Annotated in this window: 44 protein-coding genes, 1 pseudogene and 1 riboswitch (2 of these 46 cut by a window edge); of the genes and pseudogenes, 20 read left to right on the top strand and 25 right to left on the bottom strand. The window is 71.9% G+C overall.

The features are described 5' to 3' along the window. The 3 genes from HS99_RS15925 to HS99_RS15915 all read right to left on the bottom strand — a co-directional run. Window positions 1-1038: the 5' portion of an alpha/beta hydrolase family protein gene (locus tag HS99_RS15925; protein WP_030553729.1), read on the bottom strand. The gene continues 144 nt to the left of window position 1, outside the view; the window shows 1038 of its 1182 coding nt (coding positions 1-1038); its start codon is at window positions 1036-1038; its stop codon lies off the left edge, out of view. 121 nt (window positions 1039-1159) lie between these two features. Next, window positions 1160-2296 carry a tRNA 2-thiouridine(34) synthase MnmA gene (gene mnmA / locus HS99_RS15920; RefSeq protein ID WP_030287018.1) on the bottom strand — a complete coding sequence of 379 codons (1137 nt, stop codon included), beginning with the start codon at window positions 2294-2296 and terminating at the stop codon, window positions 1160-1162. Window positions 2297-2357: 61 nt separating this feature from the next. Next, window positions 2358-3539 carry a cysteine desulfurase family protein gene (locus HS99_RS15915; RefSeq protein WP_030287020.1) on the bottom strand — a complete coding sequence of 394 codons (1182 nt, stop codon included), beginning with the start codon at window positions 3537-3539 and terminating at the stop codon, window positions 2358-2360. Window positions 3540-3707: 168 nt separating this feature from the next. Here HS99_RS15915 and HS99_RS15910 point away from each other — a divergent pair, with 168 nt between their 5' ends. Beyond that, window positions 3708-4484: an IclR family transcriptional regulator gene (locus HS99_RS15910; RefSeq protein ID WP_030287022.1), complete on the top strand. Its 777-nt coding sequence runs from the start codon at window positions 3708-3710 to the stop codon at window positions 4482-4484. Here HS99_RS15910 and HS99_RS15905 read toward each other — a convergent pair. The 8 genes from HS99_RS15905 to HS99_RS15870 form a co-directional block, all read right to left on the bottom strand. Next, window positions 4390-5049, bottom strand: a complete 660-nt coding sequence (locus HS99_RS15905; RefSeq protein ID WP_030287024.1) for a trimeric intracellular cation channel family protein — start codon at window positions 5047-5049, stop codon at window positions 4390-4392. The genes HS99_RS15910 and HS99_RS15905 overlap by 95 nt on opposite strands. 45 nt (window positions 5050-5094) lie before the next feature. After that, complete coding sequence (locus HS99_RS15900) at window positions 5095-6180, bottom strand: ABC transporter ATP-binding protein (RefSeq protein ID WP_046385507.1); 1086 nt, start codon at window positions 6178-6180, stop codon at window positions 5095-5097. A 34-nt stretch (window positions 6181-6214) separates the two neighbouring features. Continuing rightward, on the bottom strand, window positions 6215-7285 hold the full coding sequence (locus HS99_RS15895) for an ABC transporter ATP-binding protein (RefSeq protein ID WP_030287028.1): 1071 nt from the start codon (window positions 7283-7285) through the stop codon (window positions 6215-6217). Further along, on the bottom strand, window positions 7282-8292 hold the full coding sequence (locus tag HS99_RS15890; protein WP_030287030.1) for an ABC transporter permease: 1011 nt from the start codon (window positions 8290-8292) through the stop codon (window positions 7282-7284). The genes HS99_RS15895 and HS99_RS15890 overlap by 4 nt, the downstream gene beginning before the upstream one ends. Before the next feature lie 99 nt (window positions 8293-8391). Then, window positions 8392-10164, bottom strand: coding sequence for an ABC transporter substrate-binding protein (locus tag HS99_RS15885; RefSeq protein ID WP_030287032.1), 1773 nt, complete (start codon window positions 10162-10164; stop codon window positions 8392-8394). A 51-nt stretch (window positions 10165-10215) separates the two neighbouring features. Beyond that, the gene (locus HS99_RS15880) at window positions 10216-11205 is read right to left on the bottom strand and encodes an ABC transporter permease (protein ID WP_030287034.1); all 990 of its coding nucleotides are present in this window, start codon (window positions 11203-11205) and stop codon (window positions 10216-10218) included. Between the two features lie 457 nt (window positions 11206-11662). Further along, window positions 11663-12625 (bottom strand): enhanced serine sensitivity protein SseB C-terminal domain-containing protein, encoded by a 963-nt coding sequence (locus HS99_RS15875; RefSeq protein WP_078867473.1) that lies wholly within the window; start codon window positions 12623-12625, stop codon window positions 11663-11665. A 115-nt stretch (window positions 12626-12740) separates the two neighbouring features. Then, a complete protein-coding gene (locus HS99_RS15870; RefSeq protein ID WP_030287038.1) occupies window positions 12741-13550 on the bottom strand; it encodes an enhanced serine sensitivity protein SseB C-terminal domain-containing protein in 810 nt (269 codons plus the stop codon). A 186-nt stretch (window positions 13551-13736) separates the two neighbouring features. After that, a riboswitch (glycine riboswitch) is annotated at window positions 13737-13841 on the top strand. Between the two features lie 246 nt (window positions 13842-14087). On the opposite strand from HS99_RS15870, the gene gcvT reads away from it, so the two are divergent. From gcvT to HS99_RS15850, 4 genes are all read left to right on the top strand, one after another. Then, the gene (gene gcvT, locus HS99_RS15865; RefSeq protein WP_030287040.1) at window positions 14088-15209 is read left to right on the top strand and encodes a glycine cleavage system aminomethyltransferase GcvT; all 1122 of its coding nucleotides are present in this window, start codon (window positions 14088-14090) and stop codon (window positions 15207-15209) included. A gap of 100 nt (window positions 15210-15309) precedes the next feature. Then, complete coding sequence (gene gcvH / locus HS99_RS15860) at window positions 15310-15690, top strand: glycine cleavage system protein GcvH (RefSeq protein ID WP_030287042.1); 381 nt, start codon at window positions 15310-15312, stop codon at window positions 15688-15690. A gap of 79 nt (window positions 15691-15769) precedes the next feature. Beyond that, a complete protein-coding gene (gene glyA, locus HS99_RS15855; protein WP_030287044.1) occupies window positions 15770-17050 on the top strand; it encodes a serine hydroxymethyltransferase in 1281 nt (426 codons plus the stop codon). A 150-nt stretch (window positions 17051-17200) separates the two neighbouring features. After that, window positions 17201-18568 carry an L-serine ammonia-lyase gene (locus HS99_RS15850; protein ID WP_030287046.1) on the top strand — a complete coding sequence of 456 codons (1368 nt, stop codon included), beginning with the start codon at window positions 17201-17203 and terminating at the stop codon, window positions 18566-18568. Between the two features lie 72 nt (window positions 18569-18640). Here HS99_RS15850 and HS99_RS15845 read toward each other — a convergent pair whose 3' ends face one another. Both HS99_RS15845 and HS99_RS15840 read right to left on the bottom strand, forming a co-directional pair. Continuing rightward, window positions 18641-20185, bottom strand: a complete 1545-nt coding sequence (locus HS99_RS15845; RefSeq protein WP_030553733.1) for an MDR family MFS transporter — start codon at window positions 20183-20185, stop codon at window positions 18641-18643. A gap of 22 nt (window positions 20186-20207) precedes the next feature. Then, window positions 20208-20801, bottom strand: coding sequence for an NADPH-dependent FMN reductase (locus tag HS99_RS15840; RefSeq protein ID WP_030553735.1), 594 nt, complete (start codon window positions 20799-20801; stop codon window positions 20208-20210). Window positions 20802-20943: 142 nt separating this feature from the next. On the opposite strand from HS99_RS15840, the gene HS99_RS15835 reads away from it, so the two are divergent. After that, a complete protein-coding gene (locus HS99_RS15835) occupies window positions 20944-21705 on the top strand; it encodes a TetR/AcrR family transcriptional regulator (protein WP_030287052.1) in 762 nt (253 codons plus the stop codon). Between the two features lie 5 nt (window positions 21706-21710). Here the strand turns inward: HS99_RS15835 and HS99_RS15830 are convergent, their stop codons facing one another. Both HS99_RS15830 and HS99_RS15825 read right to left on the bottom strand, forming a co-directional pair. Further along, window positions 21711-22169 carry a nuclear transport factor 2 family protein gene (locus HS99_RS15830; RefSeq protein WP_037830396.1) on the bottom strand — a complete coding sequence of 153 codons (459 nt, stop codon included), beginning with the start codon at window positions 22167-22169 and terminating at the stop codon, window positions 21711-21713. Between the two features lie 90 nt (window positions 22170-22259). Continuing rightward, window positions 22260-22475, bottom strand: coding sequence for a hypothetical protein (locus tag HS99_RS15825; protein ID WP_030553737.1), 216 nt, complete (start codon window positions 22473-22475; stop codon window positions 22260-22262). 155 nt (window positions 22476-22630) lie between these two features. On the opposite strand from HS99_RS15825, the gene HS99_RS15820 reads away from it, so the two are divergent. Further along, window positions 22631-23704 (top strand): SUKH-4 family immunity protein, encoded by a 1074-nt coding sequence (locus tag HS99_RS15820; RefSeq protein ID WP_030553739.1) that lies wholly within the window; start codon window positions 22631-22633, stop codon window positions 23702-23704. A 252-nt stretch (window positions 23705-23956) separates the two neighbouring features. Here the strand turns inward: HS99_RS15820 and HS99_RS15815 are convergent, their stop codons facing one another. The 3 genes from HS99_RS15815 to HS99_RS15805 all read right to left on the bottom strand — a co-directional run bounded on the left by HS99_RS15815 (window position 23957) and on the right by HS99_RS15805 (window position 26021). Continuing rightward, complete coding sequence (locus HS99_RS15815) at window positions 23957-24883, bottom strand: DMT family transporter (RefSeq protein WP_046385508.1); 927 nt, start codon at window positions 24881-24883, stop codon at window positions 23957-23959. Window positions 24884-25119: 236 nt separating this feature from the next. Continuing rightward, entirely contained in the window at window positions 25120-25344 is a 225-nt protein-coding gene (locus tag HS99_RS15810; protein ID WP_223885971.1) for a PIN domain-containing protein, read from the bottom strand. Window positions 25345-25571: 227 nt separating this feature from the next. Further along, window positions 25572-26021 carry an ATP-binding protein gene (locus tag HS99_RS15805; protein ID WP_043388647.1) on the bottom strand — a complete coding sequence of 150 codons (450 nt, stop codon included), beginning with the start codon at window positions 26019-26021 and terminating at the stop codon, window positions 25572-25574. Between the two features lie 163 nt (window positions 26022-26184). On the opposite strand from HS99_RS15805, the gene HS99_RS15800 reads away from it, so the two are divergent. The 3 genes from HS99_RS15800 (at window position 26185) to HS99_RS44100 (ending at window position 28231) form a co-directional block, all read left to right on the top strand. After that, the gene (locus tag HS99_RS15800; protein WP_305953114.1) at window positions 26185-26991 is read left to right on the top strand and encodes a helix-turn-helix domain-containing protein; all 807 of its coding nucleotides are present in this window, start codon (window positions 26185-26187) and stop codon (window positions 26989-26991) included. Continuing rightward, window positions 26988-27188 (top strand): DUF397 domain-containing protein, encoded by a 201-nt coding sequence (locus HS99_RS15795; protein WP_030553744.1) that lies wholly within the window; start codon window positions 26988-26990, stop codon window positions 27186-27188. The genes HS99_RS15800 and HS99_RS15795 overlap by 4 nt, the downstream gene beginning before the upstream one ends. Before the next feature lie 209 nt (window positions 27189-27397). After that, window positions 27398-28231 (top strand): MarR family transcriptional regulator, encoded by an 834-nt coding sequence (locus HS99_RS44100; protein WP_141763736.1) that lies wholly within the window; start codon window positions 27398-27400, stop codon window positions 28229-28231. Between the two features lie 286 nt (window positions 28232-28517). Here HS99_RS44100 and HS99_RS15785 read toward each other — a convergent pair whose 3' ends face one another. The 4 genes from HS99_RS15785 to HS99_RS15770 form a co-directional block, all read right to left on the bottom strand. Then, on the bottom strand, window positions 28518-29063 hold the full coding sequence (locus HS99_RS15785) for an ATP-binding protein (RefSeq protein ID WP_232790754.1): 546 nt from the start codon (window positions 29061-29063) through the stop codon (window positions 28518-28520). Between the two features lie 161 nt (window positions 29064-29224). Further along, the gene (locus HS99_RS15780) at window positions 29225-30439 is read right to left on the bottom strand and encodes a L,D-transpeptidase (protein WP_232543121.1); all 1215 of its coding nucleotides are present in this window, start codon (window positions 30437-30439) and stop codon (window positions 29225-29227) included. Window positions 30440-30601: 162 nt separating this feature from the next. Next, window positions 30602-31843, bottom strand: a complete 1242-nt coding sequence (locus tag HS99_RS15775) for a L,D-transpeptidase (protein ID WP_223885975.1) — start codon at window positions 31841-31843, stop codon at window positions 30602-30604. 200 nt (window positions 31844-32043) lie between these two features. Beyond that, on the bottom strand, window positions 32044-33042 hold the full coding sequence (locus tag HS99_RS15770) for a L,D-transpeptidase (RefSeq protein ID WP_232543120.1): 999 nt from the start codon (window positions 33040-33042) through the stop codon (window positions 32044-32046). Between the two features lie 550 nt (window positions 33043-33592). Between HS99_RS15770 and glgX the strand changes: the two genes are divergently transcribed. After that, on the top strand, window positions 33593-35767 hold the full coding sequence (gene glgX, locus HS99_RS15765; protein WP_046386490.1) for a glycogen debranching protein GlgX: 2175 nt from the start codon (window positions 33593-33595) through the stop codon (window positions 35765-35767). Here glgX and HS99_RS46695 read toward each other — a convergent pair. Further along, window positions 35766-35918: pseudogene (locus HS99_RS46695) on the bottom strand (Crp/Fnr family transcriptional regulator); the annotation flags it as partial. The gene glgX and the pseudogene HS99_RS46695 overlap by 2 nt on opposite strands. A 233-nt stretch (window positions 35919-36151) precedes the next feature. Between HS99_RS46695 and HS99_RS48145 the strand changes: the two are divergent. Further along, complete coding sequence (locus tag HS99_RS48145; protein ID WP_030551390.1) at window positions 36152-37987, top strand: ABC transporter ATP-binding protein; 1836 nt, start codon at window positions 36152-36154, stop codon at window positions 37985-37987. Beyond that, the gene (locus HS99_RS48140; protein ID WP_030551388.1) at window positions 37984-39843 is read left to right on the top strand and encodes an ABC transporter ATP-binding protein; all 1860 of its coding nucleotides are present in this window, start codon (window positions 37984-37986) and stop codon (window positions 39841-39843) included. The genes HS99_RS48145 and HS99_RS48140 overlap by 4 nt, the downstream gene beginning before the upstream one ends. Window positions 39844-39978: 135 nt before the next feature. Here HS99_RS48140 and glgP read toward each other — a convergent pair whose 3' ends face one another. Continuing rightward, window positions 39979-42645, bottom strand: a complete 2667-nt coding sequence (gene glgP / locus HS99_RS15745; RefSeq protein WP_030551386.1) for an alpha-glucan family phosphorylase — start codon at window positions 42643-42645, stop codon at window positions 39979-39981. Window positions 42646-43759: 1114 nt separating this feature from the next. Here glgP and HS99_RS15740 point away from each other — a divergent pair. The 7 genes from HS99_RS15740 (at window position 43760) to pyk (ending at window position 56754) form a co-directional block, all read left to right on the top strand. Further along, the gene (locus HS99_RS15740; protein ID WP_030551384.1) at window positions 43760-45715 is read left to right on the top strand and encodes an alpha-1,4-glucan--maltose-1-phosphate maltosyltransferase; all 1956 of its coding nucleotides are present in this window, start codon (window positions 43760-43762) and stop codon (window positions 45713-45715) included. Next, entirely contained in the window at window positions 45712-47436 is a 1725-nt protein-coding gene (gene treS / locus HS99_RS15735) for a maltose alpha-D-glucosyltransferase (protein ID WP_030281958.1), read from the top strand. The genes HS99_RS15740 and treS overlap by 4 nt, the downstream gene beginning before the upstream one ends. Window positions 47437-47685: 249 nt before the next feature. Then, window positions 47686-49176, top strand: a complete 1491-nt coding sequence (locus tag HS99_RS15730) for a maltokinase N-terminal cap-like domain-containing protein (RefSeq protein WP_030281959.1) — start codon at window positions 47686-47688, stop codon at window positions 49174-49176. A gap of 55 nt (window positions 49177-49231) precedes the next feature. After that, window positions 49232-51640: a 1,4-alpha-glucan branching protein GlgB gene (gene glgB / locus HS99_RS15725; RefSeq protein WP_232543119.1), complete on the top strand. Its 2409-nt coding sequence runs from the start codon at window positions 49232-49234 to the stop codon at window positions 51638-51640. Window positions 51641-51870: 230 nt separating this feature from the next. After that, on the top strand, window positions 51871-54012 hold the full coding sequence (gene pta / locus HS99_RS15720) for a phosphate acetyltransferase (RefSeq protein WP_030551380.1): 2142 nt from the start codon (window positions 51871-51873) through the stop codon (window positions 54010-54012). Then, entirely contained in the window at window positions 54009-55232 is a 1224-nt protein-coding gene (locus HS99_RS15715; RefSeq protein WP_030281963.1) for an acetate kinase, read from the top strand. The genes pta and HS99_RS15715 overlap by 4 nt, the downstream gene beginning before the upstream one ends. A 94-nt stretch (window positions 55233-55326) precedes the next feature. Then, the gene (pyk, locus tag HS99_RS15710) at window positions 55327-56754 is read left to right on the top strand and encodes a pyruvate kinase (RefSeq protein ID WP_030281965.1); all 1428 of its coding nucleotides are present in this window, start codon (window positions 55327-55329) and stop codon (window positions 56752-56754) included. A gap of 92 nt (window positions 56755-56846) precedes the next feature. Here pyk and HS99_RS15705 read toward each other — a convergent pair whose 3' ends face one another. Beyond that, window positions 56847-57671: the 3' portion of a hypothetical protein gene (locus tag HS99_RS15705; RefSeq protein WP_030551378.1), read on the bottom strand. It continues 627 nt past the right edge of the window; 825 of the gene's 1452 nt are visible here — the last part of the coding sequence; its start codon lies beyond the right edge, outside the window; its stop codon occupies window positions 56847-56849.

Genomic DNA, 57671 nt, shown 5'->3' with positions numbered 1-57671 from the left:
CCCCGGGGGGAACGGCAGGCCGGCCGCGGCGGCCAGGACCGGGACGTCCGTGAAGCTGGAGTGGTTGGTGCCCGCGACGGCCAGCCAGGGCTTGTAGCCCTCCCAACCCGCCCAGGTCCGCCCCCAGGACGTCTCCCCGCCGCCGACGGCGTGGTCGCTCTGCTTGCCGAGCAGGAGGAACGCGCGTCCCTCGAGCTTGTCGGTCGGAATCGGCGGCCAGAACGCTCCGTCCATGTTCACCCCGGCCAGGATGCGCCGGTCCTCGGCCATCGCCGTCAGCGCCGACGCGCCGCCGATCGAGTGCCCGGCCATGCCGACGCGGTCGCGGTCGATCAGGTGCGCCAGGCGCCAGGCCGGGTGGTGCCCGGTCAGTTGGTCCAGGACGAAGGAGACGTCCTTCGCCCGACTGTCCGGGAGCGAGTCCGGTGCGCCGGTGTCGCACAGCGCGCAGCCGGGGGTGCTGCCGTCGGCGAGGGTCTCGCCGGAGTCCTCGTGGGTGTGGCCGACCAGGGCCACCACGTAGCCGTGACCGGCCAGGTCGGTGGCCAGGCCGGTCAGCGTGGCGCGGGGGTTCTCGAAGCCCGGGGAGAGGACCACCAGCGGGAACTTCCCGCCCGCGGCCTTCGCGCCGGTGTAGGCGTGGGTGTCGATGTTCACAACGTCCTGCGGCTGCAGTCCGGTACCCGCCGGAACCCGCGTCGCCACGAAGCCCTGTGCCTCGCCGAGGGTCATGTACGGAGCGGGCTCGCCGGTGCCGGGCCGGGCCGGGTAGAACATCGAGACCGCCAGCTGCCGCGGCCCGGCCGAGGGCACCCAGGGGTCGGTGCGGCTGTGGTCGGTCAGGTGCAGCACCTCCTCCCCCACCGCGTACCGCCCGGTCGGGCGGGGCAGCTCGGCGTGGAAGGCGGCAGGGGCAACGGCCGCGGCGGCAGCCGTAGTTGCGGACGGCGACGGCGAGGCCATCGCGGCCCCGGCCATCGGAAGCGGCAGAGCGAGCACAAGGGCGGCGACGGCCGCGATGCGGCGGGATCGGTTCATGCCCCTGACGTTAGGTTCGCCGCCCGCACCCTCGAATCAGCCCGATGGATGCCTTCTCCGGCCACGGCCATCCGGGCGATTCAGCGGCGTCATCCATTCGGATGACGCCGCCATGGCCCGCTCAGGCGTTGACGGCCGGGCGCTCGGTGGTGGCGATGGTGGCGGAGCCGATGACGCGGGTGCCGTCGTAGAGCACCACTGCCTGGCCGGGGGCGATGCCGCGGGCCGGGGCGTCGAGGCGGACGTGGAGGGTGTCGCCGACCATCGAGGCGGAGACGGGCACCTCCTCGCCGTGGGCGCGGAGCTGGGCGGTGTAGCGGCCCTCGGTGAGGGGCTCGGTGCCGCACCAGCGGGGGCGGATGGCGGTCAGGGCGGTGACGTCGAGGCCCTCGACGGGGCCGACGGTGACGGTGTTGTTCACCGGGGAGATGTCGAGGACGTAGCGCGGCTTGCCGTCGGCGGCCGGGCGGCCGATCCGCAGGCCCTTGCGCTGGCCGATGGTGAAGCCGTAGGCGCCGTCGTGCTCGCCGAGCTTGGTGCCGTCGACGTCGAGGATGTCGCCGGTGGCGGTGCCGAGGTGCCGGGCCAGGAAGCCCTGGGTGTCGCCGTCGGCGATGAAGCAGATGTCGTGGCTGTCGGGCTTCTTGGCGACGGCCAGGCCGCGGCGCTCGGCCTCCGCCCGGATCTCCTCCTTGGTGGTGTCACCGAGCGGGAAGAGGGAGTGGGCGAGCTGGTCGGCGTCGAGCACGCCGAGGACGTAGGACTGGTCCTTGGCGCCGTCCACCGCGCGGTGCAGCTCGCGCTCGCCGGACGGGAGGTCGACGATCCGGGCGTAGTGGCCGGTGCAGACGGCGTCGAAGCCGAGCGCGATCGCCTTGTCCAGCAGCGCGGCGAACTTGATCTTCTCGTTGCAGCGCAGGCAGGGGTTCGGGGTCCGTCCGGCCGCGTACTCGGCGACGAAGTCGTCGATCACGTCCTCGCGGAAGCGCTCGGCGAGGTCCCAGACGTAGAAGGGGATGCCGATCACGTCGGCGGCCCGCCAGGCGTCCCGGGAGTCCTCGATGGTGCAGCAGCCGCGCGCGCCGGTGCGGAAGGACTGCGGGTTGGCGGAGAGCGCCAGGTGGACGCCGGTCACCTCGTGCCCGGCTTCGACGGCGCGGGCGGCGGCGACGGCGGAGTCGACTCCGCCGGACATCGCCGCGAGCACGCGCAGGCGGCCGGTGGACGGAGTGGTCGGGGCACCCGGGAAGTCAGTCATGGTGAGTACAAGCGTACGGGGCCGCCGGACATGCCCAGGGCGGGCCCTCTCCCCGTACGGACTACCGGCGTACGGTCACCAGCCCGGCGTTGCGGGCCCGCTGCACGGCCGGGCCGATCGCGGCCGTCAGCGCCGTGACGTCCTCGCGCACCGAGGTGTGCCCGAGCGAGAACCGCAGCGAGGCGCGCGCCAGCAGCGGGTCGACGCCCATCGCGAGCAGCACGTGGCTGGGCTGCGGCACCCCGGCCGAGCAGGCCGAGCCGGTGGAGCACTCGATGCCCTGGGCGTCCAGCAGCATCAGCAGGGCGTCGCCCTCGCAGCCGGGGAAGGAGAAGTGGGCGTTGGCGGGCAGCCTGCCCTCCGCCGCCGGGTCGCCGTTGAGCACCGCGTCCGGGACGGCCGCCAGCACCCCGGCCACCAGCTCGTCGCGCAGCGCGCCCAGCGTCACCGCGTGCTCGGCCCGGTGCTCGACGGCCCAGGCCGCGGCGGCCGCGAAGCCGGCGGCGGCGGGGGCGTCCAGGGTGCCGGAGCGCACGTCGCGCTCCTGGCCGCCGCCGTGCAGCAGCGGTACGGGCGTGGCGCCGCGGGAGAGCAGCAGCGCGCCGATGCCGAACGGGCCGCCGATCTTGTGGCCGGTGACGGTGAGCGCGGTGAGCCCCGACTCGGCGAAGGAGACCGGGACCTGGCCCAGCGCCTGCACCGCGTCGGCGTGCATCGGGATGCCGTACTCGGCGGCCACGGCGGCGAGTTCGCGCACCGGCTGGACGGTGCCGACCTCGTTGTTGGCCCACATCACGGTGACCAGGGCCACCGACGCGGGGTCGCGCTCGATCGCCGCCCGCAGTTCCGCGGGGTGCACCCGGCCGTACCCGTCCACCGGCAGGTACTCGACCGTCGCGCCCTCGTGCTCGGAGAGCCAGTGCACCGCGTCGAGCACCGCGTGGTGCTCGACCGGGCTGGACAGCACCCGGGTGCGGGCCGGATCGGCGCCCCGGCGGGACCAGTACAAGCCCTTGACCGCCAGGTTGTCCGACTCGGTGCCCCCGCCGGTAAACACGATCTCGCTCGGGCGGGCGCCCAGCGACTCGGCCAGCGACTCGCGGGACTCCTCGACCACCCGGCGGGCCCGGCGGCCGGCCGCGTGCAGGGCCGAGGCGTTGCCGACCACCCCCAGGTGCGCCGTCATCGCGGCGATCGCCTCGGGCAGCATCGGCGTGGTCGCCGCATGGTCCAGGTATGGCATAACCATCCGATTGTAGAGGCCGCGACCCGGGGCCCCACCCGGTGCGCACCGATCCGGCCACCGATCCGGCCACTGATCCGGACGACGGCGTCCGGCACTGGTTTGTACCACTGTGCCGCCCAGCGGTTAGCCTGACGAACACTTCTCGAACGATCCAGGGGGGCGTCCATGTCGCAGTCGGTCGACCGCGCACTGACGCTGCTCGGCTCGCTCGGCGACGGACCGCTCTCGCTGGATCAGGCCGCGAGCAGCCTCGGGGTGCACAAGTCCACCGCGCTGCGGCTGCTGCGCACCCTGGAGGAGCACGGATTCGTCCGGCGCCAGCCCGACCTGCGCTACCGGGTCGGCGGCCGGGTGCTCTCGCTGGCACACCGCGCACTGGAGGACTTCGACGTCCGGCAGGTCGCCGCGCCGTACCTCGCCGCGCTCAACGCCCGCTGCGGCTACACCGTCCAGCTGGCCGTGCTGCACGACGGCGAGGTGCTCTACCTGGACGAGGTGGGCCCGCCGCCCACCGCCCTGCCGCCCCGGATCGGACGCCGCGCCCCGGTGACCGGGACGGCGGTCGGGCGGGTGCTGCTCGCCGGGCTGCCGGAGGACGGCACCCGCGAGGAGGAGCTGCCGGCCGAGCTGGCGGCGGTGCGCCGCCGGGGCTGGGCGGCCGAGTCGGCCGAGCACCGGGAGCCGGTGACCTGCGTGGCCGCGCCGGTCGCGGGCAGCGGCGGGCGGACGGTCGCGGCCTGCGCGCTGAGCGCCCCGGCCAGCCAGGTGGCGCCGGCCGAACTGGCCCGGATGCTGCCGGAGCTGCTCTGCACGGCCGAGGCGATCTCCCTCGCGTACGGCGGCTCGCCTACTCCTCGCTGGTGCGAGAACCGTTGCGGTGCCAGGCCCGCGGGGCGCGCCAGCCGTACCTCAGGGCGAGCATCCGCAGCCCGAAGGCGGTGAGCGCGGCGGCCGTGCCGGTGGCGCCGGTGAGCCGGTTCGCGCCGATCAGCGCGGCCACCAGGGCAGCGCCGACCAGGGCCGGGACGGCGTAGATCTCGCGGTCCCAGCGCAGCAGCGAGGGGATCTCCCCGGCCAGCACGTCGCGGATCACGCCGCCGCCGGCCGCGGTCACCATGCCGAGCGCGATCGCGGCTACCGCGCCCAGCCCGTAGTCGTGCGCCTTGGCGGTGCCGGTGACGCAGAACAGCCCGAGGCCGAGGGCGTCCAGGGTCTGCACCGCGCGGTTGATCCGCTCGACCTCGGGGTGCAGGAAGAACACCACCAGTGCGGCCGCGAGCGGGGTCACGAAGTAGCCGAAGTTGCTGAAGGCGGCCACCGGCGTGGCCCCGATGACCAGGTCGCGGATCACCCCGCCGCCCAGGGCGGTGGCCTCCGCGAGCACACAGATCCCGAAGATGTCCATGTTCTTGCGGACGGCGAGCAGCCCCCCGGAGAGGGCGAAGACGAATATGCCGGCCAGGTCGAGCGACTGCTGGACGTCGGAGGGGAAGATCTGCGAGGTCACCCTACAACTATGACCTGTCGCGAAACCTTCCCCTCCGATTCGAACCTAGGAACCCTGATTCTCCGGCGCATTCTCAGGGCTGTGCCCATCGTTCCCCTCGCTCCGCTCAGGGAAGTGGCAGGCCACCTGGTGCCCGGTCTCGAGCGCCGTCAGGAGCGGCTCCCGGCTCGCGCACACGTCCTGCGCCTTCCAGCAGCGGGTGCGGAACCGGCAGCCGCTCGGCGGGTTGATCGGCGAGGGCACGTCGCCCTTGAGCAGGATGCGCTCGCGGCCGCCGCTCTGGCGCCGGCGCGGGTCCGGCACGGGGACGGCCGACATCAGGGCGTTGGTGTACGGGTGCATCGGGCTGCGGTAGAGCGAGTCGCGGTCGGCGATCTCGACGATCTTGCCGAGGTACATCACCGCCACCCGGTCGGAGACGTGCCGCACCACCGAGAGGTCGTGCGCGATGATCAGGTAGGTCAGGCCGAGCTCCTGCTGGAGGTCGTCCAGCAGGTTGACCACCTGCGCCTGGATCGACACGTCGAGCGCCGAGACCGGCTCGTCCGCGACGATCATCTTCGGCTTCAGCGCGAGCGCCCGGGCGATGCCGATGCGCTGGCGCTGGCCGCCGGAGAACTCGTGCGGGTAGCGGTTGTAGTGCTCGGGGCTGAGCCCGCACAGCTCCAGCAGGTCCTGCACGGCCTTCTTGACGCCGCCCTCCGGCTGGACGCCCTGGAGCCTGAACGGCGCGCTGACGATGGTGCCGACGGTGTGCCGCGGGTTCAGCGAGGAGTACGGGTCCTGGAAGATCATCTGGATGTCGCGGCGCAGTGGCCGCATCGCGCCGACGCCCAGGTGGGTGATGTCGGTGCCCTCGAACTGGATCTTCCCGCCGGTGGGTTCGTCGAGCCGGGTGATCAGCCGCCCCATCGTGGACTTGCCGCAGCCGGACTCGCCGACGACGCCCAGCGTCTCACCGGCGTTGACCGTGAAGTCGATGCCGTCGACGGCCCGCACCGCGCCGGTCTGGCGCCGGAGCAGTCCGCCGCGGATCGGGAAGTGCCGGGTCAGGCCGGTCACCTTCAGCAGCGGCTCGCGCTCGGGCGCGGGTGCCGGCGAAGGGATGGTCGCCCCCTGAGTGTCCGTCATCGGTTCTCTCCAGAAAGGTGGTACGGGGCCGGGCTCACAGCCGGGGCGCGATCTCTTCGGTGAAGATGCGGTGCCGCTCGTCGGCCGCCAGGTGGCAGGCCGCGTGGTGCCCGGGCGCGGCCTCGGTCAGCACCGGGACCTCGCTCGTGGAGCGCCCGCCGGTCAGGGCGGCGTACGGGCAGCGCGGGTGGAACGCGCAGCCGGACGGCACGTTGATCAGGCTGGGCGGGGTGCCCTTCACCGGGACGAGCCGTTCCTGCAACTCCCGGTCCAGCCGCGGCATCGAGCCCAGCAGGCCCCAGGTGTAGGGGTGTTCGGGCGCGTCGAAGAGGCTCGCGGCGGGTCCGCGCTCGACGCACTTGCCGCCGTACATGACCAGGATGTCGTCGGCGAGCTCGGCGACCACCCCGAGGTCGTGGGTGATGATGATGACGGCGGAGCCGAACTCCTCCTGGAGGTCGCGGATGAGGTCCAGGATCTGCGCCTGGACGGTGACGTCCAGGGCGGTGGTGGGCTCGTCGGCGATCAGCAGCGAGGGGTCGTTGACCAGGGCCATGGCGATCATCGCGCGCTGGCGCATGCCGCCGGAGAACTGGTGCGGGTAGTCGTCCAGCCGGCGGTCGGGCTGCGGGATGCCGACCCGGTCGAGCATCTCGACGGCCCGGGCCCTGGCCTCCTTTTTGGTGGCCTTCGGGTGGTGCACCCGGTAGGCCTCGATGATCTGCGCGCCGACCGTGTAGTACGGGTGCATCGCGGTCAGCGGGTCCTGGAAGATCATCGCCAGTTCGCGGCCGCGCAGTTGGCGCACCCGGTCCGGTCCGGCCGCGATCAGGTCCTCGCCGTCGAGCAGGATCTCACCGCTGATCCGGGCCCGCTTGGAGCGGTGCAGGCCCATGATGCCGAGCGAGGTGACCGACTTCCCGGAGCCGGACTCGCCGACGATGCCCAGGGTGCGGCCCTTGTGCAGGTCGAAGCTGACCCCGTCCACCGAGCGGACCAGGCCGTCGTCGGTGTCGAAGTGGATCCGCAGGTCGCGGACGGACAGGAACGGGTCTCCCAGAGGAGCGGGAGCGGAGTCCGCCGGGGTCTTCTGGAGGTCGGTCACGAGAGCCTCACGCGGGGGTCGACGAGGGCGTACAGGAGGTCGACCACGAGGTTGCAGACGACGATGAAGAAGGCGGCGAGCAGCGTGACGCCGAGGACCTTGGGCAGGTCGTTGTCGTTGATCGCCTGGACGGCGAACTGGCCGACGCCGTTGAGCGAGAAGACCTGCTCGGTGATCAGCGCACCGCCGAGCAGCAGGCCGAGGTCCATGCCGAAGATGGTGACGATCGGGGTGAGCGCGGAGCGCAGTCCGTGCTTGACGACCACCTTGCGCTCGACCAGGCCCTTGGCCCGGGCGGTGCGGATGTAGTCCTCGCTCATCGTCTCCAGCATCCCGGCGCGGGTGAGCCGGGCGTAGAGCGCGGAGTAGAGGAAGGCCAGCGAGATCCACGGGAGGATCAGGTTGCGGGCCCACATCAGCGGGTCCTCGGTGAAGTCGACGTAGTGCAAGTTGTCCAGGATCGGCCACTCGTAGCTGAACACCGTCAGCAGCAGGGCGCCGGTGAAGAAGACCGGCAGCGAGACGCCGGCCAGGGCGACGCCCATGGAGAGCCGGTCGAAGACCGACCGCGGCTTGAGCGCGGAGATCACGCCGGTGGTGATACCGGAGACCAGCCAGAGCACCGCCGCGCCGATGGCGAGCGAGATGGTCACCGGGATCCGGCTGGTCATCTCCGGCCAGACCTCCAGGTGGTTCTTGAAGGAGTAGCCGAAGCAGGGCACGTGGCAGGTGGCCGGTTCCGGGCCGAACTTGTACTCGGCGCCGCTGACCAGCCCCTTCAGGAAGTGCCAGTACTGGGTGTACAGCGGCTGCTCGAAGCCCAGGTTCTTCTTGACCGCCGCGATCGCCTCGGGCGACGGGTTCTTCCCGATGTACTGCGCGGCCAGCTGGTCGGCGGTCTCGCCGGCGAAGCGCGGAAGCAGGAAGAAGATCGCGAAGGTGACCGCGCTGACGACCAGCAGCAACGCCGCGGCCGCGAAGATCCTGCGGATGATGTAGGCAAACACAGTTGGGCGGCTCCGGCGGCCCGCCGCCGTCCGGGATCTGCCGGACGGCGGCGGGCGCCGCTGCCTTCACCTGCCTTCAGGGATGCGGAGCCAGGCTCTTTACTTGGTGGTGCCGATGTTCAGGTAGTCGTACTCACCCGAGAAGGCCGAGGTGGAGGCGACGTTGGTGGCGTTGTCCGGGCGGTACAGGAAGACCTTGAAGTCGGTCAGCGGGACGTAGACCGCGGACTCCATGACCTTCTTGTCGATGTCGCCGTAGATCTTCTCGCGGGCGGCCCGGTCGGGGTTGATCGCGGCGTCGTCGATCATCTTGTTGACGGCCGGGTCGTTCAGCTGGGCGATGTTGGTGTTGCCGGACGGCTTGATCGCGCGACCGTCGACGACCTGCTGCAGGAAGCCGTAGCCGGTCGGCCAGTCGGCCCCCCACTGCATCATCATCAGACCGATGTTGTGGTCCTCGGTGAACTGCGGGGCACCGGCCGAGTCGGTCAGGTACTTGCCCTGCGGGAACTGCTGGATCTCGGCGTTGATGCCGATGTTCTTCAGCTGCGCCTGGATCTGGGTGGCCGCGGCGACCTCGGTGGCACGCTCGGTGCGGGCGGTCAGGACGGTGCTGAAGCCGCCCTCCTTGCCGCAGGCCTTCAGGGATTCCTTGGCCTTGGCCTGGTCGCCCTTGTTGTCCTTGGTCTCGTACAGGTTGAAGTCCTGGTGGCCCGGGATGTCCGGCGGGAGCACGGTGTTGGCCACCTGGCCGCGGATCGGTCCGCCGAGCGCGGTCTGCACCGCGACCTTGTCGATCGCGTACTGGACGGCCTTGCGGCAGTCGATGTTGTCGAACGGCGCGACCTTGGTGTTGATCGCCATGTAGACCAGGCGGCCGCCGTAGGCGTTGTCGGTCTTGGCCTTGAGCTTCGGGTCGCGCAGGATCTGCGCCTGGGTCTGCGGGTCGACGCCGCCGCCCACCAGGTCGACCTGGGCGTTGCCGGCCAGCAGGTCCTTGTCGATGGTGGCCTGGTCGATGTTCATCTTGAGCACGATCTTGTCCGACAGCTGCTTGCGGATCGGATCAGTGCTCTTGTCCCAGTTGGTGTTCGGGACCAGGACGGCCTGCTTGCCGTCCTCGTAGGACTCGAACTTGTAGGTGCCCGAGGACATGATGTGCTTCACGTAGTCGGCACCGGTGTCCTTGGCCTGCGGGACCGGCGCGGTCTGCGGGGCGCTGACCAGGTAGTCGAAGTCGGCGAAGGGGTGCTGCAGGTGGAAGACGATCGTGGTGTCGTCCGGGGTCTCGATCGACTTCAGGTCGCCGGTCTTGTCCTTGTACGGGCCCTGGTACGGCGTCGGGTTGTCGACCAGCAGGTCGTGGAAGTACGTCGGGCCGTTGGAGTTCACCTCGGGCGCGTAGTTCGAGCGCTCCACGGCGTACTTGACGTCCTTGGAGGTGATCGGGGTGCCGTCGTCGTACTTCAGGCCCGCGCGCAGCTTGTACGTCCAGGTCAGGCCGTCCGCGCTGGGCTGGCCCATCGACTCGGCGAGGTCCGGGACCAGCTTGTTGCCGTCCGCGCCGGCGGCCGGGTTGAAGGTGGTCAGCGGACGGCCGTACAGGCGCGAGAAGTTGTAGATGTACGCGTAGTACGTGTTGCCCGGGTCGAGGGAGTCCGGGGTGCCCTTCATCTCGTAGGTGACCGTCCCCCCCTTCTTGTCCGAGGCGTTGACGATCTGCTTGGTGGCCGCGTCGGCACCGCCGCCGCCCGCGTTGCCGGAGGAGGAAGAGGAGCTGTCGCCGCTCTTGGAACTGGACGAACAACCGGTGACGACCAGGACCGCGGCGGCGGCCGCGGCGGTCAGCGCGACGGTACGGGACCTACGCATGGGTGAGATCAACCCCTTGAGGTGTGGAGGAAGGAGGGTACTGACGGGAAGTCAGTTGCTCTTGGGATCGAGGGCGTCACGCAGCCCGTCGCCGAGCAGGTTGAACGCGAGCACGGTGATGAAGATCGCCAGGCCGGGGACCACCATGTACTGGGGGTCCACCTGGTAGTAGTTCTTCGCGTCGGCGAGCATGCCGCCCCAGGAGGACTGCGGGGGCTGGATGCCGACGCCGAGGAAGCTCAGGCCGGCCTCGAAGAGGATGTTGGTCGGGATCAGCAGGGTCGAGTAGACCAGGATCGGGCCGACCAGGTTCGGCAGCAGCTCCTTGAACAGGATGAACGGGCCGCGGGCGCCGAGGCTGCGGGCCGCGTGGACGAACTCCCGCTCGCGCAGCGAGAGGGTCTGTCCGCGCACGATCCGGCCCATGTAGGGCCAGTTGAAGAATCCGATCACGAAGATCAGCACCATGATGTGCAGCGGGAGGCCGTGCAGGCCGAACGCGCCGCCCTGGAGCGAGGCGGAGATCGCGATGGCGAACAGCAGCAGCGGGAACGCCAGGAAGACGTCCATCAACCGGCTGATCACGGTGTCCACCCAGCCGCCGTAGTAGCCGGCCATCACGCCGAGCACGGTGCCGAGGGTGTTGGACAGGACGGTCGCGCCGAAGGCGACCAGCAGGGAGACCCAGGAGCCGTCGACCACGCGGGCGAGCAGGTCGCGGCCCTGCAGCGGGTCGATGCCGAGCGGGTGGTCCGCGCTCATCCCGCCCCAGTCGCCGAGCGGGAGTCCACCGAGGTCGGCGTCCAGCAGATCGGTGTTCGGCTGGTCGGGGTCGAGCCCGAACAGGGACTCCAGCGGCCCGGCCAGGAGGGCCAGCAGGATCAGCAGGATCACCACGATGCCGCCGGCGACGGCGGCCTTGTCCCGCTTGAAGCGGGTCCAGGCGATCCGACCGAGGGAACGGCCCTCGATCGTCTTGGCCGGGCTCGGGGAGGCGGGTGCCTCGGGTGCGTTCCCGGCGGTTGTCATGGGTGCGGTCATGGTCAGTTGGTCCCCTCGCCGACGGTGGCCGGCCCACGGGTGCCGGGCGCCGGTTCGGCGGTACGGCTGCGGACGTGCGGAGGTGCTAGGTGCAGGTGTTCGCGGCAGTACGTCGTGCACGGGTACTGCCTCCACGCGGGATGGGCGTCGCGTGGATCGAGCGGTCGGCGTGCGCGTTCACCTTCGTGGGGTTTCCAGTACGCGCGATGCGTTGCGCAGAACTCTCTGCCATCCGAACTGGCTTGCGCCAGCCCTGACAAGCGACAGATGCCCAACTGTGATCTGCACGCATGCACCTTCCCGATCTTCGGCATATCCCTCTTCACACGGCTGTAACTGCCATGTCAAGATGTGCCGGCACCCGGAACGGAAATTCGTCCCGAAAGCACCGAAGCCGACCTGATCAGGGATCAAGTCGGCTTCGTGGTAAAGGCTTTAACAAGAGCGGGTTTGGCAATCAGCGGCCGGGGTATCCGGGCCACGGCGGCTGGGGCTGCTGCCCCCAGCCCGGTGCGGGCGGCTGGGTGCCGTAAGCCCACCCCGGAGACGGCTGCCCGGGCATCGACTGACCGGGGATCGGCCGGCCCGGCATCGACTGCCCCGGGTACGGCGGCACCGGCGGGTACGGGCCCGTCGGCGGGCGGCCCGCCTCCCGGTCGAAGAACGGCCGCGCGTTGGCGCGCATCCACAGCGCCACCGGGTCGTACTCGTCCGCCATCGCCACCGTGGACACCGCGAGCCCCTCCGGGGCCACCGCGATCGCCCGCTGCATCAGCGCCCGCACCGCCTCCACCGCCGGCGGAGAACTCTCGTACAGGTCGAGGCCGATAGCCAGGTACGGCTCCCCCACCGAGGGCTGCACCCAGGCCCGGCGCAGCGCCCGGACGGCGCGCACCTCGCCCGCCTGCCGCTCCAGCAGCGCGAAGAACTGCTGGGCGTTCACCTGCGGCTCGCTCAGCTTCAACGGACCGGCCGGCAGCCGGTCCAGGCCCGCGGCGATCCGCCGCAGGTCCGCCCACGGCACCCCGACCCCGCCGCCCGGCGCGTGCGGGTTGAGCCACAGGCCCCAGCGGGTGCGGTACAGCGACGCCGCGATCTCCCGCCCGGAGATGACCTCGTGGGCCCGCGCCCAGCCGGAGGCCGTCAGCTGCTCGGGCGAGGTGACGGCCGGCGCGTAGCCGTGGCCGCTGATCTCCATGTTCCCGTACTGGGCGTCCGGACTGCCCGGGCTGCCGTGCCACAGCAGCATCAGGACCTGGCCCTCGGCCAGCGCGTGCAGCAGCCGCTCGTACGCGTCCCAGCGCTCCGGCGCGACCTCGCGCAGGGCCTGCTCCAGCGCGCCCGGATCCGCGCCCGGGCGCCCGGCCGGTGCCTGGCCCCAGGGCCCCGGCACCCCGCCCGCTCCCGTTCCCGCACTCATGCGCCCACCTCGCCGCGCCTCGTTCCTGAACCCGCCGGCCCGTCAGCCGCCTGCACGCACCCTATGGCGCGGCACCGGCCGCCGCCACGGCGACGTGCCTGTGAAGGATCCCCGCTCACACCCGCGAGTAGAAGGGCATGACCTGGGTCAGCAGCCACTCGACCACCGGGTCGTCGGCGAGGTCGAGCAGCACGAGGTGGACGCCGCCCGGCAGCGGCGCGGTTCCCAGGGCCCGCCCGAGCGCCTCGTTCACCGCCCCCGGGTCGGCCGGGGCCGCCGGGTCCAGCTGGACGCCCACGAACATCACGGTCGGCTCGCCCTCGATGCTGGCCAGCGCCCGGCGCGCGGTCAGGACACCCGGCAGGGCCGACAGTTCGGCCCGGCAGGCGGCCAGGAAGTGCTCCGGGTCCTCGCCCGGCACCGGCTCGCGCAGCGCCACCCGGCCGCCGGTCGGCGCCTCCGACGCGTTCTCGGTGTGCTCCCAGCGGGCGGCCTCCCGAGGGCCCCGGCGCAGCTCCGCCACGCCCTGCGGAGGCACCGGGATGCCCACCGCCGCCTCCGGGTTGACCGCGATGCCCACGCCCAGCGGCAGTCCGCGGGCGAACTCCCAGGCCGGCGCGATCGCGAAGGCCATCCCCGGCGCCTGCTGCAGGAACACCTCCTGCGAGGAGAACACCGGCACGTACGGGGCCCCGGCCAGCTCGACGGTCGGCAGGTCCAGCGACTGCCCGTTCGGGTCGCCCCCGGCCGGCAGCGGGATCCACACCTGGCTGCGGGCCAGCACCTCGATCACCCGCGGCGTCGCCCCCGGGTCGCCGAGCGCGGCCGTCAGCACCTGCTCCAGCTCGTTCGCCGGCCACGCGCCGCCCGACGGCGCCGCCTGCGGCCCGTCCCACCCCTGCTGCTGCTCCACCGGGTACCCCATGCGCCGCCGTCCGCCCTCGTGCCGGGTCGGCCGCCCACTGCTGCGCCGACGCGGAAGAGTTTAGGGCTCGTGTTCGGCTCCGTGCCGTGTGACCGGGTCCCCCCTCCCCTCCTCCGCGCGGACGTGCCATGATGTGCGCGTCCGACGGCATGCGCCGCGGGCCCCCACAACTCCACACCGGCCGCTCGAACCCGCGCGGGAGAGCCCGGAGTGCCCCGCAGGGGGCACAGCCGGCGCCGAAGGAGCAAGTCCTCCCCGGAATCTCTCAGGCCCCCCTACCGCGCGGGTTAGGCACATCTGGAAAGCGGCGCACGGCCCTGTCGCGCGCCCACCCACGGTGCAAGCCGCCGTCCTGTCCCCGATGCTGGAACCAGCTGATGCTGGCACCAGCTGCGGGCAGGTGGGCGGTGAAGCTCTCAGGTTCGACGACAGATGGGGAGACCCACGCCGCCGCATGCCCGCGCGCAGGGTCGGTCCCGAGCGGGTCCGGTTCCGGCGCGCGCACCCCTGAGTGCCCCGACCGAGGAGTTCCTGGCCATGTCGTCCCTCCGCCTCACCGCGCTCGACGCGCTGCACCGCGCCCTCGGCGCGACCATGACCGACTTCGCCGGCTGGGACATGCCGCTGCGCTACGGCAGCGAGCGCGAGGAGCACCTCGCCGTCCGCACCAAGGCCGGCCTGTTCGACCTCTCGCACATGGGCGAGATCACCGTCACCGGCCCGCAGGCCGGCGAGATGCTGGACCACGCCCTGGTCGGCTTCGTCTCGGCGCTCGGCGTGCTGCGCGCCCGCTACACCATGATCTGTGCCGAGGACGGCGGCATCCTGGACGACCTGATCGTCTACCGCCTGCGCGAGGACGCCTTCCTGGTGGTCGCCAACGCCTCCAACGCCCAGCTGGTGCTGGACGAGCTGATCGCCCGCGCCAAGGGCTTCGACGCCGTCGTCACCGACGACCGCGACACCTACGCGCTGATCGCCGTCCAGGGCCCGGAGGCCACCGCCATCCTGGCGAAGACCACCGACGCCGACCTGCCCGGCCTGAAGTACTACGCGATCCTCCCGGCGAAGGTGGCCGGCCGCGAGGTGCTGCTGGCCCGCACCGGCTACACCGGCGAGGACGGCTTCGAGATCTTCTGCCACCCGGTCGACGCCGAGCCCGTCTGGCAGGCGCTGACCGCCGCGGGCGAGGGCCACGGCCTGGTCCCCTGCGGCCTGTCCTGCCGCGACACGCTGCGCCTGGAGGCGGGCATGCCGCTGTACGGGCACGAGCTGTCCACCGACCTGACTCCGTTCGACGCGGGCCTGGGCCGGGTCGTCCGCTTCGACAAGACCACCAACGACGGCGCGTTCGTCGGCCGCAAGGCGCTGGAGCAGGCGGCGGCCGCGGCCGAGAGCAACCCGCCGAAGGTGCTGGTCGGCCTGGTCTCCGAGGGCAAGCGCGTGCCGCGCGCCGAGTACACGGTGGTCTCCACCGACGGCGCCCCGATCGGCCGGATCACCTCCGGCGCGCCGTCCCCGACGCTGGGGAAGCCGATCGCGATGGCCTACGTCGACGCGGCCCACGCCGAGCCGGGCACCACCGTCGCCGTGGACGTGCGCGGCAAGCACGAGCCCGTCCAGGTCGTGGCGCTGCCGTTCTACAAGCGCGCCCGCTGAGGCCTCGCAGGACCCCTCGATTTCCCATACGCGCACGTCGGAGCCGTCCGTGCGGCGGCCCGCTGCGTCGTACCCGCTTCCCATCCTGGAGAATGACGCCATGAGCAACCCCCAGCACCTGCAGTACACCAAGGAGCACGAGTGGCTGACCGCCGCCGTGGACGGTGTCTCCACGGTCGGCATCACCAAGCACGCCGCCGACGCGCTCGGTGACATCGTCTACGTGCAGCTGCCCGAGGTCGGCGACACCGTGACCGCCGGCGAGACCTGTGGCGAGCTGGAGTCCACCAAGTCGGTCAGCGACCTGTACTCCCCGGTGACCGGCGAGGTCACCGAGGTCAACCAGGACGTCCTGGACGACAACGCCCTGGTCAACAGCGCCCCGTTCGAGGCCGGCTGGCTGTTCAAGGTCCGCGTCGAGGCCACTGACGAGCTGCTCAGCGCCGACGAGTACGACGCGCTCACCAACCCCCAGGGCTGAGCCCCGCAGGGACGGGCCGCGGCAGCGCGGTCCGTCCCGCCCCGGCCCCTTTCCCTCCTCCTCCCGGGAAGACCACACCATGACGGTTCTCAACCAGTCCCTGCACGCCCTCGACCCGGAGATCGCCGCCGCGGTCGACGCCGAGCTGCACCGCCAGCAGACCACCCTGGAGATGATCGCCTCCGAGAACTTCGCCCCGGTGGCGGTCATGGAGGCCCAGGGCTCGGTGCTCACCAACAAGTACGCCGAGGGCTACCCCGGCCGCCGCTACTACGGCGGTTGCGAGCACGTCGACGTGGTCGAGCAGATCGCGATCGACCGCATCAAGGCCCTGTTCGGCGCCGAGCACGCCAACGTCCAGCCGCACTCCGGCGCGCAGGCCAACGCCGCCGCGATGTTCGCGCTGATCCAGCCGGGCGACACCATCCTGGGCCTGAACCTGGCCCACGGCGGTCACCTGACCCACGGCATGAAGATCAACTTCTCCGGCAAGCTCTACAACGTGGTCGCGTACCACGTCGACGAGAAGACCGGTCAGGTCGACATGGCCGAGGTCGAGCGCCTGGCCAAGGAGCACCAGCCGAAGCTGATCATCGCCGGCTGGTCCGCCTACCCGCGCCAGCTGGACTTCGCCGAGTTCCGCCGGGTCGCCGACGAGGTCGGCGCGCTGCTCATGGTGGACATGGCCCACTTCGCCGGCCTGGTGGCCGCGGGCCTGCACCCGAACCCGGTGCCGTACGCGGACGTGGTCACCACCACCACCCACAAGACCCTGGGCGGCCCGCGCGGCGGCGTCATCCTGTCCAAGGCCGAGTGGGCCAAGAAGATCAACTCCGCGGTCTTCCCCGGCCAGCAGGGCGGCCCGCTGGAGCACGTGATCGCGGGCAAGGCCGTCGCCTTCAAGGTCGCCGCCTCGGAGGAGTTCAAGGAGCGCCAGCAGCGCACCCTGGAGGGCGCCAAGATCCTCGCCGAGCGCCTGCTGCAGGCCGACGTCGCCGAGGCCGGCGCCTCCGTGCTGTCCGGCGGCACCGACGTCCACCTGGTCCTGGTCGACCTGCGCAACAGCCAGCTCGACGGCCAGCAGGCGGAGGACCGGCTGCACGAGGTCGGCATCACCGTCAACCGCAACGCCGTCCCGAACGACCCGCGCCCGCCGATGGTCACCTCCGGCCTGCGCATCGGCACCCCGGCCCTGGCCACCCGCGGCTTCAAGGCCGAGGACTTCCGCGAGGTCGCCGACATCATCGCCGAGGCGCTCAAGCCCGCCTTCGACGAGACCGTCGCCGCCGCCCTGAAGGCCCGGGTCACCGCCCTGGCCGAGAAGTACCCGCTCTACCCGAACCTGGCCGGCCAGGAGTGATCCCGTTCGGGATGAGGTGACCGGCCTCACCCCGCCGGTGCACCTGCGGCCCCGGGGCACCGCGCACACTGGACAGTGCGCGCGGTGCCCCGTCCCGTGTCATCCCCCTGCCCGCAAGTCCTTCCACGAGACCAGACAAGGACGTCCCCCGTGGCCATCAGCGTCTTCGACCTCTTCTCCATCGGCATCGGTCCGTCGAGTTCCCACACCGTCGGCCCGATGCGCGCGGCCCGGATGTTCGCCCGCCGGCTGCGCTCCGAAGGCCTGCTGGACCGGGTCACCGGCGTGCGCGCCGAGCTGTACGGCTCGCTGGGCGCCACCGGCCACGGCCACGGCACCCCGAAGGCCGTCCTGCTGGGGCTGGAGGACAACTCGCCCCGCACCGTCGACGTCGACCAGGCGGACAAGGACGTCGAGCGGATCATCGCCGAGAAGCGGCTCAGCCTGCTCGGCGAGCACCCCGTCGACTTCGACCCCGACACCCAGCTGGTCCTGCACCGGCGCCGCTCGCTGCCGTACCACGCCAACGGCATGACCCTGTGGGCCTACGCGGCGGACGGCTCCACGCTGCTGGAGAAGACCTACTACTCGGTCGGCGGCGGCTTCGTCGTGGACGAGGACGCGATCGGTGCGGACCGGGTCAAGCCCGACGACACCGTGCTGCGCTACCCCTTCCGCACCGGCGAGGAGCTGCTGCGGCTCACCCGGGAGACCGGGCTGTCGATCTCCGGCCTGATGCTGGAGAACGAGAAGGCCTGGCGCAGCGAGGAGGAGATCCGGACCGGTCTGCTGGAGATCTGGTCCGTGATGCAGGAGTGCGTGCGGGCCGGGATGACCCGCGAGGGGATCCTGCCGGGCGGGCTGAAGGTCCGCCGCCGGGCCGCCGCGGCAGCGCGTGCGCTGCGCGCCGAGGGGATCGGCCCGGCCAACGCGATGGAGTGGGTGACGCTCTACGCGATGGCGGTCAACGAGGAGAACGCCTCCGGGCGCCGGGTGGTCACCGCGCCCACCAACGGCGCGGCGGGCATCATCCCCGCCACCCTGCACTACTACCTGAACTTCATCCCGGGTGCCGACGACGACGGCATCGTCCGCTTCCTGCTCGCAGCCGGCGCCATCGGCATGCTCTTCAAGGAGAACGCCTCCATCTCCGGCGCCGAGGTCGGCTGCCAGGGCGAGGTCGGCTCCGCCTGCTCGATGGCCGCGGGCGGCCTCGCCGAGGTCCTCGGCGGCACCCCCGAGCAGGTCGAGAACGCCGCCGAGATCGGCATCGAGCACAACCTCGGCCTCACCTGCGACCCGGTCGGCGGCCTGGTCCAGATCCCCTGCATCGAGCGCAACGGCATGGCGTCGGTCAAGGCCGTCACCGCGGCCAGGATGGCGCTGCGCGGCGACGGGCGCCACCACGTCTCGCTGGACAAGGCGATCAAGACGATGAAGGAGACCGGCGCCGACATGAAGATCAAGTACAAGGAGACCTCGCGCGGCGGCCTCGCCGTGAACGTCATCGAGTGCTGATCACGGACGCCTGACGGTCGGCCCCCGGACGCAACCCCGTAGCGCCCGGGGGCCGACCCGCTAGGCCGTGGCCTAGTTCGGGACCGCCGCCCGCTCCGCCGGCGCCGCGGCTTCCCGCGGCTCCGGTGCGGAGGCCGGCCGGGCCAGGCAGGCGACCGCCGTCGCCACCGCCGCCAGGGCTGCGCCCCCGGCCACCGTGCCGTGCAGCCCGCTGGTGACCGCCGTCCCGACGGCGTCCCGGACGGCCGGCGGAAGGCCCGCCAGCGAGGCCGGGGTGAGCCCGCCACCGCCGGTCAGCCGACCGGCCTCGGCCGGGCCCAGCCGCGCCCCCAGCGAGGCGGTCAGCCGTGCCGTGTAGACCGCGCCCAGGGCGGCCGTCCCGAGCGAGCCGCCGATGCTGCGCAGCAGGGTCACCACGCCCATCGCGGCACCCATGTCCCGGCGCGGCACGGCGGCCATCGAGGTCAGCATGGTGCTCTGCATCAGCAGTCCGATGCCGATCCCGGCGACGGCGGTGAGCCCGGAGGCCCACGCCAGCGGCGTGTCCGTCCCCAGGAGCAGCAGGAGCGCGGACCCGGCCAGGGCCAGCACCCCGCCCAGCAGCGGGTAGCGCCGCTCGCCGCCGGGCCGGCCCATCAGCCGGGCGGTGACCAGCTGGGTGCCCATCATGCCGAGCATCAGCGGCAGCAGGAGCAGCCCGCCGGTGGTCGGCGACGCGCCCTGGACGAGCTGGAGGTACTGCGGCAGGTAGCCGATCAGGGCGAGCATGACCGCGCCGGTGAGGAAGCCCAGCACCTGGGACACCGTGAAGTTGCGGTTGCGGAACAGCGCGGGCGGGACCAGCGGTCCGGAGGCGCGCCGCTCGGTCCGGACGAACAGGGCCAGCGCGGCGACCGCGACCGCCCCCGTTCCGAGGATCAGCGGGGACGTCCAGGCGTACAGCGTCCCGCCCCAGCTGCTGACCAGGGTGAGCCCGAGGATGCCGGTGGCCAGCAGGACGACCCCGGCCCGGTCGAAGGGGGCACGGGCCCGCTCGGCCTTCGGCAGCCGCACCCCGGCGCCGACCGCGAGCAGGGCGAACACACCGACTGGCAGGTTGACGTAGAAGGCCCAGCGCCAGCTGAGCCGGTCGGTGAGGAAGCCGCCGAGCAGCGGGCCGCCGACGAAGGCGATCGGCATCAGCACGCCGATCACCGACTGCACCCGGCCCCGGTCGGAGGCGGGCACGAGCACCCCGATCACCGAGAGCGCGCCGACCATCAGCCCGCCGGCACCGATCCCCTGGAGCGCCCGGAAGGCGATCAACTGGCCCATGTCCTGCGACAGCCCGGAGAGCATCGAGCCGACCAGGAACACCGCGACCGCCCACTGGTACGCGCCCTTGCGGCCGTACAGGTCGCCGAGCCGGCCCCACAGCGGGGTGGCGGCGGCGGAGGTGAGCAGGTAGGCGGTGACCGCCCAGGCGAGGTGTTCCAGTCCGCCGAGGTCGCCGACGACGGTCGGCAGCGCGGTGCCGATGATCTGGCCGTCGAGAGCCGAGAGGAAGATGCCGAGCATCAGCCCGAGCACGCCGAGCAGTGGCGGCTTGGGGCGGTCGTCGAGCGGTTCCGCGGTCATGGCCGTTCCCCCTTTCCGGGGCTCAGACGGCGAACGGGCGGGTCCGCCGGGCATCCCGCAACGCGTGGGCCCACCAGGCCAGCTGGTCGAGCAGGGTCTTGGCGGCGGCGTCGGCGGCCGGGTCGCGCGGCTTGCCGTCGGCGTCGAAGGCCTGCGCGGCGCCGTGGAAGCTGACCGTGTTGCGGATCGTCACACTGTTCAACTCGGCCATCACCACGCGCAGTTGCTCCACCGCCCGGAGGCCGCCGGAGAGCCCGCCGTAGGAGACGAAACCGATCGGCTTGCCGTGCCACTGCTGGTTGTGCCAGTCGATGGCGTTCTTCAGCGGGGCCGGGAAGCTGTGGTTGTACTCGGGCGTGACGAACACGAAGGCGTCGGCGGCCGCCAGCCTGGGCGACACGGCCGCCAGCAACTCCGCCTCGCCGGGCGGCAGTTCGCCGCCGAAGGGCGGAAAGACGGTGGGCAGCGGGGTGGCGGCCAGGTCGACCAGGTCGGCGGTCATGTCCTCGCGGGCGCCCAGGTGGCCGAGCAGCCAGTCGGCGACGACCGGGCCGAAGCGGCCGGTGCGGGTGCTGCCGAGGATGACCGCGATCTTCAGGTCCTGATCGATGGACATGATTGTTCCCCCTCCGGGACGATGTGTACGCCGTATCGGCTCGATACAACGTACACACGAATATGTACGGCGTCCACTCTCGAGATACGCCGTACACGCGAGTGGTACGGTGGACACCTCCAGCCGGAAGGAGCCCGCCCCCATGCCCGCTCAGCAGGCCCCCACCGGGGACAGCGACGCCGCAGCCGACGACCGCGACAAGCCGCAGCCCTCACTCTGGGAGCGGCTCGACCGCCCCTCCCCCGCGCCGCGCACCACCCTGACCCCGCACCGGATCGCCGAGGCCGCGGTCGCCATCGCCGACACCGAGGGCCTGGACGCCGTCACCATGCGCCGCCTCGCCACCGCCCTCGGCGTGGCCCCGATGGCCGCCTACCGGTACGTCTCCGGCAAGGACGAACTCATCGAGCTGATGGTCGACTTCGTGTACGGGCAGCTCCCCCTGGACACCCCCGCCGACGGCTGGCGCGAAGCCATGCACTCCCTCGCCGTCCACCTGCGCGCCATGAACCTGGCCCACCCCTGGATCGCCCGGGCGGCCACCCCGTTCTCCCTCAGCCCCAACCAACTCGCGGTCCCGGAACGGGCGTTCGCCGCCCTCGCCGAACGCGGCCTGGACGCCGACACCACCATGGCGGTCTTCCGCACCGTCGCCGTCTACGTCCACGGCTCGTCCGCCTCCGAGGTCGCCCTTGAGGACCTGCGCCGCGCCCGCGGCTGGTCCGACGGCGACGAGACCCGGGCCGGCCTGGCCCCCCGGATGACCTACCTGATGGGCACCGGCCGCTACCCCTCCTACCAGCAGTACCTGCAGCAGGCCACCCGCAAGGACGACCCCGACTGGCACTTCACCACCGGCCTCGACTGCGTCCTCGACGGCATCGCCGCCCACTTCGGCATCTGAGCCCGCTACGACCCCGCCGCCTCCAGGCGGGCAGCGACGGCCGACAGCCGCCCCATGGCACGCGCCACGCCGAGCCCGTCCATGTAGTCGCGGACGTGCACCAGTTGCCCTCCCCGGGCCCGCATCACCAGCAGTCCGGGGAGGGCGAACTCCTTGCCCGTGGAGGCCACCGTCCCGACCACCAGCTGCTCCACGGTGAGCACCTCCGGATCGGCGCCCGGGTGGACCGCGACCTGCCGGATCTCCCGCGGCCGGGCCTCACTCGCACCCCAGGCCGCCCGGTACCCGGCCCGCACCTCCTCGCGCCCCCGGTAGCGCTCGGGCATCCCCGGGAACAGGAACGGGAACTCGTGCACCCCGTCCTCGGCGTACAGCTCGGCCAGCGCATCCGCATCCAGGTCGAGCATCGCCCGCCGGTAGCGGGCGAGCAGCTCAAGCGGGCCGGGCGTAGCGGATTCCGACATGACTGCAGACCCCTTCGTCAACGGACGGGAAGACCAGGACCCCTGCGCGGCAGTCCACTTGGCCCCGCTGATCGCTCGATCAACCGCACCCTACCCACTGAGCGGCGAGTCCCCCACGGAGAGGTATCCCACCCAGCGCCGGTGCCCTTCCAGCAGTCGTACCGCCGTCCCACGGACGGAGTCCTCCGGCGCGAGGCCGAGCCGCCGGGCCACTTCGTCCAGGTCCAGGGTGAGCCGGGCCAGTGGGCGCAGCGCCTCGGCTGCGGACTGGAACAGCGGAAACCGGGAGATCTCCGGTTCGTCCACGGCGCCCAGTCAACCAGCCGCCGCTGCATAGGAAGTCGGCCGGTCCGACTTCCTGTGCGTGGAACTTCGAACCCCCGCAGGAGTCGCTGTCGGGGGCCTCTCGTACGCTCTCGACCGATCGATCGCGGAGCTGAAGAGCGGGACGGGGAACGGGGATGCCGGACGTGATGGACCTGCCGGAGGGGCTGACGCACGAGCCCAGTCGCGAGCACCTGTTGACGGAGGGGCTGCCCGGGGACGGCGCGTTCCTGGAGTTCCGCGCTCCCGTCGCTGCGCCTGGTGGAGGCGGGCGCTGGTTCGTCATCGGAGAGGCGGTGTACGGCGACCCGGTCGCCCTGGACGGGGTGACCGGCGAGCTGCGGCTCGGCGACGGGTCCGAGGGCGACCTGCTGGCCACCTCGCTGCCCGCGCTGGTGGCCCTGGTCCGGGAGGTCGAGGCGGTCGCGACCGGCGCCGGGGACCCCGGCGCCCACGGGGGCCGCCGGGGCGCGGCGGTGGTGGACGCCGTGGTGGCGGCCGCCGAGCAGCGGATGCGGGCGGTCGACGAGCCGCTGTTCGCCGGTACCGCCCGGCCGGCGCACTGGTGCACGGCGCTGCTGGTCGCGTCGCTGGCCTGGGGTGCCCGCCCCGGCGAACCGGGCGGCCCCGCCTACGCCTTCGAACCGGACCTCGTCGAGGACCTCGCCCGGCTGGTCGGCGAGGACGGGGACGGCGCCGTCCGCCGCTACCGCGCCGAGGACCTGCCCGCCGAGCTCACCCACGAGCCGACCCGGCGGCTCCTCGTCGAGGCGGGCCTGCCGCTGGGCAGCGAGATGTTCGGCGTCGACCCCGACGACCCGCTCGCCGCCCTGGACTCCACCCACCCCGGCCGCCTCGCCCTCGCCTACTGGCCGCACGACCTGGTGATCGCACTCGACGGCGCGACCGGCCGCCTGGAGCTGCCCGGCCTGTACGGGGCCGACGCCCCGGCGTCGTACCTGCACCGGGACGTCTCCGCCCTGCTCTACGCCCTGTGGACGTACGAGCGGCTGCGCGCCGACCATGACCGCTGGGAGTACGTGGAGGACGAGGCCGAGGGCGAGGACTGGCACGTGTTCGACCCCCAGTTGTTCCTGCGGACCGTCGTCGAGGAGCTGGTCGAGCGGGTGGACCCGGAGGCCTGGGCGACCCCTCGCCACTCCTGGCGCCTCCTCGCCGAAGACCCGTACACCGGCGGCCTCCTGGGCTGAGCGGGCCGCCCGCCGCACCAGAAGTCGGACGGGCCGACTTCTGGTGCGGCACCACGCCCACCACCAGGCCCGCAGCTGGCCCCCACGGCCACCACGAACACACCGCACAACCTCACGCACAGAAAGTCGGCCCGTCCGACTTCCTGTGCAGCAGCAGACCGAGCAGCATCAGGACCGCCAGAGCGACCGCAAGCACAGCGAGCCCGCGCACCAGAAGTCGGCCCATCCGACTTCCTGTGCGGCAGCAACCGCCTACCGCCGGGCGGGGAGGGTCAGGACCCCCAGGCCGCCCGCGAGCACCGCAAGCCCGCACCAGGACACCGTCGGCAGGCGCTCGCCCAGAGCCGCGACGCCGAGGACGGCGGCGACAGCGGGTTCGGCAAGGGTCAACGTGGTGGCGATCTGTGCCGGGGTGTGCCGCAGTCCGTGGCCGAAGAGCCGGTAGGCGAGGAAGGTGGTGACCACCCCGAGGTGCAGCACCACGCCCGCCCCACGCACCGAGAGCAGCCAGCCGGTCGGACCGGCGAGCAGCACCGACAGCACCAGCACGGCCGCCCCGCCGAACATCGCGCCCATCACCCCGCCGGACGGGTGCCCGGCCGCGATCAGCCGCCCGGCGATCAGCGAGTACACCGCGTACGAGAGCCCGGAGAGCGCCGCCAACAGCGCCCCGAGCAGATCCACCGTCGAGCCGCCACCGGTGAGTTGGGGCCCGAGCACCAGCACCCCGCAGCCGAGCACGGCCAGCGCGGTGGCCCCGGCCCACCGCCCGCTCGGCCGCCCCTGCCGGGCGAGCCACCCGAGCAGTCCGGTGAACACCGGCGCGCTGCCCAGCGCGATCACGGTCGCCACCGCGACCCCGGTGCGGGTCACCGCCGGGTAGAAGGTGACCGGGTACCCCACCACGGCCACCGCCCCGACCACCAGCAGCCACCGCTCAACCATCCCGCACACCCGGGGCAGCGCCCACGCGGCGCGGTCGGTGAGGAACAGCAGCGAGCCACCGAGCACCAGCGCGGCGGCCCCGATCCCGGCCGCCGGAGCGCCTGCGGGCGCGAACGAGGCGGCCGTTCCGGTGGTGCCCCACAACAGCGCGGAGACCAGGATCGGCAGCGGCCCGTCGATCGGGCGGGTACGGCGAGGAGCGGGGGTCAGACGAGCGCGCTCAGGCGCGGACAAACGATTCGGCACAGTCGTGAACTTCCGTCGTCGAAGACCATCAGAGGAACTGGTTTCGAAGCGGGCGCACGCCACAGAACCCCCTGGGCGGGGGCGACGGGATCAAGCCACCGACTGCGTGCGCCCGGTCAGGCGCTGAGCGGTGGCAGCACGACGTGCCAGTACGAGTTCACGGGCCCGATGGTACCCGGCCTGCGCGGGAAGTCGACGGGCCCGACTTCCTGCGCAGGCACACTTCAAGCCGGGGTGATCGCCGGAACGCCGGGCAGGCCTGCGAATCCGGCGGAGGCGTCGGTGGTGACCACCGTGCGGGCGGTGGTCAAGGCTGTGGCCGCGATGATCAGGTCGTGAGCCCCGCGCGGCTTGCCCTGTCTCCGCACGTGCGCCATCAGCCTGGCGTGAATACGGGCCGTGTCGGGCGTGTAGTCCTCCACCGGGACGACCGCGAGAATCGCATCCACGAAGCTCTGACGGCGAAGATGACGAACATCGTCGGGGAGCTCACTCCCAGGTGCAGTTCGGCTGCGGTGATTGCCGCGATGGCCACGTCATCGCGGGACCGAACAACGCAGGGGCGCCGGTGCGCTCTGCCTGGATCAGGACACCCGTGTCGAGATCGTCCCGCCGTGTTCTGCCGAGTCCAGCACGGCGGCGAAGCTTCTGGAAGCCTCTGTTGCAGTCATCCGCCTCATGGAATCAGATGATCTGAGGCCGAGCAGGCCGGCGAGGGGAGCGCGAGCTCGAACCAGACGGTTTTGCCGATGTAGCCCTCGCCGCGCGGGTGGGCGCCCCAGGAGGAGGCGAGGGCGGCGACGAGTTCCAGGCCCCGGCCGGACTCGTCGTCGGGGGCGGCGTGGCGGAGGGTCGGCAACTCGGGGTTCGCGTCGGAGACCTCGATGCGGAGCAGGGAGGCGGTGGGGAGGAGAACCCGGACTCCGATCATCCGGTCACGCGGCGAGCGGGCGTGGCGGCAGGCGTTGGTGACCAGTTCGCTGAGCAGGATCAGCGCGGTCTCGGCGGAGTCGACGGGCACCTCCCACTCGAAGGCCAGTCGGAGGAAGCGGATCCGGGCACGGCCGGCACTGCGGGGCAGGCGGGGGAACATCCACTCGACGGCATCGAGGGGCTGAGTGAGCATCGGATTCCTTGAGGAGGTGTACGGAGGGCGTCACTCGGGAGGGCTGAGTTCGGCCATTTCACCCTTCAAGGGTCGGCAGGCGGGCATAGCCTCGGGAGTAACGCCGGTGGTACGGCGAGAGCTTGAACCGCCCTGTGACCAGGGCAGGGAGGGGCGCGGGACCGTGAGCACGCCGAAGGAAAACCCGATGTCGTGGAAGTACTGCGGCGATCAGCTCAAGCGGTGGCGTGAAAAGGCGGGCGTGACGCGGGAGCAGCTGAGCCAGGCGGCGTGCTACGACATCGAGAGCGTGCGGTCGATGGAGGCGGGGAGGCGGAAGCCCTCGCTCAAGCTGCTGCAGGTGGCGGATGAGCTGTGCGACGCGAAGGGGATGTTGGTGGGCGCGGCAGAGTTTCTGAAGCCCGAGAAGTTCCCCTCCTTCTCCCAGGACTTCATGAAGTACGAGCCCGAGGCGATTGTCTTGAGCTCATACGAAAGCCAACTCATCCCAGGCCTGCTTCAGACCGAAGCTATCGCCCGGTCTCTGTTGAACGCACACTGGCCGCCGCTGGACGACGACACCGTGGAAGAGCGGGTTTCAGCCCGATTGGCTCGGCAGGCGATCCTGGGCAAGCAGACCAAGTCATTCAGCTTTCTCATCGATGAGTTCGCCCTCCTGCGCCGGTTCGGCACCGCTCCGGAACACAAGGAGCAGTTGAGGCACCTGCTTGACGCCAGCAAGCCTCGACACATCGACATCCAGGTAGTGCCGGCCAGGTGTGTTCACCCGGGAGTCAATGGCGCATTCGTCCTGCTGGAAACGGCCGATCACGAGCGCTTTGCCTACGAGGAGGGCCAGTCCATGGGCTTCCTGTACGCCGAACCGGAGAAGGTAAATCTGCTGTGGCAGCGCCATGCAATGATCCTCCGGCAGGCCCTCAGCCCCGAGGAGTCGGCTCGTTTCATCAGCAAGTTGGCGGAGGAGCTATGAGCACCAACCTGACCTGGGTGAAGTCCAGCTACAGCGGGACTGAAGGCGGCAACTGCATCGAAGTCGCCTCCTGCCCCTCCGCCGTCCACGTCCGCGACTCCAAGGACAAGGCCGGCCCGACCCTCGCCTTCTCCCCCGAGGCCTGGTCCGCCTTCGTCTCCTTCGCGTCCGAAGCTCAAGCAGCGCGAGTCGAGTGACCCTTTAGTCGAACGGGTGGGTAACCACCTACCAACCACACCCGCACGCAGCAGATATGACTTATCGTCACGAGTTCTCCACAGCCGGTTCCGCCGTGTAGCGTGCGCAGCAACGAAACAACCCCCGCCGGTGCGCCAACACCGAACGGGGGTCTGACCGGCACGATCGAAAGAGACTCGATCCTGTGGCTACCCACGACTCTACCGCCATGGCCACCCCCGGGTACGGCAAGCAGTCCGCCCCGGAGCAACTCCCCCGCTCCGCTGCCGACTTCTCCCACCTCCCGGCGCGCGAGGCCTACATCGCCTCGCTCATCGACCACCTCCCCGACGGCGCCGCCATGGACGTCAAGACCCTCGCCGTCCTCCAGTCCCACTACGGGCAGATGGCCTGCCGCACGGTGCTCAACAACCTCTCCACCGCAGGTCACCTGCGCCGGGTCCGCGAGCGCATCAGCTCCAAGGACTGCCGCTGGGTGTTCCGCACCTACTTCTCCCGCACGCCCCGCTCCGACGCGTGGTGGACGCAGTTCCTCACCACTGGCGAGGCGTCCGAGGCAGGCGAGGCGTCAACGTCCGGAGCACCCGATCCCCCCAAGGAGCGAACGCTCAACCGCACCTCTCCCACCTCGCCGCGTACGCGGCGCTCGCCGGTCTCGGCCTTGCCGACGCCCGCCTCGCCCTCTCCGCCGCCGACTGCGCGGCCCTCGAACCGCTCGCCGCCGAATGGCTGGCCCGGGGCGCCACCCCCGCCCTCTTCACCGCCGCTCTCACCGCAGGCCTCCCGCCGGACGGCGTCCACAGCCCGGCGGCCTTCACCCGCCGCCGTCTGCTCGACAAGATGCCCCCCGAACGGCCCCGCCCGGAGTCTCCCGCCACCCGCGTCATCGAGTGCACCGACTGCCGCACACCCTGCCGCCCGCACGCCCTCCTCGGCGGCCTCTGCCGCGCCTGCCGTGGCACCCCGAAGGCCCCACCACCCCGTCGGCATCTCTCCCCCGCCGCTGTTCGCGAACATGCCGCCCGGGCCCGTCAGGCAATGATCAGCTCATCGGGATCATGAATAATCACAGGCCAGGGCGTTAACCTATGCAAAATCCAAAGGTGAAGTAGATGACAAACCTTTCAATCCAAGACGCCCGGTTTGCCCGCATGCTGAGATCCGTGCGATAGTCGACTCGTCGAACTTCGGCGGGCCCGACCTGGCACTGCCGACGCCCATCGCGCGGCACGCACCCCCTTGGCCGGCGCGATGACTTGCAGGGGCCCCCACCGCCGACCACGGCGAGCCCGGGGGCCCTGCGCGTATCCGGAGCCGGAACAGTCCCCTCAGTGCCGCTCGCGGATCTTCAGCTCGAACCAGACGCCCTTGCCGCGCGGCAGCAGGTCGGCGCCCCAGCGGTCGGCGAGGTCGTCGACGATCCTCAGCCCGCGGCCGCGCTCGTTCACCGGCTTGGCCTCGGCGAGGATCATGCAGGGCAGCGCCCGGGAGGAGTCGCGGACCTCGATCCGCAGCCAACCGGGCTTTCGGCTGACCTCCAGGCCGATGGTGCGCCCCGCGGCGTGCCGCACCGCGTTGGACACCAGCTCACTGGTCAACAACTCCCCGGCCTCCAGGTGCTGGTGGAGGTCCCAGGACTCCAGGACGTTCAACACCAGCCGGCGGGCCACCGGGCCCGACTCCGGACGGGACGGCAGCCGGACCTCGTTCGGCGCGGACGGGTCGCACAGTCTGCCGGAGTACATCTCCTGCAGCTCCTCCGAGCTGAGCCGCTCCAGTGCCGAGAGCGCACCCTGGACGTCGATCCACGACGCCTCCGCGACCGCGCCGGCCGCGGGAACCGATGACTGATCTGTTTCGCCCCAACCCGCCATGCGGTCCATCATTGCGGAACGCAAGCAGCCGCGTACGGACAATGAACAAACGATCTCCCCCGAGTCGGCATATGCCCGGAGCAACCCTGCGCCGGAAAAGAGTCGACCCGGGCCGACCGAAGTCAAGCCCGGGTTGACGTCGAACCGCGTCTACCCGGCGATCACCACTTGCTCCACGGCACGTTCCAGCCGCTCAGCCCGTTCGCCGGGTCGAGCGTCTCCTTCTTGACCGAGTTCTTCACGATGACCACGTCCCCGACCAGCGAGTCCGCGTAGAACTTGCCCATCGTGGTGGAGTCACCGCCGCCCTTGACGTCGCGCAGGCCCACGCAGCCGTGGCTGACGTTGTCCTCGCCGAAGGCGCCACCGCTCCAGTAGTTCCCGTGCACGTACGTGCCGGTGGTGGTCAGCCGCATCGAGTGCGGGACCTGGAGGTCGTACGGCGAACCGGTCATGCCGGGCAGCGTGCTGGACTGCATCCGCACCGTGCCCTCCTTCGACATGACCACCATCGTGCCGTTCCAGGTGGGGTGTTCGTCCGAACCGGAGGTGATGTCGATGTCGCTCGACGCCCCGTTCTCGGCCACCGTCATCCTGTGCGCGGCGGCGTCAACCGTCGAAACCTTGGATCGCCCGATCGTGAAGGGCTCGTCCCGGTCGGTGCCGTACACCCCGGGGGCGATCTCCACGCTCTTGAGGCGGTATTGCACCGTCACCTTGGTGCCCGGCTTCCAGTACTCCTCCGGCCGGAAGTCCAGCCGCCGGTCGTCGAACCAGTGGCCCTTGACCGCGGTGCCGTTGTCGGTCTCGAAGGTGATGCCCTTCGCGACCGCGTCCTTGTTGGCGACGTCCTTGCTGAACTCCACCGAGACGATCATGCCGACGCCGTACGTCGCGTTGTCATCCACGTTGTCGGAGGCCTTGGCCAGCGCCGCCGGGGTCAGCGTGGTGAAGCTGCTGTCCGCCGTGGCGACCGCGCCGTTGGCGTCCGCGGCCATCGCGCTGACCTGGTAGGCGGTGCCCACCGCGAGCCCGGCGGACGGGGTCCAGCTGGAGCCGTCCGCGGCGATCGTGCCGGGGACCTCCTTGCCCGACTTGTCGCTCACCTTGACGGTGGTGAGCTTGCCGCCCGTCGCCCCGATCTTGAGCGCACCCGGCGCCACGTCCACCGCGCCGTTCTTCGGCTCGATGCTCACCGCGGCCGTCGAGACCTTCGGCGCCGAACTCCCGGGCGCCGCCGCGGACGCGGCCGCCCCGGCCCCGATATCGGCCTTGGCGGCGCTCCCGCCCCCACCACCGCCGCCACTGCAGGCCGCGGTCAACGCCATCGCCCCGCCGACCAGACCGACGGCCATCACTCTGCGTATCGACCTCACGTCGATCCCTCCCTTGCTCCCCGCGGCCCCGACGGACCCGACCCCATAGATGTGCCGCGCCACCGGAAAGGTTGCGCCATTCGGGGGGCTTCCCGCCCCGAAAACCGGGGGGCCCGACCCCAACGGGTGAGGTCCGGGCCGCCCGGCGACGAACTGACGGGCCTACCAGTTGGCCCAGGACACGTTCCAGCCGCCCAGCCCGTTGGAGGGCGAGACGGTCTTCTCCTTGGTGTTCACGATCTTCACCACGTCGCCGACCATCGAGTCGTTGTAGAACTTGCCGGCGACCGAGCTGTCGCTGCCGCCCTTCACGTCCTGCATCGAGATGCAGCCGTGGCTGCCGTTGGACTTGCCGAAGGGGTTGGACCAGTAGTTGCCGTGCAGGAAGGTGCCCGAGGTGGTCAGCCGCATCGCGTGCGGCACGTCCTGGATGTCGTACTCGCCACCGAGACCGACGGTCTGCGAGTTCATCCGGGTGACCTTCTCCTTGTCCATGATCACCATCGTTCCGCCCCAGGAAGGCGTCGCGTCCGCGCCCAGGGTGACCGGCAGGGTGGTGCTCTTGCCGTCCCGCTCGACCGTCATCTGGTGCGTCTTGGCGTCCGCGGTGGAGATCATCGACCGGCCGATGGTGAACGGCTCGTCCTTGTCCACGTCGCCGTAGACCCCCGGCGCGATCTCGACGCTCTTCAGCCGGTACTTGATGGTCACCTTGGTGCCCGGCTTCCAGTACTCCTCCGGGCGGAAGTCCACCCGGCGGCTGTCGAACCAGTGGCCCTTGACCACCGTGCCGTTGTCGGTCTCGAAGGTGATGCCCTTGAGGACGGCGTCCTTGTTCTTGACGTCCTTGTTGAAGTCCACCGAGACGATCATGCCGACGCCGTAGGTGGCGCCGTCGGCGATGTTGTCGTTGGTGGAGACCTTCTTCTCCGGCGTCAGCGTGGTGAACGAGGTGGTCGACGCGGCCACCAGGCCCGCGTCGTCCTTCGCCTGCGCGTTCACCTTGTACGCCATGCCGACGGCCAGCGCCGCCGCGGGCTTCCAGCCGCTGCCGTCCGCGGTGATCGCACCCTCGACCGGCTTGCCGTTCTTGTCGGTCACCTCGACCGTGGTCAGCTTGCCCTTGGAGACGGACACCTGCAGCGCGTTCGGCGCGACGTCCTGGGCGCCGTCCTTCGGCTCGACCGCGAGCACGGCCGCCGAGGCCTTCGCCGCCCCCGGGGCAGCGCTCCCGTTGGCGTCGGCCGGCGCCGAGGCCGCACTGTCGCCGGACGAGCCGCCCTTGTCGTCGTTGCACGCCGCGGTGAGCAGCAGCACCCCACCCATGACCAGCGCCATCGCACCCCTGCGCCGGTAACGGCTGGTGGTCCGTATCGCTGCGCCGACCGTCTTCCCCGTCTTCACGGAATCTCCCCTCCCGGTACTCACTCACTTGACGCGCTGGGCGCCCCCATGAGTTGCACGGGGTACCGAACTTTCACGCCGGACCCCGACGCGCCGGAGCAGGATAACTGGGCCGTCCGGGTGAACCATCGGAGGAGGTGGGGTGAAGAGCGCAGGACGTGCCCGACAATTCGCGCCCCGCGGGAATTGTCGGACACTCCCTACTGCCCCCACTGCTCCCAGGGCAGGTTCCAGTCCCCCAGCCCGTTCGACGGCGGCACGAAGTCCCCGGCCGAGGCCCGCACCTCGAGCACGTCCCCCGGAATGGTGTGCTCGAACAGCCAGGCCGCCGGGGTGTCCTTGCCCGTCCCGCCCTTGACGTCCGCCAGGCCGATGCAGCCGTGGCTGAGGTTGGCGGTGCCGAACACCCCCGGGTCCGCCCAGTAGTTGCCGTGCACGAAGGTGCCGGAGGCGGTCAGCCGCATCGCGTGCGGGACGTCCTTGATGTCGTACTCGTCCCCCATGCCGACGGTCTGCGAGTTCATCCGGGTCAGCTTGTACTTCTCCGACACCACCATCACCCCCCGGTAGGTGGGGTGGTCGGGGCTCCCCCCGGACACCTTGAGCACCCGGAGCACCTTCCCGCCCTGCCCGGCCCGGACCGTCAGCGTGTGGGCGTCCAGATCGACCGTGGAGACCTGCGCCCGGCCGACGGTGAAGTGCAGGTCCCGGCTCTGCGTACCGAACTCCCCCGGCGCCCCCTGCACGTCCTTGAGCCGCAGCGCCACCGTCACCCTGGTCCCGGCCGCCCAGTACTGCCGCGGACGGAAGTCCAACCGCTGGTTGCCGAACCAGTGCGCGGCCACCGGCACCGGCGGATCCGCCGTCACCCGCACGGCCCGCTCCACCGCCGCCCGGTCGGTGATCGGCCTGCTCAGCCGCAACGAGACCGGCATCCCGACACCGACCGTCGAGCCGTCCTCCGGCGTGAAGAACGCCACGAAGGTGTGCGCCCGGGCCACCGTCGAGAACGCCGAATGCTGAGCCGCCCGCTGCCCCTGGTCGTCCTCCGCCACGGCATCCAGCGTGAACGCGGTACCGAGCGGCAACGGCCCGTCCGGCACCCAGGCGGCCCCGTCCGGACCGATCGTCCCGGGCAGTTCGACGCCCTTCGCATCAGCCAGCCGAACCGACACCAGCCGCCCCTGGCCGACGGTCACCCGCACCGCTCCCTCCGCCGCCACATCCTGCGCACCGTCAGCGGGCACCGCGGTCACCACCGCCCGCGACGGCGCCGGAGGCGGCGTACGCGACCCCACCCCGGCCACATCCCCACCGGACCCGCCCGACACCCCACCCCCGCACCCGGCAACCACCAGCACGCACCAGGCCGCCACCACCCGCCGCGCCCACACCCCGACCCGGCGTCGCATCCCGGGGCCTCCCACCACTCGGCTCCGACCTCAGGAGCATCCGACGCCCGTGACAACGACCACGAACCAACCGAAGACACGCCCACCCGCCCACACCCCCTCCCCCCACCACGGGCGCGCGGGCAACGCCCCGCGCGCCCACCAAGCGCCCCCCGCCCCTCCCGCCCGACCAGGGCGACAGGGACGCACTGCGGGAAGGGCGGCACCCACCCTGCCGAGAGCCCCCACCCCCCGACACCACCCCCCCCACCCCCCGTTCAGCCGCTTCCTCCCCCCACATTCCGGGAAAGAAGAGGTGAACAGTCCCACGACACCCCCGCCCAGGGAGGCTACGACCATGGCGTCAGGGCAAGAGCCGGAAGCCGGGGTACGGCCAGGCAGCTGGCAACCGCTCGGCGCCCGCTTCCGGACGGACCACCTCGCCGGCCCCGGCACCAACTTCGCCCTCTGGGCGGCCGGCGCCGAGGCCGTCGACCTGTGCCTGTTCGACGAGGACGGCCGGGAGAGCCGCCACCGCCTCACCGAGCAGGACTTCCAGATCTGGCACGGCTTCCTCCCCGGTGTCCGTCCCGGCACCCGCTACGGCTTCCGGGTGCACGGCCGCTGGGACCCGTGGACGGGCGCCCGCTGGAACGCCGCGAAGCTGCTGCTCGACCCGTACGCCCGCGCCGTCGACGGCTGTTACACCTCCCACGACGCGGCCTGTTCGGCCGTCCGCAACTGGCCCGAGGCCGACGTCGCCGACACCGTCCGGGACAACCGCGACTCCGCCCCCCACGTCCCCAGATCCGTGGTCGTCCACGACGACGACGACTGGTACGACGACCACCGCCCGAAGACCCCCTGGTCCGAGACGGTGCTCTACGAGCTCCACGTGCGCGGCTTCACCATGCGCCACCCGGACGTCCCGCCCCACCTGCGCGGCACCTACGCCGGCCTGGCCCATCCCGCCGCGATCGCCCACCTCACCCGCCTCGGGGTGACCGCCGTCGAGCTGCTGCCGGTGCACCAGTTCGCCGACGAGGACCACCTCCAGGCCCGCGGCCTGGTCAACTACTGGGGCTACAACACGGTCGGCTACTTCGCCCCGCACGCCGGCTACTCCGCCTCGGGCTCCCGCGGCGGCCAGGTCGGCGAGTTCAAGCGGATGGTCCGCGCCCTGCACGCCGCCGGGATCGAGGTGATCCTCGACGTGGTGTTCAACCACACCGCCGAGGGCGCCGAGCTCGGCCCGACGCTGTCGCTGCGCGGCATCGACAACGCCGCCTACTACCGCCTGGCCCCGCACCGCCCGCGCGGCTACGCCGACTACACCGGCTGCGGCAACACGCTGGACACCCGCCGCCCGCAGGTGGTCCGGCTGATCACCGACTCGCTGCGCTACTGGGTGACCGAGATGGGCGTGGACGGCTTCCGCTTCGACCTGGCAACGGCCCTGGCCCGGGCCGCGGACGGGGTCGACATGGACCACCCCTTCCTCGCCGCCGTCTCCCAGGACCCCTTGCTCAGCCGGGTGAAGCTGATCGCCGAGCCCTGGGACATCGGCCCGGGCGGCTACCAGGTCGGCGGCTTCCCCCCGCTGTGGGCCGAGTGGAACGACAGGTACCGCGACACCGTACGGGACTTCTGGCGCGGCGCCCGCCCGGACGTGCGCGAGCTGGGCTACCGGCTGTCCGGCTCCTCCGACCTCTACCAGCGCGGCGGCCGCCGCCCGTACGCGTCCGTCAACTACGTGACGGCGCACGACGGTTTCACCCTGCGCGACCTGGTCTCCTACGACCGCAAGCACAACGAGGCCAACGGCGAGGCCAACCGGGACGGCACCGACGACAACCGCTCGTGGAACCACGGCGTCGAGGGCGAGACCACCGACCCGGAGGTCAACGCGTTGCGGCTGCGCCAACTGCGCAACCTGATGGCCACCCTGCTGCTATCCGCGGGCGTCCCGATGATCACCGCCGGGGACGAGCTGGGACGCACCCAGGGCGGCAACAACAACGCCTACTGCCAGGACGGCGAACTCAGCTGGCTGGACTGGTCGTTGCTGGAGCAGCCCGGCTGGCGGGAGCTGTGCGAGCTGACCGCCGGGCTGGTGCGGCTGCGCCGGGCCCACCCGGTGCTGCGCCGGCGGGCGTTCTTCTCCGGCCGGGCCGTCACTCCCGGCGGCCAGCCGGACCTCGCCTGGTTCACCCCGCTCGGCAAGGAGATGACCGAGGCGGACTGGTTCGGCCCCACGGCCTGCCTGGGCATGCTGCTGTCCGGCACCGCGATGTCCGAACGGGACGGCGCGGGGCGGCCGTTGGACGACGACAGCTTCCTGCTGCTGCTCAACGCGGGCCACGAGCCCACGGTGTTCACCCTGCCCGGCGAGCCGTGGGCGGAGCCGGAGGCCGCGTACGAGACAGTGCTGGACACGGCGGCCGCGGGCACGGGCGAGCCGTCCCCGCGGGGCGCGGTGGTGCTGGCCGGACGCTCGCTGCAACTGCTGCGCGCGCCCGACCGACCGGCGTGATCAGCCAGCGGGAGGTGATCTCCTGCGCCTGCGGCTTGGACTTGGTCGTCGTCGCCAGGTTCCGCGCGGCGGTGGTGCTGAGGCTGAGCTGGGCCCGTACCTGCACGGTTGCGGAGCCGGGGCCGGGGGTGGGCTCGGTGTCGACCGCCATGTCCACACTCCCGTCACTCGCGTATCAATGAGCGTCCGTCACGAGATGTAATCGGCCGTTCGGCGGACGCTCGCAAGAGGCGCACGGCTCACTCCTCCCTGCACGAACGGCAACGCGCGCCCCGCATTCCGCTCCCGCCCCGCCCGAGCGGGTGGCCGGTTCTCGCCGGGCGGCAGCGACAGGGGCGAAAAACCGGATGAGAAGTGACGGCCTCTCTGCCTACCCTCACCGCGATGGCCGAGAACAGACAAGACGCGCCGAACCCGTCGACCGGCGACCCCACCGGGCGCCGCCGCTCCACGGTCCGCTCGCTGCTGCGCCTGTGGCCCTACGCCCGGGCGGTGCGCGGCCGGCTGGCCGTCTCGGCGACGGCCGCCACGCTCGCCATGCTGAGCACCCTCGCCGTCCCGGTGGTGCTCGGCCGGATCGTGGACGGCCCGCTCGCCCGGCACGACCTCGCCGCCCTCTGGCCGCCGGTCGGCCTGCTGCTGCTCCTCGGGCTGGTCGAGTCCGCACTGTTCTACACCCGCCGGGTCGTCCTCGCCCGCCCGCTGGGCCGGCTGGAGGCGGCCATGCGCGCCGACCTCTACGCCAAGCTCCAGCGGCTGCCGGTCTCCTTCCACGACCGCTGGGGCTCCGGCCAGATGCTCTCCCGGGCCACCACCGACATGAACGCCATGCGGCTCTTCCTGGCCTTCCCGCTGGTGTTCCTGATCGTCAACTCGGTGACCTTCCTGGCCGGCATCGTGCTGATGTTCACCCAGGAGTGGCGGCTCGCCCTGATCGTCCTGCTGCCCTGCGTGCCGCTGGTGGTGCTCACCCGGCGCTTCGAGTCCGACTACTCGGTCACCGCCCGGCTCGCCCAGGACCAGAACGGCGACCTCGCCACCGTGGTCGAGGAGTCCGTGCTCGGCATCCGCATCCTCAAGGCCTTCGGCCGGCACCGGACCATGGCCGAGCACTTCCGCGAACAGTCCCACCGGCTGCGCCGCACCGAACTGCGCAAGGCCCACCAGCTCGCCAACCTGTGGGCGGTCATCGTCGGCCTGCCGGAGATCGCCCTCGGCTGCGCCCTGGCCGTCGGCGCCTACCTGGTCGCCCACGACGAGCTGAGCGCCGGCACCCTGGTCGCCTTCCTCTCCACCGCGCTCGCCCTGCGCTGGCCGGTCGAGTCGCTCGGCTGGCTGCTCGCCTACGCCAACGAGGCCGCCACCGCCACCGACCGCTTCTTCGAGGTCATGGACGAGCCCGAGCCCGAGGACCCGGGCAGCGCCCACGCGCTCGGCGCCCCGGACGGCATCCGCTTCAGCGGCGTCCGCTTCCGCTACCCCGACGCCCCCGACGGCACTCCCGACCTCCTGGCCGGCATCGACCTGCACGTGCGCAGCGGCGAGACGATGGCCCTGGTCGGCGCCACCGGCAGCGGCAAGACCACGCTCACCGCGCTGCTCCCCCGGCTGTACGAGGCCACCGGCGGCCGGATCACCCTGGACGGCCGGGACATCACCGAGCTGCCCCGGGAGAGGCTGCGCGAGCTCGTCGCCGTCGCCTTCGAGGAACCCACCCTGTTCTCCGCCACCGTCCGGGAGAACGTGCTGATGGGCGCACCCGGCGCGGACGACCGACAGCTGGCCTCCGCCCTGGCCACCGCCCAGGCCGGCTTCGTCGAGAAGCTCCCGGCCGGGGTGGAGACCCAGGTCGGCGAGCAGGGACTGAGCCTGTCCGGCGGCCAGCGCCAGCGCCTCGCCCTGGCCCGGGCGGTGGTCGGCTCCCCGCCCTTCCTGGTGCTGGACGACCCGCTCTCCGCCCTGGACGTGCACACCGAGGCGCTGGTGGAGCGGGCGCTGCGCGAGGTGCTCGGCTCCACCACCGCCCTGGTGGTCGCCCACCGCCCCAGCACCGTGCTGCTCGCCGACCGGGTCGCGGTGCTCGCGGACGGCCGGATCGAGGCCGTCGGCACCCACCAGGAGCTGCTGCGGGACTGCCCGCACTACCGCGAACTGATGTCGGGCGAGGCCGCCCTCGTGCCCGAGGGTCCCCTCGTCCCCGAGGAGGGGGTCGTCCGATGACCACCACCGCCGAGCCCGCCGAGTCCGTCGAGGAGGAGCTGCCCCCGCCACCGGCCGACGACGAGGACATCCCCGTCCCGCCCGGCGCGCCCCGGGCGCTGCTGCGCTCGCTGCTCGGCCCGCACCGGGCCCGGATCGCCGTCGCGATGGTGGTGATCCTGGTCCAGCAGGCCGCCCTGCAGTCCGGTCCGCTGCTGGTCGCGGTGGCGATGGACCGCGGCATCCCGGCGCTGCGCGCGCACGACTCCGGCCCGCTGGTCGCGGTGGTCGCCGGGTACCTGTTCTGCGCGCTGCTCAGCCCGCTGCTGCAGTGGGCGTTCATCAAGATCAGCGCGCGGGTGAACCAGGACGTCCTGCTGGAGCTGCGCGGCCGGATCTTCCGGCACGCCCAGCGGCTCAGCCTGGACTTCCACGAGCGCTACACCTCGGGCCGGATCATCTCCCGGGCCACCAGTGACATCGACGCGCTGCGCGAGCTGCTCTCCGAGGGCCTGCAGGAGCTGCTGACCGTCTTCCTGTCGGTCTGCTACATCTCGGTGCTGCTGGTGGTGCTGGACTGGCGGCTGGGCCTGGCCTCGCTGGTGTGCTTCCTGCCGCTGGCGCTGGTCGCCCACTCCTTCCGGACCCGCTCCCGCCGGGTCTACCGCCGTTCGCGGACGGCCGCCGCCTCGATGATCGTGCGCTTCACCGAGACGATGAACGGCATCCGCCCGGTGCAGGCCTTCCGCCGCGAGAAGGCCAACGACGCCGCCTTCGCCGTGGTCAACCTCCGCTCCTCCGGGGCCAACGCGGAGGGCTTCCTGGAACTCGCCCGGTACGTCGGCCTCTCCCGCGCCACCGCCAACGTCTGGACCACCGGCATCCTGCTGCTGGGCGCCTACCTGGTCACCGAGGACTCCCTGGAGCTGGGCGTCCTGACCGCCTTCGTGCTCTACCTGCGCCGCCTGTTCGACCCGATCGACCAGCTGGCGATGTTCCTGAACAGCTACCAGGCCGCCGCCGCGGCGCTGGAGAAGATCGCCGGGCTGCTCGCCCACGAGCCGACCGTCGCCGAGCCGGCCGAGCCGAGGGAACTGCCCCCACCGCCCCGAGCGGAGGCGAGCGGGCGAGTCACCCTCAAGGGCCGGGAGGTGTCCTTCGAACGGACCCGCTTCGCCTACCGCACCGGCAAGGAGGTGCTGCCGCCCTTCGACCTGCTGATCCCGGCCGGTCAGACCGTCGCGGTGGTCGGGGCGACCGGCGCGGGCAAGTCGACGCTCGCCAAGCTGCTGGCCCGCTTCTACGACCCGACCGACGGCCGGATCCGGCTGGACGGCGTCGACCTGCGCGACCTCACCACCCCGGAGCTGCGGCGCGCGGTGGTGATGGTGACCCAGGAGTCCTTCCTGTTCTCCGGCACCGTCGCCGAGAACATCGCGATCGGCCGCCCCGGCGCCACCCGCGCCGAGATCGAGCAGGCCGCCCGCGACATCGGCGCGTACGAGTTCGTCGCGGCGCTCCCGGACGGCTTCGACACCGACGTGCGCAAGCGCGGCGGCCGGATCTCCGCCGGGCAGCGCCAGCTGGTCGCCTTCGCCCGCGCCCTGCTGGCCGACCCGGCCGTGCTGATCCTGGACGAGGCGACCAGTTCCCTGGACGTCCCCGGCGAGCAGGCCGTGCAGCGGGCGATGCGCACGGTGCTGGCCGGCCGCACGGCGGTGATCATCGCGCACCGGCTCTCCACCGTGGAGATCGCCGACCGGGTCCTGGTGATGGATCGGGGCCGGATCGTCGAGGACGGCTCGCCGCAGCGGCTGATCGACGGCTCCGGGCGTTTCGCCACCCTGCATCGCGCCTGGCGGGACAGCCTGGTGTAGAACAACCCCTCAGTGGTGCCCGTCCAGGAAGCCCCACAGTTGTGCCCGTCCGGGTGCGCCGTCACGCACCCGGGCGGGCATCCCCTTCTCCGGGGCCGGTACCGACCCGGCCCGGCAGTCATCCGCTCCGCGGGCTCAGCGCAGCAGCCCCGCGTCCATCCCCGCCGACTCGGCCGGGAGCGCCACCAGCCCCAGTTCGGCCGGCGAGGCCAGCCTCGGGTGCGCGGGCAGGACCCGGACGGTGTAGCCGAACGGCCCGGTGCGGCAGAGCTCCAGCGAGCCCTCGTAGCGGGTGCGGCCGTCCAGGTCCGGGCCGCCGACCGGCTTGAGGGCGAGCGCCGCGGCGTCCGAGATGCCGTCCGTCTCGTCGACCCGGCCGGAGACCGCCTGCACCTCGACGTCCCCCGGCTGCAGCGGGCCCAGCGCGACCTGCACCCGCAGCGCCAGCGAGCTGCCCAGCTCCTGGGCCTCGGCCGGACAGTCCGCCTCGACGTGCTCGACCCGCACGCCCGGCCAGCCCTCCCGGACCCTGGCCTTCCAGACCGCCAGCTCCCGCGCCCCGCGGTGGCCGCCCACCATCAGTTCCCGCTGGGCCAGCGCCGCCGGGGTGTACAGCCGCTCGACGTACTCGCGGACCATCCGCCCGGCCAGCACCTTGGGCCCGAGGGTGACCAGGGTGTGCCGGACCATGGCGATCCAGCGGTGCGGCAGCCCGTCGTTGCCCCGGTCGTAGAACCGCGCGGCGACCTGCTCCTCGATCAGGTCGTACAGCGCGGCCGCCTCGATGTCGTCGCGGCGCTCGGCCTCGCTGCTCTCCGGGTCGAGCACGCCGTCGCCCTCGTCGGCGGTGGGGATCGCCCAGCCGTTCTGGCCGTCGTACCACTCGTCCCACCAGCCGTCCAGGACGGACAGGTTGAGGCAGCCGTTGAGCGCGGCCTTCATCCCGGAGGTGCCGCAGGCCTCCAGCGGGCGGAGCGGGTTGTTCAGCCAGACGTCGCAGCCCGGGTAGAGGTGCCGGGCCATCGCCATGTCGTAGTCCGGCAGGAAGACGATCCGGTGGCGCACCGCCGGGTCGTCGGCGAAGGCGACCATCTGCTGGATCAGCCGCTTGCCGCCGTCGTCGGCCGGGTGGGCCTTGCCGGCGACCACGATCTGCACCGGCCGGGTGGGGTGCAGCAGCAGGGCGCGCAGCCGCTCCGGGTCGCGCAGCATCAGGGTGAGCCGCTTGTACGAGGGCACCCGGCGGGCGAAGCCGATGGTGAGCACGTCGGGGTCGAGCACCGAGGAGACCCAGCCGAGCTCGGCCTCGCCGGCCCCGCGCTGGTGCCAGGAGGCGCGCAGCCGACGGCGGGCCTCCTCCACCAGCTGGGCGCGCAGGCTGCGGCGCAGGTCCCAGATCTCGGTGTTGCCGATCCGTTCCAGACCGGTCCAGCGCTTGGTCTCGCCGGTGGTCATCGCCTCCTCGGCGCGTTCGGCGCCGAGCTCGGCGGCGCCCAGGCGCACCACGGCCGGGTCGATCCAGGTGGTGGCGTGCACCCCGTTGGTGACCGAGGTGATCGGCACCTCGGCGGGGTCGAAGCCGGGCCACAGGCCGTTGAACATCGAGCGGCTGACCTCGCCGTGCAGGGTGGAGACCCCGTTGGCGCGCTGGGCCAGCCGCAGGCCCATCGCGGCCATGTTGAAGAGCTTCGGGTCCCCGCCGCGCCAGGTCTCGGCGCCGAGCGCGAGCACCGACTCGACCGGGACGCCGGGCAGTGCGGCGTCGCCTCCGAAGTGGCGGGCGACCAGGTCGCGGTCGAAGCGGTCGATGCCGGCCGGGACGGGCGTGTGGGTGGTGAACAGGGTGCCGGCCCGGACGGACTCCAGGGCGGCGGCGAAGTCGAGCCCGGCCGTCCGGTCGGCGACCAGTTCGCGGATCCGCTCGACGCCGAGGAAGCCGGCGTGGCCCTCGTTGGTGTGGAAGACCTCGGGGGCGGGGTGCCCGGTCAGCCGGCCGTAGGCACGCACGGCCCGGACGCCGCCGATGCCGAGCAGCATCTCCTGGAGCAGCCGGTGCTCGCTGCCGCCTCCGTAGAGCCGGTCGGTGACATCGCGTTCGGCGGGCGAGTTGGCCTCGATGTCGGAGTCGAGCAGCAGCAGGGGGACCCGCCCGACCTGGGCCTTCCAGATGTGCGCCGCCAGGGTGCGGCCGCCGGGCAGGGCGAGGTCGACCCGGCTGGGGGTGCCGTCGGCCTCCCGCAGCAGGCTGACGGCCAGTTCGTCCGGGTCCAGGAGGGGGTAGCGCTCCTGCTGCCAGCCGACCCGGTCGAGGGACTGCCGGAAGTAGCCGTGCCGGTAGAACAGCCCCACGCCGATGATCGGGACGCCGAGGTCGCTGGCGGCCTTGAGGTGGTCGCCGGCCAGGATGCCGAGGCCGCCGGAGTACTGGGGCAGCGCGGCGGCGATGCCGTACTCGGGCGAGAAGTAGGCGATGGCGGCGGGCGGCGGGGTGGCGCCGCCCTCCTGGTGGGCCTGGTACCAGCGCGGGCCGGTGAGGTACTCGCGCAGGTCGTCGGCGAGGTCGCCGAGTCTGCGCAGGAACCGCCGGTCGGCGGCGAGTGCGGCGAGCCGGGCGGCCGGGACCTCCCCGAGCAGCCGCACCGGGTCCTCGCCGGTCGCGGCCCAGACCTCCGGGTCCACGGACCGGAAGAGGTCCCTGGTCTCGGGGTGCCAGGACCAGCGCAGGTTGAGGGCCAGCTCGTGCAACGGCTGGAGTTGTTCGGGCAGGACGGTGCGGACGGTGAATCTGCGGATTGCCTTCACAGGCGTGAAGCGTAGCCTCGACGATCGTCCTGACAACGGGTCAAGCGGGCCATTGGCCATCCGTTCGGCCTATTGATGAGATCGCATTCGGCGCATTGGTCTGCACGGGGGGCGCGCGAGGCGCACATTCCGGGGTGCCGCGCTACCAATGCGTGAACTCCGTGGAACGGATCCATTTCCGGCCGATCGCCCGGTCCGGACAAAACCCGAAACTACTGTCGTACCGCTGCGAAAAACGTGTCACCGATGCGAGGATGACCGAAGGTCGTTGATGCTGCGGGGACAACGACGACGGGTGGCGTCCCTCGTGAAGCAGCACGTCCGAATCCTTTTCGCGTTGATCGTTCCCCTTCTCCCTTGACCCGTTCGGCGCTCACCGCGCACCGACGCGTGTCCTCGCGCAGGGTCGGCTCGTTCACGGGTCGACCGGGCCGCCCAGGGGCGTGCCCCCGGAGGCGTGCGCCGGGACGCGCACGGGTTCCGGGGCGTCCCGCCACCGGATCGGCGGGCGCCGGGCAGGTTGCCGGGGACGGCGGCGCGGGCAGGCTTCCGGTCGCACGTCCACCCCACCCAGCAGTCCTCCCGGTACTCCCCTGGCCCGATCCCCCGGCCCGCGGGAGCTGCCGCTGATCTCGGGCAGGAGTTTGGCATGCACGGCGACACGCGGGACCAGTCCACACCGGTGGCCCACACCGTCGACCCAGCGGTCGCGGAATCCGCCGGACGGATGGATTCTGACACTCGGACAGACCCGGCGATGCCGTCGCCCCGGGCGTCCGGAGCGGTCCGTACCGAATCCTCCGAATCCCAGGCCTCCACCGCACAGGCCCCCGCAGCACCGCCCGCCACAGATCAGCCCGCCACAGCGGCCCGACAACCCGGGGCCGAGGAGGACCTGACGGCGGCACCGCGCCGGCGCACCACCAGCACGCGCCGCACCACCGCGACGGCCGCCACCCGCCGGGCCGCCGAGCCCGGGTCGGCCGCGGCCGACGCCGAGCCGCCCGCCCGCAAGCGCGCCGCGAGCAAGAGCACCACCAAGACCGCCACTGCCAAAACCGGCACCAAGACCGCCACCAAGCCCTCCGCCCGCAAGACGACAGAGAGCGACACCGTGATCGGCCGCATCCCCGTCCTGGACGTCAGCCCCCAGATCGACGCCGGCCGCCGCCCGGCCAAGGCCGTCGTCGGCGAGACCTTCCTGGTCACCGCGACGGTCTTCCGCGAGGGCCACGACGCCGTCAACGCCAACGTGGTGCTGCGCGACCCGCGCGGCCGCAGCGGCCCGTGGACGCCGATGCGCGAGCTCGCCGAGGGCACCGACCGCTGGGGCGCGCACATCACCCCGACCGCGCCCGGCCGCTGGTCGTACCTGGTCGAGGCATGGAGCGACCCCATCGCCACCTGGCGCAGGACGGCCGGGGTGAAGCTCCCCGCCGGGATCGACACCGCGCTGGTCCTGGAGGAGGGCGCCCGGCTGCTGGAGCAGGCCGCCGCCGGGGTGCCGAAGAAGGAGGGCCGCGCGCACGTGCTGGCCGCCGTGGACGCGCTGCGCGACCCGGGCCTGCCGCCGCTGTCCCGGCTGGCCGCCGCGCTCGCCCCCGAGGTGCTGGAGCTGCTGGCCCGCTACCCGCTGCGCGAGCTGCTCAGCGCCTCCCGGCCGCTGCCGCTCCAGGTGGACCGCGAGCGCGCCCTGTTCGGCTCCTGGTACGAGTTCTTCCCCCGGTCGGAGGGCGCGGTGGTGGACCCGAACGGGGTCGAGCCGCCGCGTTCGGGCACCCTGCGCACCGCCGCCGAGCGGCTGCCGGCGATCGCCGCGATGGACTTCGACGTGGTCTACCTGCCGCCGGTCCACCCGATCGGACGAGCGTTCCGCAAGGGCCCGGACAACACCCTGACGGCCGGTCCGCACGACGTCGGCTCGCCCTGGGCGATCGGCTCGCCGGAGGGCGGCCACGACGCGGTCCACCCGGACCTCGGCACCATCGAGGACTTCGACCACTTCGTCGCCGAGGCCAGGGCACTGCACCTGGAGGTGGCGCTGGACTTCGCCCTCCAGTGCTCCCCGGACCACCCGTGGGTGAACAAGCATCCGGAATGGTTCAGCCACCGCGCGGACGGGACCATCGCCTACGCCGAGAACCCGCCGAAGAAGTACCAGGACATCTATCCGATCAACTTCGACCAGGACATGGACGGAATCGTCAAGGAAACCGTCCGGATCCTCCGATTCTGGATGTCCCACGGCGTCAGGATCTTCCGGGTCGACAACCCCCACACCAAACCGGTGGTGTTCTGGGAGAAGGTGCTCTCCGACATCGCCCGCACCGACCCCGATGTCGTGTTCCTGGCGGAGGCCTTCACCCGCCCGGCGATGATGCACACCCTCGCGAAGATCGGCTTCCACCAGTCGTACACGTACTTCACCTGGCGCAACACCAAGAACGAACTCACCGAATACCTCACCGAACTCACCGGCGACGCGGCCGCCTACATGCGCCCCAACTTCTTCGCCAACACCCCGGACATCCTGCACGCCTTCCTCCAGCAGGGCGGCCGCGCCGCCTTCGCGATCCGCGCGGTGCTCGCCGCCACCCTCTCCCCCAGCTACGGCGTCTACGCCGGCTTCGAGCTGTGCGAGAACGAGCCGGCCCACCCGGGCTCCGAGGAGTACCTGCACTCGGAGAAGTACGAGCTGCGCCCGCGCGACTGGAACCGCACCGACACCCTCGCCCCGCTGCTCACCGTGCTGAACCGGCTGCGCCGGCGCCACCCGGCCCTCCAGCAGCTGCGCGACCTGCGCTTCCACCCCACCGACAACGACCAGGTGCTCGCCTACTCCAAGACCGCGACCACCCCGGAAGGCCTCACCGACCAGGTCATCACCGTGGTCAACCTCGACCCGCACCACGCCCAGGAGGCCACCGTGACCCTCGAAGGCGACGGGCCCCACGTGGTGCACGACGAGCTCACCGGCGCCGTCTACACCTGGGGCCGGCACAACTACGTCCGGCTCGATCCCTCAGCCGAGCCGGCTCACCTCCTCACGGTTCGGAGGAACCCCACGTGACAGTGAACGAGCCCGTCCCCGACACCTTCCCCGAGACCTCGAAGAAGAACCTGGACCCCGAGTGGTTCAAACGTGCGGTCTTCTACGAGGTGCTGGTGCGGTCCTTCCAGGACAGCAACGGCGACGGGGTCGGGGACCTAAAGGGGCTCACGGCCAAACTCGACTACCTCCAGTGGCTCGGGGTCGACTGCCTCTGGCTCCCGCCGTTCTTCGCCTCGCCGCTGCGCGACGGCGGGTACGACGTCGCCGACTACAAGTCGGTGCTGCCGGAGTTCGGCGACATCGCCGACTTCATGGAGTTCGTGGACGCCGCGCACGCCCGCGGCATGCGCGTGATCATCGACTTCGTCATGAACCACACCAGCGACCAGCACCCGTGGTTCCAGGCCTCCCGGGCGGACCCGGACGGGCCGTACGGCGACTTCTACATGTGGGCCGACGACGACAAGCAGTTCCCGGACGCCCGGATCATCTTCGTCGACACCGAGACGTCCAACTGGACGTACGACCCGGTCCGCAAGCAGTACTACTGGCACCGGTTCTTCTCGCACCAGCCGGACCTCAACTACGACAACCCCCGGGTCCAGGACGAGATGATCGCCGGGCTCCGGTTCTGGCTCGACCTCGGCATCGACGGCTTCCGGCTGGACGCGGTGCCCTACCTGTTCGCCCGGGAGGGCACCAACTGCGAGAACCTGCCGGAGACCCACGAGTTCCTCAAGCGGGTCCGCAAGGAGATCGACGCCGACTACCCGGACACCGTGCTGCTCGCCGAGGCCAACCAGTGGCCCGAGGACGTGGTCGACTACTTCGGCGACTTCACCGCGGGCGGCGACGAGTGCCACATGGCGTTCCACTTCCCGGTGATGCCGCGGATCTTCATGGCGGTGCGCCGGGAGTCCCGGTACCCGGTCTCGGAGATCCTCGCCAAGACCCCGCAGATCCCGGGCGGCTGCCAGTGGGGCATCTTCCTGCGCAACCACGACGAGCTGACCCTGGAGATGGTCACCGACGAGGAGCGCGACTACATGTACGCGGAGTACGCCAAGGACCCGCGGATGCGCGCCAACGTGGGCATCCGCCGCCGGCTCGCCCCGCTGCTGGAGAACGACCGCAACCAGATCGAGCTGTTCACCGCCCTGCTGCTCTCCCTGCCCGGCTCGCCGGTGCTCTACTACGGGGACGAGATCGGCATGGGCGACAACATCTGGCTGGGCGACCGGGACGGCGTGCGCACGCCGATGCAGTGGACCCCGGACCGCAACGCGGGTTTCTCCTCCGCCGACCCGGGCAGGCTCAGTCTGCCGCCCATCATGGACCCGGTGTACGGCTTCCAGGTGACCAACGTCGAGGCGCAGCAGAGCAGTTCGAGTTCACTGCTGCACTGGACGCGTCGCATGATCGAGATCCGCAAGCTCAACCCGGCGTTCGGCCTGGGCACCTACACCGAACTGCCGTCCAGCAACCCCGCCGTGCTGGCCTTCGTGCGCGAGTACGAGGGGGACCTGGTCATGTGCGTGAACAACTTCTCGCGGTTCGCGCAGCCGACCGAGCTGGACCTGCGGCAGTACGGCGGGCGGTACCCGGTCGAGCTGATCGGCGGGGTGCGCTTCCCGTCGATCGGCGAGTGGCCCTACCTGCTCACACTGGCCGGACACGGCTTCTACTGGTTCCAGCTCCGGCAGCCCCCGCGCCTGAGCGGTACCAGGCGGTCGAAGTAACGATCCGCCGCACCCGCCGCCGCGGCACGCACAGCACCACCAGACCCTCCGGGGGCGCGAGTTGAACGCCCGCGCCCCCGGACTTCTCTGCACCACCGTACGGAGAACAGCCCAACGGCTACCCACACGAAGGCGTGACACCCGAGCCGTGCTCGCGTGCCGCGACCGCCGCGCCGCCGAAATCCGGAAGACTGACGGACCCGGCCACGACCCGTCGGGCAGTCCGCGTGCTTCCGGGGAAAGGGAGTCATGTCCGAACCCTCCCGTTCTCAAGCCCATGTGCAGCCCGACGCCCCGGCCGGTACCGCCGCGCCCGCGGGCCTGCGCGGCACCGGGCCCCGGAGGACCGCCCTGGGGGTCAGCGAACTCGTCCAGGCGGCCCTGCCGCTGATCGCCGAGTGGCTCCCCACCCAGCGCTGGTACGCCGGGAAGGGACGGCCCATCACCGGACTCGTCCCGGTGGTCGGCACCCCGCTGCAGGTCGGCGACCCGGCCCTGCTCCACCTGCTGCTGCGGGTCGAGCACGCCACCACGGCCGGGCTGCCGCACGGCGACACCTACCAACTGCTCCTCGGAATCCGCTCCCAGGGCCCCTCGGGCATCGAGCCCGGCGCCGTGCTGGGCCGGCTCAGCCAGGGCCCGTACGACGGCGCCACCCTCTACGACGCGGTCCACGACCCCGAGCTCACCGGGCGGCTGCTGGAACACCTCGCCACCGGCGACCGGTTCGGCTCGCTGTCCTTCCGCCGCACCCCCGGCTCCGGGCTGCCCACGAACCTCCCCGGCCGCGCCTCCACCGCCGAGCAGTCCAACAGCTCCGTCATCTACGGCACCTCGTACATCCTCAAGCTCTTCCGGCGCATCCACCCCGGCACCAACCCCGACCTCGAACTCTCCCTCGCCCTCTCCCGGGCCGGCTCCACCCGCATCCCCCGGGTCGCCGCCTGGTTCGAGAGCCGCATGGAACGCGCCGAACCCGCCACCCTCGGACTGCTCCAGCGCTACCTGCCGGACGCCGAGGACGGCTGGGAACTCGCCCTCGACCAGGTCGGCCGGCTCAAGGGCGACCGCTCCCCCGGCAACTTCGCCATCGAGGCGCACCGGCTCGGCCGGGCCACCGCCGAGGTGCACCGGGTGCTCTCCCGCTCGATGCCGGTCGCCCGGCTCGACCGCACCCAGACCGGCCGGCTCGCCACCGCGATGGCCGACCGGCTGGACAGCGCGGTCGCCGCCGTCCCCGGACTGCTGCGCTTCCGGGCCGCCCTGCGCACCGCCTTCCAGCAGCTCGCCGACGCCCACCCGGACGGCCTACCGGTCCAGCGCATCCACGGCGACCTCCACCTCGGGCAGGCCATGCGCACCCCGCACGGCTGGGTGCTGCTCGACTTCGAGGGCGAGCCCGCCAAGTCCGTCACCGAACGCCGCGAGCCGCAGCCCGCCCTGCGCGACGTCGCCGCGATGCTGCGCTCCTTCGACTACGCGGCCGCCCACCTGCTGGCCGGCGGCCCGGTCGACCCGGAGCTCGCCCACCTCGCCGCCGCCTGGGCCCAGCGCAACCGCACCGCCTTCTGCGCCGGCTACACCGCAGGGGGCGGCGCCGACCCGGCGGCCTCGCCGGAGCTGATGCGGGCGCTGGAGATCGACAAGGCGGTCTACGAGGTGGTGTACGAGGCCCGGCACCGGCCCAGCTGGCTACCCATCCCGTTGGCCGCGATCAACCGGCTCGCCCTGTCCGTCTGACCGCCCGTCCCTGCTGTTCCGTCCCTGCTGTTCCGTCCCTGCTGTCCCGCCCCTGATGTCCCGCCACGAGTTCGCCCACCCCCCGCCGCTGGAGGACCACGCCGTGACGCCGCTCGACCCGACCGGCCACCCCACCCGCCCCGTTCCGGCCACCTCCCTGGCCAGGAGCCCCGAACGGGCCGAGGCCCGGGAGGCCGACGAGCCCCGGGAGGCCGACGCGCCCGGCTCCGACGACCCTTCGGGCGTTCCGGCGGACGCCCCCCTCGGCGCCCTGCGCGTGCCCGAGGCGCCGCTGCCGCCGGCCGAGGTGGACCGGCTGGTGAGCGGGCAGCACCACGACCCGCACTCCCTGCTCGGTGCGCACCCCGTGCACGGCGGCACGGCGATCCGGGTGCTGCGCCCGTTCGCCGAGCGGGTGGTGGTGGAGACCGACCAGGGCCCGGCCGAGCTCACCCACCAGCAGGGCGGCCTGTTCACCGGCCTGCTGGTGGGCGACGGACTCCCCGACTACACCCTGCTGGTGGCCTACCCCGGCGGCGAACCGCTGCGCCAGCACGACGGCTACCGCACCCCGCCCACCCTCGGCGAACTCGACCTGCACCTGATCTCCGAGGGCCGGCACGAGCAGCTGTGGCGGGCGCTCGGCTCGCACGTGCGCACGGTCGACGGCGTCACCGGCACCGCCTTCGCGGTCTGGGCGCCGAACGCCGTCGGGGTGCGGCTGATCGGCGACTTCAACCACTGGGACGGCACCGGCCACCCGATGCGCTCGCTCGGCTCCTCCGGCATCTGGGAGCTGTTCGTCCCCGGCCTCGCCGAGGGCACCACCTACAAGTACGAGATCCACACCCGCCAGGGCTGGGTGCTCGACAAGGCCGACCCGCTGGCCCGGGCCGCCCAGTGCCCGCCCGGCACCGCCTCCGTGGTCACCTCCTCCGCGTACCGGTGGCAGGACGACGAGTGGATGGCCCGCCGGGCCCGCGCCGCGCACCACCGCGAGCCGATGTCGGTGTACGAGCTGCACCTGGCCTCCTGGCGGCCCGACCTCACCGACTACCGCGCCATCGCCGAGGAACTGCCCCGCTACCTCAAGGAGTTGAACTTCACCCACGTGGAGTTCATGCCCGTCATGGAGCACCCCTTCGGCGGCTCCTGGGGCTACCAGGTCTCCGGCTACTACGCCCCCACCGCCCGGCTCGGCTCCCCGGACGACTTCCGGTACCTGGTGGACACCCTGCACCGGCACGGCATCGGCGTGATCGTCGACTGGGTGCCCGCGCACTTCCCCAAGGACGACTTCGCGCTCGCCCGCTTCGACGGCGAGCCGCTGTACGAGCCGGCCGACCCGCTGCGCGCCGAGCACCCCGACTGGGGGACCCTGGAGTTCGACTACGGCCGCACCGAGGTGCGCAACTTCCTGGTCGCCAACGCCGTCTACTGGTGCGAGGAGTTCCACATCGACGGCCTGCGGGTGGACGCCGTCGCCTCGATGCTCTACCTCGACTACTCCCGCGAGGGCGGCGCCTGGACGCCCAACCAGTACGGCGGCCGGGAGAACCTGGACGCGGCCTCCTTCCTCCAGGAGATGAACGCCACCGTCTACCGGCGCTGCCCCGGTGTGATCACCATCGCCGAGGAGTCCACCGCCTGGGACGGCGTCACCCGCCCGACCGACGCCGGCGGCCTCGGCTTCGGACTGAAGTGGAACATGGGCTGGATGCACGACTCGCTGGTCTACATGTCCAAGGAGCCGGTGCACCGCAAGTACCACCACAACGAGATCACCTTCTCGATGGTGTACGCCTACTCCGAGAACTACATCCTGCCGATCTCGCACGACGAGGTGGTCCACGGCAAGCAGGCCCTGGTCTCCAAGATGCCCGGCGACTGGTGGCAGCAGCGCGCCAACCACCGCGCCTACCTGGGCTTCATGTGGTCCCACCCCGGCAAGCAACTGCTGTTCATGGGGCAGGAGTTCGCCCAGGGCGCGGAGTGGCACCACGAGCAGGGCCCGCAGTGGTGGGTGCTCGACGAGCAGTGGCCGGGCCACGCGGACCACCTGGGCGTGCGCCGCCTGGTCCGCGACCTCAACCGGATCTACCGCGACACCCCCGCCCTCTGGGAGCTCGACACCACACCGGACGGCTTCCGCTGGCTCGACGGCGGCGCCGCCGAGGACAACCTGCTCTCCTACGTCCGCCACGCCGCCGACGGCACCCCGCTGGTCGCCGTCTGCAACTTCTCCCCCGTCGTCCGGCACGGCCACCGGGTCGGCCTGCCCCTCCTGGGCGGCCGCGAGCAGCTCTGGGAGGAGGTGCTGAACACCGACGCCGAGACATACGGCGGCAGCGGCGTCGGCAACTCCCGCCCGATCAAGGCCGAACCCGTCGAGTGGAACGGCCAGCCCCGCTCCGCCGAACTGATCCTCCCCCCGCTCGCCGCCCTCTGGCTCCGCCCGGCCTGAGGACCCCGGAGCGCCCGCCCGACGCCGGGCGGGCGCTCAGCCGGGGGCCGTGACCGGGAATCCGAGCTCCTCGGCGGCCCGGCCGAGCTCGCTACGGGTTGACGCAAGGCCGAAGTCGGGCCGTTGGTCCCTTGCCCTCCCGCCCGCCCTCTGCTCGCGGACGGCCGTACGGGGTGCGAAGGTATGGTCGATATGACCAGCTTCCGAGGCGACGGGACGGAGACATCCGCGTGGCGCGCAGCGTGTACGTGACCGGGATCGACCGGGGGGACGGGCGGCAGGCGGTCGAGCTCGGGGTCATGGAACTGCTCACCCGCCAGGTGGACCGGGTCGGAGTGTTCCGTCCACTGGTGCACGCGGCCGCGCCCGGCGAGCCGGGGTCGGACCACGTGGTCGAGCTGCTGCGCGGGCGGTACCGGATCGACCTGCCGAGTTCGGAGCTGTACGGGCTCACCTACGAGGAGGCCGCCGCGCTGCAGGCCGCCCAGGGGCAGGACGAGCTGGTCTCCGCCCTGCTCGACCGCTTCCGCGCGGTGGAGCGGCGCTGCCAGGCGGTGCTGGTGCTCGGCACCGACTTCGCGGACACCAACATCCCCGACGAGCTGGCCTTCAACGCCCGCCTCGCCAACGAGTTCGGCGCCGCCGTGCTGCCGGTGCTCGGCGGGCAGGGCAAGGAGCCGGAGGCGGTGATCGCCGAGGTGCGCAACGCCCACCGGGCGTTCACCGACCTCGGCTGCGAGACCCTGGCGATGATCGCCAACCGGGTCGCCCCGGGCGCCAAGCAGCGGATCCAGCGCGCTCTCACCGAGAAGCTGCCGATCCCCGCGTACGTCATCCCGGAGGAGCCCGCCCTCGCCGCGCCGACCGTCGCCCAGCTGGTCGAGGCGACCGGCGCCGAGGTGCTGCTCGGCGACGCGGCCGGCCTGGCCAGGGACGTGCGCGGCTTCGTCTTCGGCGGCGCCATGCTGCCCACCTTCCTGGACGCGCTGACCGAGGGCGCCCTGGTCGTCACCCCCGGGGACCGCGCCGACCTGGTGATCGGCTCGCTGGCCGCGCACGCCGCCGGCGCCCCGCCGATCGCCGGGGTGCTGCTGACCCTCGGCCAGCACCCCGGCCCGAACGTCATGGCACTGGCCGCCCGGCTCGCCCCCGGAACCCCGGTCGCGTTCGTCCCCGAGGGCAGCTGGCCCACCGCCGCCACCCTGACCCACCTGGAGGGCAAGCTCACCGCGGCCAGCCCCCGGAAGGCCGAGATCGCCCTCGGCCTGTTCGAACTGCACGTGGACACCGTCGAGTTGACCAACCGGATCGAGGTCGGCCGGTCCGAGCGGGTCACCCCGATGATGTTCGAGCACGAGCTGCTGGAGCGCGCCCGGGCCGGCCGCCGGCACGTGGTGCTGCCCGAGGGCACCGAGGAGCGGGTGCTGCGCGCGGCCGAGATCCTGCTGCGCCGCAACATCTGCGACCTCACCCTGCTCGGCGACGTCGACGCGGTGCGCCGCAAGGCCGCGAGCCTGGGCATCGACCTGCCCCAGGAGGCGCCGGGCGCCGACCGCGCCCAGGTCCGGATCGTCGACCCGACCACCAGCCCGCTGCGCCGCCAGTTCGCCGAGCTGTACGCCCGGCTGCGGGCCCACAAGGGGATGACCGTCGAACTGGCGCTGGACGTGGTCACCGACGTCTCCTACTTCGGCACCCTGATGGTCCAGGAGGGGATCGCGGACGGCATGGTCTCCGGCGCGGTGCACTCCACCGCGGCGACCATCCGGCCCGCCTTCGAGGTGATCAAGACCTCGCCGGACGCCTCGATCGTCTCCTCGGTCTTCTTCATGTGCCTGGCCGACAGGGTGCTGGTGTACGGCGACTGCGCGGTCAACCCGGACCCGGACGCCCAGCAGCTGGCCGACATCGCGATCCAGTCCGCCGCCACCGCCGCCCAGTTCGGGGTGGAGCCGCGGGTCGCCATGCTCTCCTACTCGACCGGCACCTCCGGTTCGGGCGCGGACGTCGACAAGGTCCGCAAGGCCACCGAACTGGTCCGCGAGCTGCGGCCGGACATCCTGGTGGAGGGCCCGATCCAGTACGACGCGGCGGTGGACGCCCACGTCGCGGCCACCAAGCTGCCGGGCTCGCCGGTGGCCGGGCGGGCGACCGTGCTGATCTTCCCGGACCTCAACACCGGCAACAACACCTACAAGGCGGTCCAGCGCTCGGCCGGCGCGGTCGCGGTCGGCCCGGTTCTGCAGGGGCTGCGCAAGCCCGTCAACGACCTCTCGCGCGGGGCGCTGGTGGAGGACATCGTCAACACCGTCGCGATCACCGCCATCCAGTCCCAGGACGACAGGAACCACGAAGGGGAGCCGAAGGCATGAGTGGAGGCACGCGCGTTCTGGTGCTGAACGCCGGCTCCTCGTCGGTCAAGTACCAGCTGATCGACATGCTGGACGGCGCCCGGCTGGCCTCCGGGCTGGTCGAGCGGATCGGCGAGTCCACCGGCCGGCTGGCGCACACCCCGCACAGCGGGGACAAGCGCGAGCTGCTGGAGGTCTTCCCGGACCACTCCGCCGCGCTGAAGGCCGTCGCCGAGGAGCTGGCCGCCGACGGCCTCGGGCTGGACTCCCCGGAGCTGGCCGCGATCGGGCACCGGGTGGTGCACGGCGGCAAGCGGTTCACCGCGCCGACCGTGATCACCGACGAGGTGCTGAAGGAGATCCGCCGGCTGATCCCGGTCGCTCCGCTGCACAACCCGGCCAACATCACCGGCATCGAGGTGGCCCGCGCGCTGCGGCCCGACCTGCCGCAGGTGGCCGTCTTCGACACCGCCTTCCACGCCTCGATGCCCGAGTACTCGGCCCGGTACGCGATCGACAAGGCCGTCGCGGACGAGCACCGGGTGCGCCGCTACGGCTTCCACGGCACCTCGCACCAGTACGTCTCCCGGGCCACCGCCCGGCTGCTCGGCAAGGACCCGGCCGAGGTCAACGTGATCGTGCTGCACCTGGGCAACGGCGCCTCCGCCTCGGCGGTCAGCGGCGGCCACTGCGTGGACACCTCGATGGGCCTCACCCCGCTGGAGGGCCTGGTCATGGGCACTCGTTCGGGTGACATCGACGCCGGCGTGGTGTTCCACCTGCACCGGGTCGGCGGCCTGTCGATCGACGAGATCGACGACCTGCTGAACCGCCGCAGCGGCCTGCGCGGCCTGTGCGGCGAGAACGACATGCGCGAGATCATGCGCCGCGCCGACGAGGGCGACGCGGACGCGCGGCTCGCCTTCGACTCGTACGTCCACCGGCTGCGCAAGTACATCGGCGGCTACTACGCGGTGCTCGGCCGGGTGGACGCGATCGCGTTCACCGCGGGCGTCGGGGAGAACGCGGCGCCCGTGCGCGCGGCGGCCACCGCCGGGCTGGAGGAGCTGGGCATCGCCGTGGACCCGGAGCTGAACTCGGTGCGCTCCGGCGAGGCCCGGATCATCTCGCCGGCGTACTCCCGGGTGGCGGTCGCGGTGGTGCCCACCGACGAGGAGCTGGAGATCGCCCGACAGGCCTTCGCCCTGGTGCACCGGGAGACTGGTGGTTCCGAGGACTGACACACCGTCGTCTCGCCCTTCGGGATGCTTCGTCGGCGATTCCCCACGATTCGTGCCGAATGCGCCTATAACACGAACGGATAGACTGATCCATATGCGCCGAGCGAAAATTGTCTGCACCCTGGGTCCGGCGACGGACTCCTACGAACAGCTGAAGGCCATCGTCGAGGCGGGCATGAACGTCGCCCGACTGAACATGAGCCACGGCAACCACGCGGACCACGAGGAGCGGTACCGAAAGGTCCGCCAGGTCTCGGAGGACACCGGCAAGGCCATCGGCGTCCTTGCCGACCTCCAGGGTCCCAAGATCCGTCTGGCGACTTTCGCCAACGGCCCGGTGACCGTCGACAACGGCGACGAGTTCACCATCACCACCGAGGACGTCCCCGGTGACCAGCACATCTGCGGTACCACCTACAAGGGCCTGCCCGGCGACGTGAAGCCCGGCGACCCGATCCTGATCAACGACGGCGTCATCGCCCTGGAGGTCGTCAGCGTCGACGGCCCGCGGGTGAAGACCGTGGTGGTCGAGGGCGGCGTGCTCTCGAACAACAAGGGCATCAACCTGCCCGGCGCGGCCGTGAACGTGCCCGCCCTGTCCGAGAAGGACAAGGAGGACCTGCGCTTCGCGCTGCGTCTGGGCGTCGACATGGTCGCCCTGTCCTTCGTCCGCAACGCGGACGACATCAAGGACGTCCACGAGGTCATGGACGAGGTCGGCATCCGGGTGCCGGTCATCGCCAAGATCGAGAAGCCGCAGGCCGTCGAGGCCATGGAGGAGATCGTCCTCGCCTTCGACGCCATCATGGTCGCCCGCGGCGACCTGGCCGTCGAGTACCCGCTGGAGCGGGTGCCGCTGGTCCAGAAGCAGCTGATCACCCTGGCCCGCCGCAACGCCAAGCCGGTCATCGTCGCCACCCAGATGATGGAGTCGATGATCCACGCCTCGCGGCCGACCCGCGCCGAGGTCTCCGACGTCGCCAACGCCATCCTGGACGGCACCGACGCGGTGATGCTCTCCGCCGAGTCCAGCGTCGGCAAGTACCCGGTCGAGACCGTCCGCACCATGAGCCGGATCTGCGAGAAGGCCGAGGAGGAGCTCGTCTCCCAGGGCCTGCAGCCGCTCAACCCGGGCCGCAAGCCGCGCACCCAGGGCGGCTCGGTCGCCCGCGCCGCCTGCGAGCTGGGCGACTTCCTGAACGGCAAGGCGCTGATCGCGTTCACCAAGTCCGGTGACACCGCGCGCCGGCTGTCCCGCTACCGCTCGCCGATCCCGGTGATCGCGTTCACCCCCGACGCGGCCACCCGCAACCAGCTCTCGCTGAGCTGGGGCGTCGAGTCGTACGTCACCGAGCAGGTGGCCACCACCGACGCGATGGTCGCGCAGGTCGACCGCGAGCTGCTGCGGTTGGGCGAGCTGGGCGAGGGCGACACCGTGATCGTCACCGCCGGTGTCCCGGTCGGCGTCCCCGGCACCACCAACCTGGTGCAGGTGCACCGCCTGGGCAGCCACGGCGAGTGACGCCCCGGTAGGACCGTACGAACGCCGGTGGGGCGGGCCCTCCTTCACGGGAGGACCGCCCCACCGGCGTTGTGGCGTCCGCTACCTGCCGCTCACTTGTCGCTGTAGGGCGCGTTGTCGTTGAACAGGTGCATCCCCGGGATGTGCAGGGTGCCGCCGAACTGGCCGGCCTGCTTGGCGGTGACGCCGGTCAGCTCCAGGTCCAACGGGATCGGGACGGAGCCGATCAGGTCATAGAGCCAGCGCGGCAGGGTGTCCGGGGTGAGGGTGATCTCGCCCAGGTCGATCGGGATCGGCAGGCCGAGCACCTTGGACAGGTGGCCGGACAGCCGCTCCACGTACATGGTGACCTGGCCGTTGCGCATGGTCGAGGTCGAGCCCGGGGCGCCCTGGACGTGGAAGGTGACGCCGTTGCCCTCCAGTGTCGACATGTCGAGGTTCTCGATGTCCACGCTGTCGACCACGAACTTCAGCACCCGCTTGGTGCCGGTCGGGGTCTTCACGTCGTAGACGCCGTGGAAGGCCGCGCCGTGCAGGCCCAGTCGGCTGCTCCGCAGCGTCCAGTTCTGCTCCGGCACCACCTGCTCGGCGGTGGCCTTGCCGGCGGTGAGGTTGCGGGCATCCACGTCGCAGTTGGGGTTCGCGGTCGGCGAGGCGGACGGGGTCGCGGTGGCCGCCGGGGTCGCCGGGACATCGGACGACGGGGTCGCGGACGGGGCCGCCTTGGTGCTGGACTTCCCGCCGGAGGGGGTGGCGCCCGGCGAGGGCTGCCCGGCCGAGGGCTGGGCCCCCGACGACTGGGTCCCCGAGGACTGGCCCGCCGAGGACTGAGCGCCGGTGGACGGGGCCTGGGGCTGCGATTGGGAGGGCTGCGCCGGGGTGCCGACCCGCGGGGCCGGGGCGGCCGGGGCCTGGGG

This window comes from Kitasatospora aureofaciens, assembly GCF_001188955.3.
Classification (GTDB): domain Bacteria; phylum Actinomycetota; class Actinomycetes; order Streptomycetales; family Streptomycetaceae; genus Kitasatospora; species Kitasatospora aureofaciens.
The sequence above is the reverse complement of the archived record's forward strand: the minus strand, read 5'-3'. Positions and strand labels throughout refer to the sequence as shown.

Coding starts and splice junctions, on each gene's coding strand:
- HS99_RS15820 (WP_030553739.1), top strand. CDS start 22,631: ATGCCGGACGTGATGGACCTGCCGGAGGGGCTGACGCACGAGCCCAGT.
- HS99_RS15835 (WP_030287052.1), top strand. CDS start 20,944: ATGCCCGCTCAGCAGGCCCCCACCGGGGACAGCGACGCCGCAGCCGAC.
- HS99_RS15830 (WP_037830396.1), bottom strand. CDS start 22,169: ATGTCGGAATCCGCTACGCCCGGCCCGCTTGAGCTGCTCGCCCGCTAC.
- HS99_RS15845 (WP_030553733.1), bottom strand. CDS start 20,185: ATGACCGCGGAACCGCTCGACGACCGCCCCAAGCCGCCACTGCTCGGC.
- mnmA (WP_030287018.1), bottom strand. CDS start 2,296: ATGACTGACTTCCCGGGTGCCCCGACCACTCCGTCCACCGGCCGCCTG.
- HS99_RS15795 (WP_030553744.1), top strand. CDS start 26,988: ATGAGCACCAACCTGACCTGGGTGAAGTCCAGCTACAGCGGGACTGAA.
- pyk (WP_030281965.1), top strand. CDS start 55,327: ATGCGCCGAGCGAAAATTGTCTGCACCCTGGGTCCGGCGACGGACTCC.
- HS99_RS15875 (WP_078867473.1), bottom strand. CDS start 12,625: ATGAGTGCGGGAACGGGAGCGGGCGGGGTGCCGGGGCCCTGGGGCCAG.
- HS99_RS15730 (WP_030281959.1), top strand. CDS start 47,686: ATGTCCGAACCCTCCCGTTCTCAAGCCCATGTGCAGCCCGACGCCCCG.
- glgX (WP_046386490.1), top strand. CDS start 33,593: ATGGCGTCAGGGCAAGAGCCGGAAGCCGGGGTACGGCCAGGCAGCTGG.
- glgB (WP_232543119.1), top strand. CDS start 49,232: ATGTCCCGCCACGAGTTCGCCCACCCCCCGCCGCTGGAGGACCACGCC.
- HS99_RS15785 (WP_232790754.1), bottom strand. CDS start 29,063: ATGGCGGGTTGGGGCGAAACAGATCAGTCATCGGTTCCCGCGGCCGGC.
- HS99_RS15805 (WP_043388647.1), bottom strand. CDS start 26,021: ATGCTCACTCAGCCCCTCGATGCCGTCGAGTGGATGTTCCCCCGCCTG.
- HS99_RS15900 (WP_046385507.1), bottom strand. CDS start 6,180: ATGACGGACACTCAGGGGGCGACCATCCCTTCGCCGGCACCCGCGCCC.
- glyA (WP_030287044.1), top strand. CDS start 15,770: ATGACGGTTCTCAACCAGTCCCTGCACGCCCTCGACCCGGAGATCGCC.
- gcvT (WP_030287040.1), top strand. CDS start 14,088: ATGTCGTCCCTCCGCCTCACCGCGCTCGACGCGCTGCACCGCGCCCTC.
- HS99_RS15880 (WP_030287034.1), bottom strand. CDS start 11,205: ATGACCGCACCCATGACAACCGCCGGGAACGCACCCGAGGCACCCGCC.
- HS99_RS15885 (WP_030287032.1), bottom strand. CDS start 10,164: ATGCGTAGGTCCCGTACCGTCGCGCTGACCGCCGCGGCCGCCGCCGCG.
- HS99_RS44100 (WP_141763736.1), top strand. CDS start 27,398: ATGGCCACCCCCGGGTACGGCAAGCAGTCCGCCCCGGAGCAACTCCCC.
- HS99_RS48145 (WP_030551390.1), top strand. CDS start 36,152: ATGGCCGAGAACAGACAAGACGCGCCGAACCCGTCGACCGGCGACCCC.
- gcvH (WP_030287042.1), top strand. CDS start 15,310: ATGAGCAACCCCCAGCACCTGCAGTACACCAAGGAGCACGAGTGGCTG.
- HS99_RS15840 (WP_030553735.1), bottom strand. CDS start 20,801: ATGTCCATCGATCAGGACCTGAAGATCGCGGTCATCCTCGGCAGCACC.
- HS99_RS15915 (WP_030287020.1), bottom strand. CDS start 3,539: ATGCCATACCTGGACCATGCGGCGACCACGCCGATGCTGCCCGAGGCG.
- HS99_RS15715 (WP_030281963.1), top strand. CDS start 54,009: ATGAGTGGAGGCACGCGCGTTCTGGTGCTGAACGCCGGCTCCTCGTCG.
- HS99_RS48140 (WP_030551388.1), top strand. CDS start 37,984: ATGACCACCACCGCCGAGCCCGCCGAGTCCGTCGAGGAGGAGCTGCCC.
- HS99_RS15910 (WP_030287022.1), top strand. CDS start 3,708: ATGTCGCAGTCGGTCGACCGCGCACTGACGCTGCTCGGCTCGCTCGGC.
- HS99_RS15870 (WP_030287038.1), bottom strand. CDS start 13,550: ATGGGGTACCCGGTGGAGCAGCAGCAGGGGTGGGACGGGCCGCAGGCG.